Annotated in this window: 61 protein-coding genes (1 of these 61 running past the window's edge); 8 read left to right on the plus strand and 53 right to left on the minus strand. The window is 39.9% G+C overall.

What is annotated here, in order from left to right; genetic code table 11:
• Both EDD61_RS10485 and ispD read right to left on the minus strand, forming a co-directional pair.
• Positions 1 to 377, minus strand: a 377-nt coding sequence (locus EDD61_RS10485) for a transposase (RefSeq protein ID WP_207901031.1), incomplete at its 3' end; no start/stop codon positions are given.
• 198 nt (positions 378 to 575) lie between these two features.
• Positions 576 to 1,223 (minus strand): 2-C-methyl-D-erythritol 4-phosphate cytidylyltransferase, encoded by a 648-nt coding sequence (gene ispD, locus EDD61_RS10490; RefSeq protein ID WP_008978116.1) that lies wholly within the window; start codon positions 1,221 to 1,223, stop codon positions 576 to 578.
• A gap of 148 nt (positions 1,224 to 1,371) precedes the next feature.
• Here ispD and EDD61_RS10495 point away from each other — a divergent pair, with 148 nt between their 5' ends.
• Both EDD61_RS10495 and mscL read left to right on the plus strand, forming a co-directional pair.
• The gene (locus EDD61_RS10495) at positions 1,372 to 2,619 is read left to right on the plus strand and encodes an aminopeptidase P family protein (protein ID WP_117547873.1); all 1,248 of its coding nucleotides are present in this window, start codon (positions 1,372 to 1,374) and stop codon (positions 2,617 to 2,619) included.
• Positions 2,620 to 2,654: 35 nt separating this feature from the next.
• The gene (mscL, locus tag EDD61_RS10500; RefSeq protein WP_117547872.1) at positions 2,655 to 3,149 is read left to right on the plus strand and encodes a large conductance mechanosensitive channel protein MscL; all 495 of its coding nucleotides are present in this window, start codon (positions 2,655 to 2,657) and stop codon (positions 3,147 to 3,149) included.
• A 105-nt stretch (positions 3,150 to 3,254) separates the two neighbouring features.
• Here mscL and EDD61_RS10505 read toward each other — a convergent pair whose 3' ends face one another.
• Positions 3,255 to 4,007 (minus strand): SDR family NAD(P)-dependent oxidoreductase, encoded by a 753-nt coding sequence (locus EDD61_RS10505; RefSeq protein ID WP_132225323.1) that lies wholly within the window; start codon positions 4,005 to 4,007, stop codon positions 3,255 to 3,257.
• Between the two features lie 81 nt (positions 4,008 to 4,088).
• Entirely contained in the window at positions 4,089 to 6,020 is a 1,932-nt protein-coding gene (locus EDD61_RS10510; protein ID WP_243642719.1) for an AAA family ATPase, read from the minus strand.
• A gap of 164 nt (positions 6,021 to 6,184) precedes the next feature.
• Between EDD61_RS10510 and EDD61_RS10515 the strand changes: the two genes are divergently transcribed.
• Positions 6,185 to 6,442, plus strand: a complete 258-nt coding sequence (locus tag EDD61_RS10515) for a hypothetical protein (protein ID WP_132225327.1) — start codon at positions 6,185 to 6,187, stop codon at positions 6,440 to 6,442.
• A 163-nt stretch (positions 6,443 to 6,605) separates the two neighbouring features.
• Here the strand turns inward: EDD61_RS10515 and EDD61_RS10520 are convergent, their stop codons facing one another.
• From EDD61_RS10520 to EDD61_RS10550, 6 genes are all read right to left on the minus strand, one after another.
• Positions 6,606 to 7,796, minus strand: a complete 1,191-nt coding sequence (locus EDD61_RS10520) for a tyrosine-type recombinase/integrase (RefSeq protein ID WP_207901033.1) — start codon at positions 7,794 to 7,796, stop codon at positions 6,606 to 6,608.
• 74 nt (positions 7,797 to 7,870) lie between these two features.
• Positions 7,871 to 8,074, minus strand: a complete 204-nt coding sequence (locus EDD61_RS10525) for an excisionase (protein ID WP_119957511.1) — start codon at positions 8,072 to 8,074, stop codon at positions 7,871 to 7,873.
• A gap of 413 nt (positions 8,075 to 8,487) precedes the next feature.
• Positions 8,488 to 8,736, minus strand: coding sequence for a helix-turn-helix domain-containing protein (locus EDD61_RS10535; protein ID WP_119957668.1), 249 nt, complete (start codon positions 8,734 to 8,736; stop codon positions 8,488 to 8,490).
• On the minus strand, positions 8,723 to 9,157 hold the full coding sequence (locus EDD61_RS10540; RefSeq protein ID WP_119957669.1) for an RNA polymerase sigma factor: 435 nt from the start codon (positions 9,155 to 9,157) through the stop codon (positions 8,723 to 8,725). Before EDD61_RS10540 ends, EDD61_RS10535 begins: the two co-directional genes overlap by 14 nt.
• A gap of 443 nt (positions 9,158 to 9,600) precedes the next feature.
• A complete protein-coding gene (locus EDD61_RS10545; RefSeq protein ID WP_119957670.1) occupies positions 9,601 to 9,966 on the minus strand; it encodes a hypothetical protein in 366 nt (121 codons plus the stop codon).
• Between the two features lie 18 nt (positions 9,967 to 9,984).
• Positions 9,985 to 10,215, minus strand: a complete 231-nt coding sequence (locus EDD61_RS10550; protein WP_119957671.1) for a sporulation initiation factor Spo0A C-terminal domain-containing protein — start codon at positions 10,213 to 10,215, stop codon at positions 9,985 to 9,987.
• A 146-nt stretch (positions 10,216 to 10,361) separates the two neighbouring features.
• Here EDD61_RS10550 and EDD61_RS10555 point away from each other — a divergent pair, with 146 nt between their 5' ends.
• Positions 10,362 to 10,730 carry a helix-turn-helix domain-containing protein gene (locus EDD61_RS10555; RefSeq protein ID WP_119983581.1) on the plus strand — a complete coding sequence of 123 codons (369 nt, stop codon included), beginning with the start codon at positions 10,362 to 10,364 and terminating at the stop codon, positions 10,728 to 10,730.
• Positions 10,731 to 10,769: 39 nt separating this feature from the next.
• On the opposite strand, the gene EDD61_RS10560 is transcribed toward EDD61_RS10555, so the two are convergent.
• From EDD61_RS10560 to EDD61_RS10590, 7 genes are all read right to left on the minus strand, one after another.
• Positions 10,770 to 11,168, minus strand: coding sequence for a winged helix-turn-helix domain-containing protein (locus EDD61_RS10560; protein ID WP_243642720.1), 399 nt, complete (start codon positions 11,166 to 11,168; stop codon positions 10,770 to 10,772).
• 85 nt (positions 11,169 to 11,253) lie between these two features.
• Positions 11,254 to 12,303, minus strand: coding sequence for an acyltransferase family protein (locus EDD61_RS10565; RefSeq protein WP_119957621.1), 1,050 nt, complete (start codon positions 12,301 to 12,303; stop codon positions 11,254 to 11,256).
• Between the two features lie 51 nt (positions 12,304 to 12,354).
• Entirely contained in the window at positions 12,355 to 12,879 is a 525-nt protein-coding gene (locus EDD61_RS10570) for a cysteine hydrolase family protein (RefSeq protein WP_119957622.1), read from the minus strand.
• A gap of 18 nt (positions 12,880 to 12,897) precedes the next feature.
• Complete coding sequence (locus EDD61_RS10575) at positions 12,898 to 13,443, minus strand: cysteine hydrolase family protein (protein ID WP_119957623.1); 546 nt, start codon at positions 13,441 to 13,443, stop codon at positions 12,898 to 12,900.
• A gap of 149 nt (positions 13,444 to 13,592) precedes the next feature.
• The gene (locus EDD61_RS10580; RefSeq protein ID WP_119957624.1) at positions 13,593 to 14,705 is read right to left on the minus strand and encodes a C45 family autoproteolytic acyltransferase/hydrolase; all 1,113 of its coding nucleotides are present in this window, start codon (positions 14,703 to 14,705) and stop codon (positions 13,593 to 13,595) included.
• A gap of 1 nt (position 14,706) precedes the next feature.
• On the minus strand, positions 14,707 to 15,162 hold the full coding sequence (locus EDD61_RS10585; protein WP_119957625.1) for a hypothetical protein: 456 nt from the start codon (positions 15,160 to 15,162) through the stop codon (positions 14,707 to 14,709).
• Positions 15,155 to 15,460, minus strand: a complete 306-nt coding sequence (locus tag EDD61_RS10590; RefSeq protein ID WP_119957626.1) for an ArsR/SmtB family transcription factor — start codon at positions 15,458 to 15,460, stop codon at positions 15,155 to 15,157. The genes EDD61_RS10585 and EDD61_RS10590 overlap by 8 nt, the downstream gene beginning before the upstream one ends.
• A gap of 85 nt (positions 15,461 to 15,545) precedes the next feature.
• Between EDD61_RS10590 and EDD61_RS10595 the strand changes: the two genes are divergently transcribed.
• Positions 15,546 to 16,361, plus strand: a complete 816-nt coding sequence (locus EDD61_RS10595) for a MerR family transcriptional regulator (protein ID WP_165877207.1) — start codon at positions 15,546 to 15,548, stop codon at positions 16,359 to 16,361.
• 48 nt (positions 16,362 to 16,409) lie between these two features.
• On the opposite strand, the gene EDD61_RS10600 is transcribed toward EDD61_RS10595, so the two are convergent.
• The 16 genes from EDD61_RS10600 to EDD61_RS10675 all read right to left on the minus strand — a co-directional run bounded on the left by EDD61_RS10600 (position 16,410) and on the right by EDD61_RS10675 (position 33,726).
• Entirely contained in the window at positions 16,410 to 17,255 is an 846-nt protein-coding gene (locus tag EDD61_RS10600) for a conjugal transfer protein (RefSeq protein WP_455769150.1), read from the minus strand.
• Positions 17,256 to 17,332: 77 nt separating this feature from the next.
• On the minus strand, positions 17,333 to 18,325 hold the full coding sequence (locus EDD61_RS10605) for a bifunctional lytic transglycosylase/C40 family peptidase (protein ID WP_442915983.1): 993 nt from the start codon (positions 18,323 to 18,325) through the stop codon (positions 17,333 to 17,335).
• An 11-nt stretch (positions 18,326 to 18,336) separates the two neighbouring features.
• Complete coding sequence (locus EDD61_RS10610) at positions 18,337 to 20,538, minus strand: CD3337/EF1877 family mobilome membrane protein (protein ID WP_119957629.1); 2,202 nt, start codon at positions 20,536 to 20,538, stop codon at positions 18,337 to 18,339.
• Positions 20,538 to 22,985, minus strand: coding sequence for a conjugal transfer ATPase TcpF (gene tcpF / locus EDD61_RS10615; protein WP_119957630.1), 2,448 nt, complete (start codon positions 22,983 to 22,985; stop codon positions 20,538 to 20,540). The genes EDD61_RS10610 and tcpF overlap by 1 nt, the downstream gene beginning before the upstream one ends.
• Positions 22,963 to 23,361 (minus strand): conjugal transfer protein, encoded by a 399-nt coding sequence (locus tag EDD61_RS10620; protein ID WP_119957631.1) that lies wholly within the window; start codon positions 23,359 to 23,361, stop codon positions 22,963 to 22,965. Before EDD61_RS10620 ends, tcpF begins: the two co-directional genes overlap by 23 nt.
• Positions 23,362 to 23,469: 108 nt before the next feature.
• On the minus strand, positions 23,470 to 23,961 hold the full coding sequence (locus EDD61_RS10625; RefSeq protein WP_207901032.1) for an antirestriction protein ArdA: 492 nt from the start codon (positions 23,959 to 23,961) through the stop codon (positions 23,470 to 23,472).
• Between the two features lie 30 nt (positions 23,962 to 23,991).
• Complete coding sequence (locus tag EDD61_RS10630; RefSeq protein ID WP_119957633.1) at positions 23,992 to 24,492, minus strand: antirestriction protein ArdA; 501 nt, start codon at positions 24,490 to 24,492, stop codon at positions 23,992 to 23,994.
• Between the two features lie 126 nt (positions 24,493 to 24,618).
• Positions 24,619 to 24,840, minus strand: coding sequence for a hypothetical protein (locus tag EDD61_RS10635; protein ID WP_119957611.1), 222 nt, complete (start codon positions 24,838 to 24,840; stop codon positions 24,619 to 24,621).
• Positions 24,837 to 24,971: a DUF3789 domain-containing protein gene (locus EDD61_RS10640; RefSeq protein WP_119957634.1), complete on the minus strand. Its 135-nt coding sequence runs from the start codon at positions 24,969 to 24,971 to the stop codon at positions 24,837 to 24,839. Before EDD61_RS10640 ends, EDD61_RS10635 begins: the two co-directional genes overlap by 4 nt.
• Before the next feature lie 3 nt (positions 24,972 to 24,974).
• Positions 24,975 to 26,177, minus strand: coding sequence for a MobT family relaxase (gene mobT / locus EDD61_RS10645; protein WP_142794834.1), 1,203 nt, complete (start codon positions 26,175 to 26,177; stop codon positions 24,975 to 24,977).
• 234 nt (positions 26,178 to 26,411) lie between these two features.
• A complete protein-coding gene (locus EDD61_RS10650) occupies positions 26,412 to 26,810 on the minus strand; it encodes a hypothetical protein (RefSeq protein ID WP_117443315.1) in 399 nt (132 codons plus the stop codon).
• A gap of 4 nt (positions 26,811 to 26,814) precedes the next feature.
• On the minus strand, positions 26,815 to 28,209 hold the full coding sequence (locus EDD61_RS10655) for a P-loop NTPase family protein (protein WP_132225329.1): 1,395 nt from the start codon (positions 28,207 to 28,209) through the stop codon (positions 26,815 to 26,817).
• On the minus strand, positions 28,197 to 29,009 hold the full coding sequence (locus EDD61_RS10660) for a Mom family adenine methylcarbamoylation protein (protein WP_117443317.1): 813 nt from the start codon (positions 29,007 to 29,009) through the stop codon (positions 28,197 to 28,199). The genes EDD61_RS10655 and EDD61_RS10660 overlap by 13 nt, the downstream gene beginning before the upstream one ends.
• Positions 29,010 to 29,014: 5 nt before the next feature.
• A complete protein-coding gene (locus EDD61_RS10665; RefSeq protein ID WP_117443318.1) occupies positions 29,015 to 29,404 on the minus strand; it encodes a YdcP family protein in 390 nt (129 codons plus the stop codon).
• A 15-nt stretch (positions 29,405 to 29,419) separates the two neighbouring features.
• Complete coding sequence (locus EDD61_RS10670; protein WP_117443319.1) at positions 29,420 to 29,743, minus strand: YdcP family protein; 324 nt, start codon at positions 29,741 to 29,743, stop codon at positions 29,420 to 29,422.
• A 209-nt stretch (positions 29,744 to 29,952) separates the two neighbouring features.
• A complete protein-coding gene (locus EDD61_RS10675) occupies positions 29,953 to 33,726 on the minus strand; it encodes a VaFE repeat-containing surface-anchored protein (RefSeq protein ID WP_152331228.1) in 3,774 nt (1,257 codons plus the stop codon).
• A 378-nt stretch (positions 33,727 to 34,104) separates the two neighbouring features.
• Between EDD61_RS10675 and EDD61_RS10680 the strand changes: the two genes are divergently transcribed.
• Entirely contained in the window at positions 34,105 to 35,301 is a 1,197-nt protein-coding gene (locus EDD61_RS10680) for a hypothetical protein (protein WP_132225331.1), read from the plus strand.
• A 167-nt stretch (positions 35,302 to 35,468) separates the two neighbouring features.
• On the opposite strand, the gene EDD61_RS10685 is transcribed toward EDD61_RS10680, so the two are convergent.
• The 10 genes from EDD61_RS10685 to EDD61_RS10730 form a co-directional block, all read right to left on the minus strand.
• Positions 35,469 to 36,386: a transketolase family protein gene (locus EDD61_RS10685; protein WP_132225333.1), complete on the minus strand. Its 918-nt coding sequence runs from the start codon at positions 36,384 to 36,386 to the stop codon at positions 35,469 to 35,471.
• The gene (locus EDD61_RS10690; protein WP_119983164.1) at positions 36,386 to 37,204 is read right to left on the minus strand and encodes a transketolase; all 819 of its coding nucleotides are present in this window, start codon (positions 37,202 to 37,204) and stop codon (positions 36,386 to 36,388) included. Before EDD61_RS10690 ends, EDD61_RS10685 begins: the two co-directional genes overlap by 1 nt.
• A gap of 100 nt (positions 37,205 to 37,304) precedes the next feature.
• Entirely contained in the window at positions 37,305 to 38,579 is a 1,275-nt protein-coding gene (locus EDD61_RS10695; protein ID WP_132225335.1) for a class II D-tagatose-bisphosphate aldolase non-catalytic subunit, read from the minus strand.
• Positions 38,580 to 38,642: 63 nt separating this feature from the next.
• Positions 38,643 to 39,500, minus strand: a complete 858-nt coding sequence (locus tag EDD61_RS10700; RefSeq protein WP_165877208.1) for a ketose-bisphosphate aldolase — start codon at positions 39,498 to 39,500, stop codon at positions 38,643 to 38,645.
• A gap of 4 nt (positions 39,501 to 39,504) precedes the next feature.
• Positions 39,505 to 39,957 carry a DUF3284 domain-containing protein gene (locus tag EDD61_RS10705; protein ID WP_008690384.1) on the minus strand — a complete coding sequence of 151 codons (453 nt, stop codon included), beginning with the start codon at positions 39,955 to 39,957 and terminating at the stop codon, positions 39,505 to 39,507.
• 37 nt (positions 39,958 to 39,994) lie between these two features.
• Entirely contained in the window at positions 39,995 to 41,140 is a 1,146-nt protein-coding gene (locus EDD61_RS10710) for a mannitol dehydrogenase family protein (RefSeq protein ID WP_132225339.1), read from the minus strand.
• 9 nt (positions 41,141 to 41,149) lie between these two features.
• A complete protein-coding gene (locus tag EDD61_RS10715; RefSeq protein ID WP_008690382.1) occupies positions 41,150 to 42,223 on the minus strand; it encodes a PTS fructose transporter subunit IIC in 1,074 nt (357 codons plus the stop codon).
• Positions 42,224 to 42,247: 24 nt separating this feature from the next.
• Positions 42,248 to 42,562 (minus strand): PTS fructose transporter subunit IIB, encoded by a 315-nt coding sequence (locus EDD61_RS10720; protein ID WP_008690381.1) that lies wholly within the window; start codon positions 42,560 to 42,562, stop codon positions 42,248 to 42,250.
• 19 nt (positions 42,563 to 42,581) lie between these two features.
• Complete coding sequence (locus EDD61_RS10725) at positions 42,582 to 43,022, minus strand: PTS sugar transporter subunit IIA (protein WP_008690380.1); 441 nt, start codon at positions 43,020 to 43,022, stop codon at positions 42,582 to 42,584.
• A gap of 5 nt (positions 43,023 to 43,027) precedes the next feature.
• Positions 43,028 to 43,987, minus strand: coding sequence for a type I phosphomannose isomerase catalytic subunit (locus EDD61_RS10730; protein ID WP_132225341.1), 960 nt, complete (start codon positions 43,985 to 43,987; stop codon positions 43,028 to 43,030).
• A 334-nt stretch (positions 43,988 to 44,321) separates the two neighbouring features.
• On the opposite strand from EDD61_RS10730, the gene EDD61_RS10735 reads away from it, so the two are divergent.
• Positions 44,322 to 46,268, plus strand: coding sequence for a BglG family transcription antiterminator (locus EDD61_RS10735; RefSeq protein WP_008690378.1), 1,947 nt, complete (start codon positions 44,322 to 44,324; stop codon positions 46,266 to 46,268).
• Positions 46,269 to 46,428: 160 nt separating this feature from the next.
• On the opposite strand, the gene EDD61_RS14180 is transcribed toward EDD61_RS10735, so the two are convergent.
• On the minus strand, positions 46,429 to 46,554 hold the full coding sequence (locus EDD61_RS14180) for a hypothetical protein (RefSeq protein ID WP_257524875.1): 126 nt from the start codon (positions 46,552 to 46,554) through the stop codon (positions 46,429 to 46,431).
• A 443-nt stretch (positions 46,555 to 46,997) separates the two neighbouring features.
• Here EDD61_RS14180 and EDD61_RS10740 point away from each other — a divergent pair, with 443 nt between their 5' ends.
• The gene (locus EDD61_RS10740) at positions 46,998 to 47,318 is read left to right on the plus strand and encodes a hypothetical protein (protein ID WP_008978088.1); all 321 of its coding nucleotides are present in this window, start codon (positions 46,998 to 47,000) and stop codon (positions 47,316 to 47,318) included.
• A gap of 48 nt (positions 47,319 to 47,366) precedes the next feature.
• Here EDD61_RS10740 and EDD61_RS10745 read toward each other — a convergent pair whose 3' ends face one another.
• The 9 genes from EDD61_RS10745 to EDD61_RS10785 form a co-directional block, all read right to left on the minus strand.
• Positions 47,367 to 47,762, minus strand: coding sequence for a hypothetical protein (locus EDD61_RS10745; protein ID WP_008690372.1), 396 nt, complete (start codon positions 47,760 to 47,762; stop codon positions 47,367 to 47,369).
• A gap of 55 nt (positions 47,763 to 47,817) precedes the next feature.
• On the minus strand, positions 47,818 to 48,960 hold the full coding sequence (locus EDD61_RS10750) for a mannitol dehydrogenase family protein (protein ID WP_132225343.1): 1,143 nt from the start codon (positions 48,958 to 48,960) through the stop codon (positions 47,818 to 47,820).
• A 6-nt stretch (positions 48,961 to 48,966) separates the two neighbouring features.
• Positions 48,967 to 50,031, minus strand: coding sequence for a PTS fructose transporter subunit IIC (locus tag EDD61_RS10755; RefSeq protein ID WP_008690368.1), 1,065 nt, complete (start codon positions 50,029 to 50,031; stop codon positions 48,967 to 48,969).
• Between the two features lie 33 nt (positions 50,032 to 50,064).
• Positions 50,065 to 50,373 (minus strand): PTS fructose transporter subunit IIB, encoded by a 309-nt coding sequence (locus tag EDD61_RS10760; protein WP_008690367.1) that lies wholly within the window; start codon positions 50,371 to 50,373, stop codon positions 50,065 to 50,067.
• A gap of 2 nt (positions 50,374 to 50,375) precedes the next feature.
• Positions 50,376 to 50,822, minus strand: a complete 447-nt coding sequence (locus tag EDD61_RS10765) for a PTS sugar transporter subunit IIA (protein ID WP_008690365.1) — start codon at positions 50,820 to 50,822, stop codon at positions 50,376 to 50,378.
• Between the two features lie 4 nt (positions 50,823 to 50,826).
• A complete protein-coding gene (locus tag EDD61_RS10770; RefSeq protein ID WP_132225345.1) occupies positions 50,827 to 51,792 on the minus strand; it encodes a type I phosphomannose isomerase catalytic subunit in 966 nt (321 codons plus the stop codon).
• 180 nt (positions 51,793 to 51,972) lie between these two features.
• A complete protein-coding gene (locus tag EDD61_RS10775) occupies positions 51,973 to 53,916 on the minus strand; it encodes a BglG family transcription antiterminator (RefSeq protein ID WP_132225347.1) in 1,944 nt (647 codons plus the stop codon).
• A 193-nt stretch (positions 53,917 to 54,109) separates the two neighbouring features.
• Positions 54,110 to 56,209, minus strand: a complete 2,100-nt coding sequence (locus EDD61_RS10780; RefSeq protein WP_132225349.1) for an MSCRAMM family protein — start codon at positions 56,207 to 56,209, stop codon at positions 54,110 to 54,112.
• A 4-nt stretch (positions 56,210 to 56,213) separates the two neighbouring features.
• Positions 56,214 to 57,671, minus strand: the 3' end of a protein-coding gene (locus tag EDD61_RS10785) for a leucine-rich repeat domain-containing protein (protein ID WP_132225351.1). Its footprint extends 6,804 nt past the window's final position; only the last 1,458 of its 8,262 coding nucleotides appear in the window; its start codon lies beyond the right edge, outside the window; the stop codon is at positions 56,214 to 56,216.

Below are 57,671 nucleotides of genomic sequence, written 5' to 3' on the forward strand. Positions count from 1 at the left end.
CGTTGACTCATTCCTCGTGCATACATCGCTAATACTTTATCTTCTATTCCTGAAACATCTCTTTGTCGTTTTGATATCAGCTGTGGCTCAAAAGAACCATCACGGTCTCTTGGTGTATCTATCGTGATATCTCCCTTTGTAGTATGAACAGTTTTTTGACCATATCCATTTCTACGATTCTGCGTTTGTTTATATTCTTTATTATTATTCTCATATCCTAAATGATGACTCATCTCACCTTGGAGCAACGATTCAAATATCGGACCAAAAAGTTCTTTGAGTGCTTCATCTGCATCTTCTGCTGATTGTGGATCAAATTGTTTTGCGATTTCTTGCGCGAGTGCTACTGTTTTTGGATCTCTTTTTATTCTTGCCATATGTTATTTCCTCTACTTTCTTTTATTGTATCATAAGCATATAAAAACTGTGTATCGTTAAGTCGTACGCTCTTAATTTACACAGTTTATTTTACACTCTCAAAATTCACAAAAAAAAGGAAGTATCCAATGATTATCATCATTTTTCTGCTTCCTATATTCTCGATTCAACATACAAAAACGCAACATGGTAACCTTTTATTTACCTGCAATATCTTCTTTTGTTGTCACCTTTATATTCTCATAACTGCCTTCTACCGCATATACTTCATAATCACCGCATAATTCCATGATTTGCGCATCATCTGTCGCCTGCAGCTGTTTTTCATATGCGATATGATAGGCTTTCAGGATAGCATCACTGCGAAAAGCTTGTGGTGTCTGTGCCTGATATAAGGTAGCACGCTGTGGAGTTGATACAACTTTTCCATGTTCCACTACTTTAATCGTATCTTTCACCGGCATCATTAATAAACAAGCAGCCTTTGTTTGAAGCGTATCCACAATGCGATCAATACATGTCATGGACAGCCATGGTCTGGCACCATCATGTATCAGCACATAATCACATGCTACAGCTTTTAACCCATTATAAACAGAATCCTGACGGGTAGTACCGCCTTGTACAAATACCACATTCCCCTTTGCACATAACTGCATAAAGGTTTCCATATCCTCTAAACTAGCTACTACAATGATCTGATGACAACGCTTATCTTGTCTAAAACATGCAATGGTCTCTTCTAAAATCGTCCTGCCATTCTTTAATGTAAATAACATTTTATTATATCCCAATCCCATACGACTGCCACTGCCTGCTGCTACAATGAGTGCTGTATATTTCATAAACCATTTCCTTTCTCGATCTTAAATACTTACATCAGTTTTCACAATTATACCATAGAATACGCTTATTTCTGAAAGAAACTTAAGCGAAACTGTGCTATAATTAGCTACAAGATAATATATCTCAAGATGAAGAAAGAAGGATCTTATGTATAAAGAAAGACGAAAAAAATTGGCTGCTGCTTTGCCAGATAATGCCATTGCCCTACTGTTTAGCAAAACAGCCCCTTATAAGGTCGGCGATGAAAAGTATGAATTCTCTGTAGACCGCAGTTTTTATTATATGAGTGGTTTAGACAAAGAAAATATGGTACTTGCCATCATCAAAGTTGAAGGACGTGTAAGTGAGTATTTATTTATTGAACGTTATGATGAAGAACTGGCAAAATGGGTCGGCGGCAGAATCATGCCAAAGGATGCCGCAAACATCTCCGGTATCCAAGAAATCTATTGGCGTGAAGAAGCCATGGATACCATAGGAAGTGTCTTATCACGTTATTTTAGTGGTTATGCAAATGTTGATGTATATGCGGATTTCACGAAACAAGAAGCTGAACAGGCGGATAGTGAAGCGCATATTTTTGCACGCAGTTTACTGCAAAGATATCCACACATCGTTTTACATGATCTGGCAGGATACATCAGTGCACTGCGTTTGGTTAAGGATGAAGATGAATTGGCAAAATTACAAAAAGCCATTGCGGTGACAAAGGAAGCCATTGAAAATATGATGGCTCATGCGCATGCCGGCATGGGAGAATACGAATTGGAAGCTTATTTTGATTTCGTCTTAAAATCAAATAACTGTCTGCATTCTTTCCCATCCATTGTGGCAGGAGGCAAAAATGCAACTATCCTACATTATCAGGAGAATAGTCAAAAAATCAAAGACCGCTCTTTGGTTTTATGCGATTTAGGGGCAGCTTATTCCTATATGAATGCCGATATTACACGCACCTTCCCGATAAATGGGAAGTTCACAAAACGCCAACGTCAAATTTATGACATTGTTTTAACAGCCAATAAGATGATCATGCAGATGGTAAAACCAGGTATAACCTTACGTGATTTAAATAATGAATTGATTAAATTTTATCATCAAGAATTAAGTAAACTTAATTTATTAAAACATGGAAAAAGTGTTGCCGATTATTATTGGCATGGAGTTTCCCACATGCTTGGCCTAGAAACACATGATGTCACCTTGCCAAACTATAAACTGCAGCCTGGCAATGTCTTTACAATTGAACCCGGCTTGTATTTAGAGGAGGAAGGCATTGGCATACGCATTGAAGATAATGTGCTGGTGGTGGAAGATGGCTGTATCAACTTAAGCAAAGATATTATCAAAGAACCGGATGAAATTGAAGCCTTTATGGCGGCTCATGCCAAATAAATCCTACGTGCAATCGTTAAGAAAGGGGTATACACATGAAAAAAATTTATGCAGAATTTAAAGAATTCATCATGCGTGGAAACGTGCTTGACTTAGCTGTTGGTGTTATCATCGGTGGTGCTTTTCAAAAAATCATTGGTTCTTTGGTGAATGATATCATCATGCCAATCATTACGATGATTACCGGTGGCATTGACTTTTCCAACTGGTTTATCGCCCTTGATGGCAATACGTACACTTCTTTAGCAAAAGCACAGGAAGCAAATGCATCTACCTTGAATTATGGTGTCTTTTTAACAGAGGTCATTAACTTTCTCATCATGGCCTTTGTAATCTTCATGATGGTCAAAACAATGAACTCCTTAGCGCGTAAAGCCCTTCGAAAAAAAGAAGAAGCAGCAGAAGCACCTACAACAAAAATTTGTCCTTTCTGTAAATCGGAAATCGCAATCGAGGCTACACGCTGTCCACATTGTACCAGTGCATTGCCTAACGAAGAAGAGGCAGCTGATGAAGTGGCAAGTGAATAGACGAATAACTTTCTGAATGAACATAAATACATCAAAAGAAAACTGGAACTTCCTATCGTAAGACATTCTGCTTATAGGATTGTTTCCAGTTTTTTATTTCTGATTTTATTTATTTTTACGATGCTGAATGTGATAACTACAGCTCATCAACAAACGATTTGGTAAAAAGCGTGTCGCGATATAAGAGGCTTTCATCAACATGCCGGGAATGATCAGTAACTTTTTTTCTAACATACGGCGTATGGTAATCGCAGCTACCTCTTCGCTTGTTTTTCCATCCATTAAAAACTTAACATTTGCCACCTTGTCGAATTCGGTTCTCACCGGTCCCGGGCATAATACCGAGATGGAAACATGACTGCCTTTTTTCTGCAGCTCTTTCCATATCGCCATCGACAAGCGAAGTACATAGCTCTTGGTCGCATAATAGGTTGCCATCAACGGTCCCGGTAAAAAAGCGGCGGAGCTGGCTACATTTAAGATATAGCCTTTATCACGACGAATAAAATCCTTTAAAAAGAGCTTGGTAAGAATATGCACCGCCTGTATATTAGTTTGCACCATCTGTAAATCTTTATCTATATCCGTTTCATGAAATTCCCCATAATCTCCAAAGCCGGCATTATTGATCAGAATATCAATAGGTTCATGGACAAAGCGTTGGTATAACGCTTCACAGTTCTCACGTTTTGAAACATCTAAAACAACTACGGTAACATGTACCGGTAATTCCTCTTTTAGTTCCATCAAACGTTCTTTTCTTCGTGCAACCAGAATCAAATCAACTTTGGCCTTTGCCAGAACTCTGGCCATATCTCTTCCAATCCCACTGCTGGCGCCGGTAATTAATGCTTTCATAACATCACTTCCTTATGTCTTTACTATAGCACATTTTTTCGGTTATAACGCTCATTTCCTTCTAGGTTTAGAAAAAGGAGGTTAGACCTCCACGAGATGCTGTTTTAGTTTTCTGGTTACTTCTTCCATGGATGTGCAAGAAGAAATCACTTCTTTAATCTTTGTATCCGCTAAAGTCTTATTCCATTGTTTTAAGACATTATGAACGATGTGCAATTTATCTTCCTGCTTCAGATCATGAAACCAGAAGATTTCATCAATGACGCTTAAAAATGATGCAGGCAACTGTCGAGATAAGATTTGTTCCAGACTTTGGGTTTCTTGAAAATGCAATTCACTGCTATTTGTTAGCGTGAAATCACCATTCAAGATCATGATACAATGGCGCAGATCCACCTTGTAAATATCATGTTCCATATACCCTTTTTCAATGGATTGACGTAAGAATTGCAGCTGTGCTTCATGCGCCATATGCAAATTCATGATACATACGATCGTATAGGGATTGCGTCTTAGTAAAGATAAATTATGCGCAAAGTTTTGTTCAAAGGCTGCCATATCAAAAGTTACCATATCTTCCTGATTAAAATAAGTGCGGTTAAATTTTTGCATCAGTGTCTTCTTCCCAACCCCGGGATTTCCTAAAAACAGCCAAACCCCTAAAGGACGTTGGGTAATTACGCCCTGCTCGATCCATTGTAACTGGGCAATTAATTTATCAATAACTTCTTCCTGTCCAATCAAGGATTCTTGCAGCTGCGCCTTTAACAATTGTACACGATCAACACTGGCAAGCGGAATCGCTGTAAGCTTTTCCACAACATCTTTAACCATATCTTCATTGACTTGATGCGTATTGCTCGCTTTCGCACTGACACAGGATAAATCTAATACATCAATCGCTTTATCCGGAAACTTACGCTGTGGCATATAATAGTCACAATACGCGACGATTTTCGCTAAGATATCCATCGGAATATGCACCTGATGAAAATCCTCATATTCTTTTACCTTAACCTTTAACATTTCCAATGTTTCGCTCTGATTTGGTTCTTTGATCGTGATAATTTGAAAACGCCGTTCTAAGGCTCGATCTTTTTCGATATATTTTTCATATTCTTCTACTGTTGTAGCACCGATACATTTAATCAATCCACGCGCAAGATATGGCTTTAACACACTGGATACATCAATGCTGCCTTCTGACTTACCTGCACCGATCATCTGATGGATCTCATCAATAAAAAGGATCACATTCGGATATTTCTCTAACAGGCGAATAATATTTTGCAATTTCTCTTCAAAATCGCCGCGATATTTCGTTCCTGCTACTAATGAATTCAGATGCAGTTCATAAATACTGGCATTGCGTAAGGATGGTACCTGATTTGCCTGTATCATCCCGGCAAGCTTTTCCACTAATGCGGTTTTCCCCACACCGGGTTCTCCGATCAATAATGGATTCGCCTTATCTTTTCTTGATAATACCGAAATCATAAAAGAAAGTTCTTTATCTCTACCTATAATATCCTGATTTAAACCACAGGTATTTAGATTCCGTAATTCATTTACTTTATCCAATTCATTACGTCCCCCATGTTCCATCTGCATCAGCAATACATTCTCATCAATATCATAGCGATGCAAGATTTCCGTAGCCACACAGCTTGCTGTCTGCAGCAGTGCTAAGGATAAGGAATGTACATCCATCACTTTTGCTTTTTTATGCTGTGCGATCTGCATGGCACGCTCTAAGATATCATCGACGACCTGAGTGATTTGGATTTCTTCAACACTTTGATCACGCAAGCCAAATAGTACCATTAAATCTTCTTTCATTTGATAGTAACAAACACCCTGTGCGCTGATTAACTGACATAACTGAGTCTCACTATCTTTTAAGATTGCCAGTAATAAATGCTCGCTTCCTATATAGTTGTTTCCCATATCACGCGCCTCTTCACCTGCGCTTTTCATGATATTTGTCACCTGTTTATTTAAACGATATTTCATATCTTCACCATCCGTTTCCATATAGCATATGATTTCTCTTGGTTGCTTTTGTTAGTATGGACTGCCAAATTCATTTAAAACGCAAGAAAGAAGTCTAAATCTTTCGATATCTTTATTGTATGAATTCAAGAAAAAGGATATGATAAACTCATAGAGAGGTATGAATGAATATGAACATAAAAGATTATGCAAAAAAGATAAACAAGGAAGCCATCTATTGTTGCTATGACACTTATATAGAAAATCCGAAAGAATATGAAAAAATCACGAGATATCAGATGCTTGCTTCCCTTTATGAAGTGTTTACACAAGAAGATGCTCTTTTTCACCTATTGAGTTACGAAGAATTTCTGTCATTAAAAGAATGTATAAAGAGTCCAAAGAAATCAGCAAATGGCTTTATTCCCCATAAAAACTCATAAGAATTTTGATTATCTTTTCAAATGTTGTCAAATGCCGGTATAACCTGTATTTACGGGCTTTTCCGATGTTTTCTTTTCGGAAGATACATTGCATAAGCTGGCATATCCATGTATGACTTTGCTTTCAAAAGTAGTAAAAGTGTAGTAAATTTAGCCTTTACTACTAAGCTGACAGCCGTTCCATTTCAGCTTTTGCAGAAACGAATGAACCATGTGCATAATAGCCAAGTGTCATGGTGATGTTGGAATGTCCCATAATGTACTGTAAGGTATTTGGGTTCATTCCTCTGTTTGCCATGTTGGTACAGAATGTATGTCTGAAAGTATGTGGGGTCACATTCGGTAACTTGTCCTTATGTGTCTTGTTGTACTTCTTAATCAGCCCTTTAACCATACCCTCATAATTTCCTGCTACCTTTGGTAAGCCCTCACGGTTGAGGAACAAGAAACTGTTGTAACCGTCAATCACGATTGGCTCTGCTTTCTTACGGTTCTTGCTAATGCGTCTAAACGCTTGATAAGCCTTTTCACTCATTGGGAGCTGGCGAATACCGCTGTTTGTCTTAGGCGGTTCAATGTAGTACCCGACTTCTGTATCTCTCAAAAGCTGGTGGTCTACATTGATTGACCTGTTTTGAAAGTCTAAGTCCTTAACTGTCAATCCACACAATTCTGAAACACGAAGCCCTGTTTCTAACAGAATGATGATTTCATCACGATACTTTTTATAAATCTTGTCGCTTTCCATAAAGGACAGCAGGTCTGCTTCCTGTTCTGGGGTTAATGCAATCTTAGGTTCAGTATCATCTTCCAGAACATCACTCAATTTGAAGTCGAAAGGGTTCTTTCTGATACAATCGTCCTGTATTGCTACATAGAATGACGCTTTCAGTGAACGCTTGAAATTGCTTATCGTCTTGTAGGCATATCCATTTTCATTCATTCTGATACACCATTCTTTAGCGTCTGACTGTTTGACCGTATCAATGCTTCTAGCACCGAGGGAGTCTTTTTTCAGAATGTCCATAAGGTACTTGCGTCCCTTTTCCGTATTGCGTTTGATGTTCTTTCTGTGGCTGTTCTTCTTAGCGTAAAGCTGGCAGACAGTCATTTTCTTTCCAACAGTGTCAATGCCGTCATTAAGGTCTTTTTGTATCGCCTGTTCTTTTTCACGGAGTGAAATATCTTCACGTTTTCCTGCTGGGGTTTTATCCGTTGGAACAAGTTTCCAAGCATACTCAAACTTTGGCTCTCCAAGTGCGTTTATATATTTGTAGGCGTATCTTCCGTCTTTTCTCTGGCTCTCTCCAGTCCTTAAAATTCGTCCTTTGTTATCACGTCTTTTTTCCATGATGTTAAGCTCCTTTCAAAGTAGAAAGAGCCTTGATACGACTACCTATATTGTACCATATTTCAGGCTCATTTTCACTAAATAACGTCCAAAGTATCAACGATTTTTTCAAACTGTTTCCGCTTAATCTGCACACGGTTTCCATTCATAATGACCCAGCCAGAGTTGATGTTTTCCTCTGCCAGCTTACGCAATTTCTTCTCCCCAATACGAAAATATTTAGACGCTTCCTCTATTGTCAAGGTGTATCTTTCCCAAATTGGCACATCAGTATTGTTCATAGTGTACCACCTCCTTTATGTGCTTTTTCAGAAGCAGACAGACGGCTTTGGAAAGCTCCGCTAGTATCTCAACTATTCTCATTCTTATGAGTGAACCGTATCATTAGGGCGTATCATTATTCTGTGAATACAGGTCAAGGCAGAACGACCATTCCAAAAGTCGCTCACGGATCACTGCATGAATCGCTCACTTTCTTTTGGGAAAGGTCATGGCGTGCAAGTTCCGTTGGCTCACTATACCCACAAACGTATCTGTCTGCTTTATTCAGTTGTCAAAGAACAAATCGGCTTATCAGCCTGTCAAAGCCTACTTGCGTGCAAATAAACTTTAACAGTATGATAAATTCCAGTCCCAGAGGGAGGACGCAGGAAAGGGGGTATTGCGTCACTCCGAATGGGAGAGGAACAAGGGGTTAGGCTACTTTAAAATCAAGCACCTTTTCTATCAGCTTTGTTTCCAGACGGCGACGCATATCATCATCAACACGGGTGTGTGGATTTCCGTAGTCGTCATAGACCGTCCTCATGGATAAACGGGCGATATATGGCTCATAATGGCTCAATACAATATCCATAGCCAAAGGGTCGCCCAAGGAAGCTGATACAATGACAGGGAAAGGCAACAGCCCATTCCCTTTATGTATGCTTTTATTCTTGTTCATGCTTTTTGTCCTCCATTCTTTTTTTCAAATCTTTCAGAGCTTTGTTCCTCTGGTCGTTCACTGTCCTGCGGACGCTGTTCAGCAGTTGTGCTATCTCAATGTCGCTGTATTCCAGAAAATAGGAAAGCAGTACAATGTCCCGTTTCTTTTCTGGAAGCTCCTGTAAGGCTTCTGCCAGCAGTTCGTCCCGTACTGCAATGTCATACTCCAATACTTTGAACAGGCTGTAATCAGTGGAATACTCGTCATAGGTACAGAGTGTTCCTAGCTGTTCCTGTGATAGCTCTGAAAACGAAGTCTGTACGCTGTTCATGTATTGGTTATTTCTCTGTATGTCGATTGCTTCATGTTTCAGTACACGTTTGCAGTAGCAGTCAAAGGTAAGCTGTTTTTCTTCTTCAAGGGAAGTGGCTTTTTTCACGTTCTCACCTCCTTCCGTTTATCAAAAGGCGGTGATTTCAACCATTCCTTCCCCCTTTCCGCCATTAGTACGAATGGGAGGGGGCGGTTTGGCAATGTTATGGAAAAAAGTTGCAGACAATTAAAAAAGCTCAAAACAGGTTGTCCCATTTGAGCTTTACTTAAAATATCTAACAAACACTTATGACGTTCTATCCAAAGTCCACAATATAGTGTTTTGGATAGGTTTTTATTATTTTAACTGTTTTACCTGTATTACAGCCTGTCTACTGCAATTTCCCATAAATAAAGCTCCTCCCATGCGAAAATGCCTGTTATGGTGCAAATTTCCGCATGATAAGGATAACGGACAATTCCTTTTAATCTCCTGTCATATTTCCGTTTTTTGGAAGGAATTAAAAAGGTTATTGCATGTCAGCATAATGCTGGTGCAATAACCCTTTACTATCTCAATCCAGTTTGTGTGTTCAGTTTATTTCGATAATATTCTTGCTTATCAGCAGGAATATGGTTGCAGAAATCATCAATCCATTTCTGGTATGTTTCTGCGGTATCTTCATCTAGGTAATAGGCTGGATAATCAGCCAGTATTTGATTTTCCCGTTCAAGCTGTCTAGTCAGCTTAACAGTTAATTCTATATACCGTTTATGCAGGTCTAGGGAATATTCCACATAGTCCAGTGCCATAGTAAGGTAGGTAATGCGTTCAAAATCCTGCAATGTCATGTCTATACGCCCTGTAAGCAAATCACGGTCATGTGGACTGCATAACGACAGGAAAGTGCTTTCCTCTTTTTCCAACTTCTCCATGCTTCGCCCTCCGCTATTTTACAGTTTGCGATTCAACTTTTTTGTCATTATATAAATAAATTCCTCTGGGGTAGGAGTGCTGTTCCCAAAATATTTTTTAAACTCTGCCTGTTTTTCTGGGTCTGGACTGTTCCGTGCTTCGTCAATGGTAGCCTGCATTTCTTCTCTTACTTCTGCGACAGAAATACCATGTGTACGGGCAATCGTTTTTAACAGGTCTTTTGTATCTCTTTTCTTAAAGCCAATCATATACATACCTCATTTCTTATATACTTGATAATCATAGCATTTTTACTATAACTCATGGAATGATTTATTTTATGACACCATTATAATACATTTTTGCAAAGGTTACAATATAAGAGAATACTTTTGACGAAAGGAGTGTGCCAGCTATGGAGCTTGACTTTAAAGCCATAGGAAAAAGAATAAAGATAGCAAGAATAAACCAGAACATAACACAAGAAACGGTTGCTGACAAAATAGGTGTCACTCCGCAACACGTCAGCAATATAGAAACTGGTAATTCCAGCGTCAGTCTAACGACACTTGTTGCGATTGCTAATCTGCTGAAAGTGTCGGCTGATGAATTGTTATGTGACACTATCTTGATTGCAAAACCAGTCTTTGAAAAAGAAGCGAAAGAATTGTTCAGCGATTGCAATGATTATGAAATACGGGTATTGGTTGATGTATTGAAAGCAACTAAGGCTTCTATGCGTACCGTAAAACTGTTTGAAACTACTATAAATGAGAATGAATAAAACCGTAGTCTGTATAGATCACACGAGTGTGAAGTACAGCTACGGTTTTTCTTCATTGAATTTGTAACCTACACCCCAGACTGTAAGAATGTACTTTGGGCTTTGTGGGTCTGGCTCTATTTTCATTCTTAGCTTTCGTATAAACCCTGTTAAGTTCTTAGCGTCTGCTACATAATCGTAGCCCCAGACATTGTCGTAGAGCTGTTCTTTTGTAAATACCTGTCCTTTATGTAACATGAGGAAGTAGAGCAGGTCAAATTCTTTGGCTGTCAAATATACAATATTTCCATCTTCATTATTAAAGGTACGGGCGTATGGGTCAAGATGAAATCCATTTACCGATTGCTTAATAAAGGCAGGAGGACTAGAGAATTTAGATGATAGCCATTCAACGGTTTGCTGAAATATTTGTTCTTCGGTTTCAGAAAATAATACCACTAATATTTTCCCATTTTATCGACCTCCTTCCAAATTCTATTTAGAGATAAACTGGAATTTATCGCTCTTTATGTTTTATATCAATTTACTTAATTCCAAATAAAAGTTTTGTTATTTTAAATCTTCTGCAAATTTCATAACACAATATGGAAAAAAGAAAGGTTCCCAGCATAATACTTAAGTATTGAAATGGTACGTTCAATTTTGTTTTTAAAACAAAATACGCCAGTACAACTAAAATTGACTGATGAAAATAATAGAGAGGAAAAGCCGCTTTTGATAAATACTGCATGATAGGATTTGTCTTATTAAAAAACTTTCTCCATACTCCCAAAAACGCTAAAATGCCAAACCATTTTACAATACGGTTTGCAATATCCCACACCAAGCCACACATATCAACTGTCATATAAATAAGGGATATTCCCGCAAACAGGCACAGCAGCAGTATCCAATTTTTCTCCAGCAATTCCTGCACTTCATCTAAGGAAAGCAGGAAGAAAGCGATAATGAACAAGGTAAATGCCTCGCCAATGCTTTTTCCTCCTGCAAAATCCAAAATCGGCGTCATGATTAGAATAGCTAGAAACAGCGGAAAGAGTTGCCATACTTTTATTTTTTTCCTATCAATCGGCTTATTCCGTTTCTGAAACAAAGCAATCATGGGAATTGCCGCCACAGACACAATAAACAAAAAGAGTATAAACCATAAATGTCCAGGAGTAAATCCACCGTCATATCCGGTCAGGTCAGTAAACTTCGTAAAATAAACTGCATAATGTGCAAAGTAATTTCCTTTATAGCCATTCCAAAATACATCTGCAATATAAGACTGTACTGGAATAATAAGCATAATTCCCACTAAAAGCGGTATCAACAGTTTTTTCACTCTTTCCATAAAAAATTCTTTTATGCTCCGCCTTTTTAAAGCGAATGCCACCGAAATCCCTGAAATAGTAAATAACAGCGACATCCACCAAGGCGTAAGAAACCCCATGGGAACAGCAAGCCCCTCCACAATCTGTCCATGTATATAAAAAGCCTCTCCAAAATCATTGAATATCATAGCTGTATGATACGGAATCAACAGCAATATGCAAAATACCCTTAAATTATCAATATAATATTTTCTCATTTCTCTGCCTTTCGTCTGGAAATTACGCCCTTCTTCTCGATAAATTCTAATTTATCTATTCATCAATTCAAGAGTTTTTTCAAATGAAATACATTCTGCGTATCTTCCATTCCAAATGTACTCATTATAATATCTATAAGAATTTTCCGCTGTCATATACTCATTATCAAGCGTACTATTTGTATTTGCTGGAACAATCATTTTAAGTCCATGCTCAAAACCACATTTCACTGTTGCATCCATGCAGTAATCTGTTTGTAGCCCTACAATAATAATTGTATCTTCTTCTTTTTCATGCAGGTAATCCAATAACCCTGTATCTCTAAAAGCACTGTTTACATTTTTATCAAAAACACGCTCATTTGGCATTGGCTGAAATTCTTCGTATATTTCATAGCCTAATGCGCCTTTAGTTAATTTCTGTCCAACACCATCATCATGTCTAACATAAATAACTTCTATATCATTATTGCGCGCCTCTTTGATTAGTGTTTTAATACGATATACAAAAGTCTGTAATTCGTATAAGTCATTATTCATAATTAAATTTTGAGTATCAACAACCAGCAATATCATTCTATTACCTCCCATATTCTAACTTTCAGTGAAATAATCAGCACTTGTAATAACATCTGCAAATTTACCGTTCAATGAAGCCATGTATACATCGTTTATAAAACTTGCAGGTAGCTTTCGCCCATTCCATTCTAAGTCTTTTGTTGCACATGCGTCTGATATAAGAGTGACGTAATAACCAAGTTCTTTTGCTGCTCTTACAGACGTATCTACACACATATGTGTCATCATTCCACACATGACTAGGTTTTTTATTGACAATGAGGATAACTTTTCATGCAAGGTTGTTTCATGAAAACTGTTAGGCATATACTTTACAATAATATTTTCTGAACGCAAAGGTTCTATATCCTTGTGGATTTGAACACCTTTTGTGTTTGGAAGAAAAAAGGTTGCGTTCTCTGGTGATATGTGTTGCACATAAAAAATAGGGAGTTTTTCTGTTCTAAAATGTTTCAGCAATTTTTTTGTTACTGTTAGTGCTTGTTCCGCTTGAAAAAGCTCACACTTCCCATGAGGAAAATAGTCATTTTGAATGTCAATAATTACTAAGGCAGTATTCATTTTATCAAATCCTTTCTCTTTATAATCTTTTCAGCTCTCCAAAATTCTAATTTATATTACTTTCATCTTTAAATGGCAAAAATGCTTGTAAGCTATTTTAAAATGTCGTATTACCTTATATAACTTGCCTTTCAAAATAATTTCTCATACTATTCAATAGGTTTAATTTTGAAAAAATCTTGTATTGTAGGTAGCTTTTTAATGTTTTGAGAATATGTTTTATTCTTAAAATTGCTATCAATATTAAAGGAATGCCATTTATTCTCTTCCAAACCTCCCCAACAAATATCAATTTTTCCCAAAGATAAGTTAAAGACAATACTTTTAATTGTTCCAAAATAATCGTCATAAAATGGAAGCATTAGACCATTAGGATAAGGGGTTAGAAGTAATTCTTTAATTTCTGGCTCATCTATAAGAGGAGTTTGCGTAACCCATTTTTCCAAACACTTGTATCTTTGGATTGAATTTTTCATTGCATATGGCTCAATATTTATCATGTTTGGAATATGAATATGATTAGTGGCAATGAGATAATCTTTTTTATTATCCTTTTGAATAAGATTTATTTCTTTTTTTCCGTCCATAATTTCAATAAGTACGGCTTCTCCACTTTTATCGGCTATCATCAAATTGATATTACAGGCTATAGGCATATCATATAAAGTATCTAAAGCTTCTTTGACGTTTTTGCAGTTTTCTAATAGGGTTCTTACAACTGCCCAAAATTGCAAACCAATGACTTTAGGTTTTTTCCCTCCTTGATAATCATTGACAGGTCTACCACATGCACTTTGAGATATTGCTAACCCACACTCATTCATCCCTTCGCCACGTCCAAATTGCATAATATTTGTACCTATATGTGAATACTTATTTGTAACTGATGTTTTACTTAAGCAAAAATCATCCATTTGTTCTGAATAGTCGTAATTTCTTGCCATAATTGTATGATGATTTTTAGTTTTGTTAGGCAAAAGAATTAGTTGACTACAAGCTGGAGTTAAGTAGGTTAATGGAACAAAAACAATTTTACTTTTTGATATACCCAAGACATCAGAAAAACCTTGTAATTCTTCATTCAATCCAGGACAATATTTGTCAAAAAGTTCAAATACATTTTTTTCATTGTCTGAAATAGCTTGAGAGTTTATAAAAATATTTTTTAAATGATTATTTTCCAAAACTATATTACCTAATTGCTTTCCTATATCATAACTTGTACCTTTTAGTTCAAGGAAATTCACATTTATATTTTTCATTCTACTTTTCTTCCTTTTGTTCTCGAATATATTTTTCTACTTCTTCACGATTAAGTCTTCTGATTTCTGAATTGTTAAACTCAATGTATTTTGAACGCTGATAGATGGGCGTCATTGCAACACATGTCTTACTTTTGTTTTTCTTTAAGTATTCTTGCAATTCTGCTTCATTAGAAAAAATTTTATATGATTTTCTTCCATTAGCACTAACAATCTCATAAATACCACAATTCGTTTTCATTGTAACATCAGCTGTCCGCAAATATAGCTTTGCTATATCTAACGTCTTAAATGGGAAGTTCCATCTTTGCATACCACCTTTTTCTGTTTTATTTATACAGATACATCTACCACATGTGCTACAAATATACTGTAAATGATTTTCCAAACATTCCCGTGGTTTTAATAAAGGTGTAATTCTTTTCTTGTTACTATAACATTCTTTACATTCATTCATGTTGTCTCTTCTCCTTTAGTTTTATAATAATTTCTGATAGATTATTTAGTTCGGTATAATTTGTCCTATAATACGGTATATTACCTTTCCGTAATGGTACAACCAAATTACAATCAACTAAGATTTTAAGATGTTTTTTCGTATCATATTTAACTAGCAACAAAGATTTTGAGATTTTCCCTGCGTCCTTTGGTTCTTCAAGGATAGTAGCAAGAATATTTCTACGTGTTTTACAACTTAGTGCCTTAAATTGAAGACCAATATTATCTGATTGTTTGTTTTTTAATTCTACTTCCATTAAACATCTCCTTTCGTTATAATATAAGTATAAACGTTATCACTGTTGCAAGGTCAATAGAAATTTTATGAAAGTAGGAATAGGCATGCTTAGAATAAAAGAGTTTTCTGTTTTATCCCAGATTGGAGTTCGTATGCTTCGACATTATGATAATATAGGATTATTACATCCAGCACATATAGATGAAAACAACAATTATAGATACTATGACGAAGAGCAATTACTAATAGCAAATACAATACAAACACTGAAAAGTATAGGCGTTAACTTGAAAGAAATAAAATCTTTGTTAAATAATTGCGATAATTCAGTTTATATGAGTGCCTACTTGAACGAGCTACTTATAAAGCGTCAAAAAGAATTAAAGGACATGGAAGATAATATCACACATATTAGTTCTGTTCTTCAAAGTATAAATAATAACTCAATATATAGTTTTAAAATCAATTTAAAAGAAATTCCTCAGCACAATGTAGTAAGTTTACGAAAAAAAGTACATTCTTATCAAGAAGAAGCAGAACTTTTTCAAACTATGTTCCATGAAATATCTGAACAGGGTATAAAATTACAAAGTCCTCCGTATAACAAAACGATTTACCATGATAAAGAGTTCAAACACACAAATATTGATATTGAAATTCAATGTAACGTGATAGGGCAGTATTCAGATTTCCACGACATCACTTTCAAGACTATACCTTCTAAAAAAATAATTTCAATCGTTATGCAAGGTGATTTTGACTTCATGAATGGTTTAAACTTAGCGGTGGCAAACTGGTTAAGGGATAATCATTATATTTTTTCTGGACCTATGTATAACGTATACCATAGACCTCCAAACAGGAATGTTTCTTGTGAAAATTGGCTTATTGAAGTGTGTTTTCCTGTGGAAAAAAAATAATAATAGGGGGCTGTTTTACTAACAATTAGTACACAGCCCCTTATTATGTTATTTTACAATCTTCCAATTTCCGTCCTTGTGAAGCACTAGCTCAAACTGTGAAATCTGTATTGCCTTTGTCTGATTATCAATAAATTTCACAAACACGCTTACTTTCACATTTTCCCCGTCCTGTGTGAAAATAGGGTTTATCAATTCCGAATACAGATAGTCACCGTTTATCGGTTCAAGGACATTTCCTTGTACATAATAGGCAAGTTCCTTTTCCGTTGCCGTAGGGTAGAGCTTGAAAAAGGTTTCCAGAAATGTCGTTGCGTCCTGCATGGTTTCAGCGTCCACCGTTCCGTCTGTTTCCTGTGCTTTTGGCTCATAAGTTGACTTCTGGCGTGCTGGGGCAAGGGTCGGGTTCTTTGTGATTACCATGTTTCTGTCTGCGTCCACATGGACAGCTACGGTATAGGTAGCACTGACCGATTTCGTCTGGTCGCCCTCCTTTACCTGCTGATCTACTTCGTAGGTAGCAGTAAATTCGTTCTCCCCAGACTGCGCCACATTCCATATCTGCACGTCACTGACCGTTGAACTGGTTGGTATATCCGTCCGTATAGTATCAACATTCAAGTCCTGCAATTCCTTTGTCAAATACTCGTTGATAGAAGCGGTACGCTTCTCAATGGTTTCTTTGTTGTTATCCCATGTATAGTAAGACTTCGCAAAGTTCTTCACGAAATTCTCAATCCCGTTTGTGTCATTAAGCCGTAGCTCTATGATTTCCTTTTCATGTGTGGTGTGCTGGTCGATTGCCGTGAAATTCTTGTATATTCCGAAGCTGACACTTGCAATCAGTACCAGCCACAGGGCAATGACCGATTTCTTATGCGTCCCGACTTTCACGGTACGCACCTTTTTTTCTTTGGGGAGCTTTTCTTTCTTCTTGAACATTTCATCAATCCTTTCTGTGATTTCATTTTTTATTGTTTCATTCTTCCTGCACCGATTAGGTGCTGTTGCCAGTAGGAGCTTGTAAGGTCTGCGTAGCCGATAGGGTCGCCGGCATGATACATCTGATTGTTGCCAACGTATATTCCGACATGACTTACATAGCTACCGCTGTTATAGGTGGAATGGAAAAATACCAAGTCCCCAGCTTTTGCTTCTGACAGTGGGATATGCTGGGTCACGTCATACTGTGCCTGTGCCACACGAGGTAAGCTGATACCAGCCTTGCCATAGCACCACTGCACCAGACCGCTACAATCAAAAGAGGTATTCGGGTTGTCGCCACCATACACATATTTCCAGCCTTGATATTTCAGTGCTTCGTTCATAACCGCCTGTACGGTTTTATCATCAAAGTGTGTGACAGTAAGGTATTGGCTTACCAATTCCACATAAAACATATTTCCGTAGTTGTACCGCCAGCCCCCGTTACGGGCAACGGCTATCGGGTTCGTGTAGGTCACTTTCGTACCTCCCGACTTGTCCTGTGAAAAATTCTCCGCCAGCGTAAAGCTGTGCTTTTTTCCGTTTCCAGCTACATAGCCCAGATAACCGCCACCGTAGTTGTAGCTTTGAATGACGGCGTTTATGTCCTCAATCCCTTGTCCTTTGGCAGAAGCAAGCAGTTCCGAGAAATACTTACAGCCTTGTTTGATTGAACTTTCTGTATCTAAGGAGTTGGGTGGAAGCCCCAGACTTTCAGAGCTTTGCATAACATCAACGGCTGTCCCTCCGCTTTCCACCTGCATAATAGCAAGCAGATAATTCACATAGTCCTCAATTCCATATTCCTTTGCATACTTTTCTACCATTGGCTGATGTTTGAGGACTTCGGGGGACAGGTTCATGCCTGTAACAGTGGAAGAAGAACCACTGCCCCCGTCATCGTCCTCCGCACTAATCAGTACCCCGAAGAACAGCACAAGAGAGAACAGCACAGGGAAGATACTGCCGATAATCAGCATGTGCTTTATTCTCATTTCCTGCGTCCTTTCTTCTTATGGGTACTGGTTTTCTTCTGGCTGGTCTGCTGGGAATTTTGGATATTCTGGGACTTCTGCAAGTGCCTTGTGCGCTGGGTATTGACTGTCCGTTCCGTCTGGATATTTTTCTTTAGTTCCTGTGTGGTGGCAGGTTTTGGAGTGTCCGAAGCCTTGACGGTCTGACGCTGTGCGCTCTGCCTTTGCTCTGGAACTTTCACGGAAGCCCCAGCCGTAGCAGGTCGTTCCTTGCCAGCAGTCGTTGTCGGTGTGGCAACAGCAGGTCGTTTTTTATCCTCTGCCTTTGGTACGGTCTTTGTTTCTGGCTTTGGTGTAACTGCTGGTCGTTCATGCTGACGGGTAGCTCCTGTTGTCGCTGATCCGTCCGCTTGCTTTTCAGAATGCCTTGCTTCCTGCGCTTTCTGCATTTCCATACGCTTCTGTGCCACGCTCTGTCTGCGCTGGTTGAGCTTGTCACTGCGCCCAGACTGTCTTGTTTCCTGTTCCTGTGTTACGCCACGCTTGAAGTCGGACACGGTTTTCTTTGCGTTTTCCGTTGCTGAATAGACCGCATAGCCAGCCTGTATGGGCATATCCTTGACCGCTTCTTTGACTTGTTGTGCTTTGTCTTTCACACGGTTCTTTGTGTCCATGACTGCACCAGCCTTTGCACCTGCACGGCTTCCAAAGCTGGAAGAAGCGGTATTGCTCCGCTGTTCCTTATTCTGGTTAGGCTTTCGGGCAGAACTGCCACCGCCAGAGAACATAGAGCCTGTGACCGCACCAGCTACACTTCCAGCACCGACAGCCCGTGCCATTCTACGTTCCATACGTCTAGCCCTGTGACGCATGAACATATAAGGTCTGCGGAATATCCTGCGTCCCATGTTCTGGCTGTCCCCAGCATTTAAGCTGAACATACTCATAATGTCGCCCAGCTTGAAGTAGATACCTGCGAATGTCACTATCTGCAAGAACGCCACCATAAAGAACGGGTAATTGTCGGACATATTGTAGAACATACTGGAAATGGAAAATGCCACGGTCACAATCAAGGTAATGCCGGCACGGGTCATGATAGTGTTGAATACCTTAACGACTGCTTGTTTTGCCATGCCCTCATAGCTGGGTATCATGGATAGCAGGAAACTTATAGGCAGGAACATGGCGAAGATGATAAAAAGTATCTGGCTGAAAATCATCATAGCCGTAAGCAGGAATACAAAAATCGTTATCCCTAAGTTGAAGATAAGCAGGAAGAACACCATTCCCAGACGATTTACCACCTGCGGTATCGTCATGTTATCATTTTCTCTGTCCTCGATTTCTGTTTTCACAATGTCCTCTCTGGTTTCCCCGTCCTCGTCTGACGGGCTGGCAGATACCAGAGCTTCCACACGGTCAGCCCCGATTTCCTCCATGCTCGAATTGCCGAACTGCAAGAGAAGCCACGGCTGTTGCACCTGTATGGCAAACAAGCTGTCACGAATGAGGTCTACGCTGTCCTTGCCCTTGCTGTCACTGTCTGGGAGCATGATTTTTGTTCCCAAGTCCAGCGAAGCTGTACTAATATCTGATGAAAAATCGTTTACTTTCTTGATGTAATCGGGAGCATAAGCGATAAAGGAAGCCGATACCAGAAACACCACCAGAAAGTTAATGACTGCGTGGATTGCCTTGCTGGTTTCCCGTTTGATTAGTCCCGTGTAGGCAACATAGATACCTACAATAAGGATAAGCAGAAGCAGGAAGCCCACATAAAAGCCAGAACTGGAAAAGCCCTTTGATGTAACCCCAGCAAGGGTCTGTATGCTTTTTCCGATACTGTCTGCCATATCGTTAATAAAGTTGAGCTTGTAGGCTTCCTGCACCACATAGCCCGTAGCGTTGCTAAGATATAAGCTGATAGTCCAGACAAAGTTGGTAATACAGTAAAGCCCGTATTGAACACTTTTTCCAATGCCGTCCAGCCAGTTCCAAGGTAGCCACGACCACGAGTTATCCACATAGAAGTCAAGCTGATAATTGCTTAATGGGTACTTTGAATACAGGTTGCCAGCGTCTATTGTATCGTCCACCAGCCCCGAAGCATGGGCGACTGTCCCAAGCATGGCTAATAAGGCAATGACGATAACAAACACCAGCAGAGCCATTCCCAGCACATGAAATACTTTCTTTCCTGTGCGTTTCCAATCCATTACACCACCTCATTTCTCACGGGTGGTCTGGTATCAAAGGCGGTCAGCAGTTCTTCAAAAACAGGGTGTATCTGTACCACGCCCACACGCCCGTACAAGTCCTGCAACAAGCACTGTCCATTTTCCAAATCACGAAGCCGTTTCTGGTTGTTCTCGTCCTCCTTGTCAATGCCGAAAAATTCTAGGGTCTGTTTTATCTCTGCTATGTCGGTACTGCGGAACGCAAATTTCAGACCGATATTGTTTTTCAGACTTTCCTTTGCCACGTCCCCAGAAGCCTGTGTAACGAAGTAAACACCTGCGTTCATGGCACGACCAGCACGAACCAGTTTGTTTGATAAGGTTTCGCCCTGTGCCACGTTCAAGAACGCCCACGCTTCGTCAAGGTCAACTATCTTGAAAATCGACCTGTCCGAATGAATGAAGTCAAGCGCAAAGGTGGATATGACAATCAGCATTGCCACGGATAGTAATTCAATGGTGGTGTATTCCTCAAAGGTGGTATCTTTATCGGGCAATACAAGGTCTGCCACCTGTATAATGTTTAATTGCTTTTCAAGGCTGATAGCGTGTTCCACCTTTCCGTCACTAAACAGCAGGTGTGCAAAATCATAATCGGTAAAGCTCTCGATATGGTCTGCGATATTCCGTGAAATAGGGGTATCTTCCTTGCGTAGCTCGTCAATGACTAGAAGCAGTCCTTTTGTTTCGCTCTGGGTCACGGAGCGTACCGCTTTACGAAGTACAGGGAACTTTTCGCCGTCCCTTGATGAAATACCTGTAAGGAATGTTAGTGTGTCGATTGCAAGGCTTTCAGCGTCTTTCTCGTTCCGCATAATCACGAACGGGTCAAGAAGTCCTTTGTTCACTTCATCACTTGTCAGATTGACGATATTTATCTCGTCCGCAATCTCTGGAAGTGTCGCTTTCCAGTTGCCACGCTCACTTTTTGGGTCTAGGATAACCGCCTGTCCACCAAACAGCACCGCATAGTAAACAATCAAGTTGTTGCAGAATGATTTCCCACCGCCCAAACTTCCCACAAAAGCAGAAGCTAGGGCGTTTGTCACTGAACCTTTTACACCTCGACTGGCAAGGGCTGGCTGTAAGTAGACGTTTCGTCCTGTGTCCACAGAATAGCCGATATAGATACCCTCATTTTCCCCCAGCATTTGGGTAGCTCCAAACCCAAGCGAAGCCAGAAAGTCAGACTTCACATACTGTACATAGTCATTGATATACCGCTTGCTTGCTGGCATAAACTCGGAATGAAGCCCCAGCATATCCCCAGCAGGACGCACCAGCTTCACATTCAAATCATCATAAAAATCTTTGACTTCATCTGCACGGCGTTTCAGTTCGTCAAGGTCTGGGGCAGATACCCGTATCACATAGGACAGCTTGTACATGCTTTCCTTGCTCTGGTCTAAGTCCGTTTCCAGCTCGTCCACGCTGTCTAAAGCGTCCACCACGTTACTGCTGGTTTCGCTTCCAGCTTGATAGGCGTGGTTGTCCAAATCTTTCAATTCCTTTTTCTTGTTGCGTACTGTGGTTAAGGCTTTCTTGTTTCCCACGATTTCCACATTCATTGACGTATCTATTGGAAAGGTAAACTGCTGTTGCTGGAAATAGAAGATTTCACTGGACGGAAAATCTAATTCGCCCACAATGGCGTTGACCGTAAAATAGGTCGCATAGCTTTCTGTGTCCTCATGTTCTAATCTTAAATACCGCTGGCTTTCCTCAATCAGACAACGGCTGGGACGGATAAGGTCATACCGCTTGATAAGCGTTTCTTTTTTCAATTTCTTTTTGGGTAAGTGATATTCGTAATCCTCATAAGCGATACCGTCCCGTCCGTAAAGGTGTTCTATCAGATAACCAAAATCATTTTTATCCAGACGGCGTACCTTGAAGCGTCTGGAAATCTTGTTTTCCAGCAGTTTTTCCATTTTTAAGTAACGGTTTGTTTCGTCATTACTCATGGAAACGAAGTCATTCATTAACGTGTGGTTGACTTCCAACAGAAATTCCTTGAAGCTCATAAAAGCAGATTTCTTCATGCTGGACAGGTTCAATTCCTGTTCTGTTACCATGAGCTTGAACCCTAAGAAAAAGCGATAGTCCACTTGATTGTCCCCAATCATGGAAACAAGGGCTTCCGTCTGCTGGTCTATCTTTGCTATCGCCACTTGACGGAGCTTGCCTGTGACAAGCCGTTTTGATTTTTCCTGTGTGGCACGGACAGAGCTTTCTGTGGCTATCTGCAAGGCGTGTAGCTTTCCCTCACGGCTCTGTGCGATTAGCTGACGGAAGTTGTCATGGACAATGTATTTCTGTTCTGGGGACAGGAACGAATAATTGTAGGGGATAAGCTCATAATAGGCGAATACTTCGCCGTCCTTATTCCACACAAGGTTGTTTTCAATGTATCGTATCGGGTACATAAATCTCACTCCTTACTGCGGTAATGCTTTCGTTGCATTTCTGGTTGTGCAGTTTTACCGCCTTTCCTGCGTAGGTCGTTTTGGGTCGCATGGCATAAGTTGCCATTGACTTTAGGAAGCTGTACGGCTTCTTGCCGTCAAAGGTCTTTTGCGACATAAACCAAGTGAGGGCAACGGGAATACCGAAGTATTTTAAAAATGCCCCCTCAATCAAGTTCAGTGGTGGCAGGTCGGCAAACAGGATAATGACAAACTCTGTCAATACGAACCAAGCCATTTGTGAAAAGGTAATGGGGAACGGGAGGTTAAAATCGTTAATGCTGTACAGCACTTTTTCCACGTTCCAGATACCTGTGTAGCTTTTTACTTTCTTCAAATCGTTTCACTCCTTTCATGGGAAAAGGGCAGTCAGCACGTCTGGCCGTCTGCCCTTAAATCAGAAAAGCTGTCTGAATATCCCTTAAAAGGGTTATGATCAGACAGCTTATTGTTGAATTTCGCACATGCCGTAACTGGTTTCGATAAAATAACCGCCGATTTCCAAGTTGCGACCATATGCTTCATAATCAATATAATCTTGTAAGCTGGGCGGTATTTCTCCCAGAGTTTGCAGTTCGTCTACAAAATACCGTGCCACGTCCTCCATGCTGTCACAGTCGGGGTAGAAGTAAATCTGGTCTTTGTGTTCAACCACACCCTCCAAACTTCCGTAGTATGAAATAAAATCGTCCAGACTGTCCACGACTTCCTCTGGTAGTTCTTCTATCATTTCATACATCTGGTTCAATTCGTCAATGGAGATATATTCTGACACTTCACAAGGGAAGTTGTCCGTATCATGGACGGAGTATTCTTCATATTCGCCGTTCAGCCCGATACGCTCTGCGATTTCTTCAAAATCGAGAGGAAACGAGAACCAGTCCCCAACTAAATATCCCTCGTTGTACTTGCCGAGATTGGCAATGTAGACACGCATATCATCAACTATACGCTGACACCTCTTTTCCTACCACGGTATCTCAAAAATGCCGTGGTCTGTTTCTATGAACCGTCCGTTTTCATCAAGGCTTTGTCCATAGGCTTCAAAGTCAAAGTAACGCACACAATCTTCCGACAGAGAGTGAAACGCTGGGTCATCAGCCAGCACATGACGGGCAACGTCTGTCATGGAATTACAGTTGGCATAATGGATAATGTCATGCCTGTAATTGTGCAGTTCGTCCAGATTGGAATAATACGCCATGAAAGCAGGTAATTCTTCTCTGATTTCTGCTGGCAGGTTTTCATACATGCGGTATAAATCATTTAGAGTATCGACCGTTGTTGCTTCGCTCACATCATCTGCAAAGGGAAGTTCCATTTCCACAATGCGGTAATCTTCGCTGTCAGCTTCCACGCCAAGCAGTTCTTCAAACTCTGTTTCATCAATCGGCAAATCAAACCAAGCGGAGGGGAATTCGCCGTTTTTAGGGATTGTTGCTTCTATCAAAACTCTTAATTCTTCCAATTTATTTCACGTCCTTTCGTTTGTCTGGGGTTTCTTCTTGTACCATTCCTTACCCCCTTTCATTCCCCCTAAGCCCAGCTCCACTAGGGGGAAAGGTGGGTTTTGCAGGTGTGCAAAACCTGTTATCTAAGCACCAATAATCTTATTGAACAGGTTTAACAGTACGTCTTTCACACCGCCAGCGTTGAACACAAGACCTACCGCAATCAAAGCTACCACCAGAAAGCCGATAAGTTTTGAAAACTCACGCTTGAAGCCCAGATACACGCCGATAACCACGATTGCCATTAAAACAAGGCTCTGTGCATTGCTTAAAAACCAGTTGTATAAGTTCTGCCCGAAGTTCATTCTTCCTCACCTCCTTTCATGCGCTCCATCTCCCTGTCTGCCTGTTTTCCTGCAATAAGCAGACACATGAGCATGACACCGATACCACCGCCCAGCGATACCAGCAGTAAATCTTTCAATAATTCCAGCATTTCTTAGTCCTCCTTTGATTGAAAAACGACTTCCTCACTGGAAGCCGTCTGCTGTTCTATGATTTTTTCGTGTTTGTCTGTGAGTTTTGCGTCCTGTACCAGACGGTCAATGATGTTCGTGCCGTTGATACGGTCAATCTTCTTTGCCATTTTCAAGGTAGGGGCGACCTGCCTTGCTATCCAGTTCAGCGTCCGTTCCAGCGTGTACGGTTCTGGTTTGGTCGTTAATTTCAAACGCCCACGATCAGAACCGATAAACCACGCCCAGCGGTCATTGACCTGCCAATCACTGCGCTTTTTCCCGTCCTCCTTGTCCACGAAGCGCATATAGCGGTTGATAATGTCAAATGCTGTCCGCTCTGCGTCATAGTAGGTCAGCAGGTCACGCACGGCATAATAGGCACGGTCATTTTTCAGTCTGATTTCAAAGCGGTTCTTCACAGGTGTTTCTTCTAGCGGAGTACCCAGCTTTGCATACTGTTCCTGTGCCTTTTCGTAAATGCAGAAGTAAACTTCTGATTTTAGAGAACCGATATATAACGTATGTCCCATACCTGCCTTGTCCTGTTCGTGGCTCTTAATCAGTTGCCCTGAAGCATAGGACTTGAAACTGCGGAACACGGAGATACATTCCTCACAGTCGCATTTCTCTGTAAGCTCTGGAATGTCAAGTATTCCTGCCTTGTCATTGATTGCTAGGTCTAACCGCTTCATTACACCGCCGTCAACCAGTGCGTCCATGAGGAAGTCATACCAGCTTCTTTCCTGTGCCAGCAGGTAGCTTTCCATTTGCCGACAGCCTTTGCCTTTCAGTTCCAGCAACACGCCTTTTTCCTCGTCCGCAGAAGTAAGCACGAATATATCCCCGATATAGTAATGCTCCGTATAGCTGTAAAAGCCGAAGTCCTCATGTAGCATGAAGTCCATGTTGAGCTTTAATATATCTCGTATTACGTGCTGTACGTCCATTGTAGGGAAGCGTATTCTTACATAGTCGAACAACATTTCCAGCGAATTGTCTGGATTGCATTTTTCCAGTGCTACGGTAAGCTGTCCCTTGATTTCCTCTGTCAGCTTGATTTTCCCGTTTTCTATACGGCTTACATGTTCACGGCTCATGCCAGCTACCAGCGCAAGCCTGTTTTGTGATACTCCATAGACAGAACGCTTATCTTTAAACTCTGTTATCCAGTCTGTTTCATTCAGTTGTCATTCCTCCAATCTGGTAATGTGACATTTGACTGCTGTTGTCACACCCGTTAGAAAACAGCGGAAACCCTTGTACCTTGCGGAGATTTCCGTATTTCTTGATACTGTTTTCTGGTATTTTGTGCCCCTCTGTTAGATACCGAGGGGCTTAATCGTTTGGCAGGGCAAGCCCTGCCAAACAGGAACGGCACTTTACGGTCTTGTTGACCGCAAAGCACCGTTCCTATTGGTCTATCTGTTCATGCCGATATAAAGCACTATAAAATCAATATCTGATTTAAGACAGGCTTTCAGCGTATCTTCTGGAATTTCACTTCCACGAATATCTTCTTTGAGAAAGTCCTTTCCCACAAGCTCAAAAGCATAGTCAATACGGCTGTTACAGATAGAATGTCGGCTATCCAAGCGTATACAGAAACGACACGGCAAGTTACGCACCTTATAAATAATTTCATCTGTGATTTTATCTATCCTTGCTTCAAAGCGATTTTTTGGATTGATACTAAATGGTTTATATCTGTCTGCTGTCAATACGTCACAGTCTGAAAGAAATTGTTCATAATTCAAACAGATATATTTCATCCTTTTTCCCGTTGGTGTGTGAAACACTTCTATTTCTTTATATTTCATGTATTTAGTCCTCCATTGGTTGTTCTTCTGGTACAGCTTTTCTTACATTAGCAAGCGTACCAATAGTTTGTAAAAAATCATGTTCTTTTGGTACAAGTGGGGTGTAAAACTCTGATATGACGCTTGTACCCACATCACAATAACCACGCCCTTTGATACGCTTTTGAAAGAACTTCTTTTGCGTATCGCTTCCAAACATCATGCCGTAGCCAAGCTCACTCATGCGCCCTAATGCCACACGGAAGTTGAAGTTATCTCTGATACCGTCACTGAAATACTTTGCGTCTGGACGCTGACAGGCAAGGATAAGGAAGTAGCCAGCCTGTCTGCCTAACATGACGATTTTCTTTAGCTGGCTTAATATGGCTACGCTTTCCTTTGTGGTTAAACACTCCATGAACGCCACGTATTCGTCAAAGATAAGGAAGTGCGGAGCAAGCCCCAGATAGGCGTAGTTCTGTCCTGTTTTGTAGTTTGGCATGAGCTTCATTGCTTCACTTCTTGCCACCATGCCGTCATAAAAGCCATTGACGCAATCAATCATATCTTCCTTTTTGTAGTAGACCTTATCCATGACCGTTCCCAAGTCCGCAAGGTCGGCGTTCTTTGGGTCGAGGATATAGAGGACGGTATTTGTCCGCAACAGGGCTTCAATGATAGTTAAGATAAAGTAGGTCTTACCGCCACCAGTTCCACCACAGATAAGGGCATGGGGGAGAGCGTCATATTCCCAGACAAGGTTTTTCATCAAGCGCAAGCCCCCGTTTTCTGCCTGTACTTCCTCTATGGAAATGCGATTTGCTATCATGTCATAGAGCAGGGTATATTCCACGTAGCCGTCATACAACAGCTTGTCGGTCAACTCGCAATACAGACCGCTTTCCAGCTTATCTTCCAACTGCAAGAGCTGGTCTTGATACTTCCCCAGCGTGATTTCACACTGGATATGAAGCAAGCCTTTTTCCATGCGGTAATACATTCGGGGAAAGTAGCTGATTTTCTCCTTTGACTTACCAGATTGCAGGTCAGTGAAGAAGCTGTTTCCCTGTATCGTCACTGCTTCATACCAGCCGTTTTCCAAGACCATACGTGCCAGCTTTTGGCGGTGTATAAGCTGTTTATAACGGTCAAAGCAGAAGCGGTAATACAGAAAAGCGACCAGTATACAAATACCAGTCGCTATAATAATTGTTATGAAGTTGTAAGGGGAGAGCGACAACGCCAGCCCGTCATTTCTGATTAAGCTAAACGTGTCCCAATCGGTACGCATAATCTGTCCCAAGTTCAAAAGCAGTATGACCGCCACGAACAGAAACAGGAGCGAACCGCCACAGAAGCGGTACACAAGGGACTTATCGCTGGCTCTGATACGCTTCCCCTTATATTTCAGAATAGACATAAGACCTCCTGTTGGTTGTTATAGTGCTGGGTATTGTACTGACAGACATTTTTATTGAAATGTGGCTGTAATATTTTTTCGTATCTCCTGTTTGCAATACGCCTTTCAAAATACAGGCTGTTATTCTTAGGATAGCTATGTTGAGTATAAGTTGGATATTTTTTCAAAATATGCCTTGCTTCCTGTGTCAAAGGGTAGATATAACGAAACATAAGACCGTTGATTTTTTCTATCTTCTTGTGTTCGCAAAATTCGTGTGTCAGCCAGTGGCGTTTTTCCACTCCGTCATAAACTGCATTTTCTTCCAGCAAAATCCTTGCACTTCTAGGGTGTATCTTTTCCAACGTCTGGCTGTCACGATATACACTTGTCTTAAAACTTCCGCAATAATAAAAATTGGAAGCCTGATAGACATAACCGCATTTTCCCTCGATACCGTCTGCCAATGTGTATAAGAAAAGGCAGTCTGTATACTTTTGCAACCATTTGATTAGGTACGAAAGTGTAAGACTGCCGAAATACTGTGTATGGTTCATTTCTGGAAGAAAACACATTTTGCCGATTTCCAGATAATCTGCCGTAACAAGATTATGTGACGGAAACAACTTGTGTAACGTCTGCAAGGGCTGTGTACCCCATCCTAATTCCACCACACCCAATAATTTCTCATGCTGGTATATCCCTAAGAAGTAACGGCATAACCGAGGTACCACTTTTGAATAGTGATACCTGCGGATAAATGCGACTGCCTGTTCTTTCGGGAGTTCCTTGATTGATAAAGACATATCCTTGTGGGTCATAGTGTCTATTTCCCATTAGGCATATCTTTTTTTGCTTGCTGGTTCTGTGAGCTTATAGGCTGTCCCTGTCTGTTCTTTAACACAATGTCGTCTGCCTTAATAAACCAGTCCACGTCTGCCCCTTGAAAGGTGGCGTTTGCTACCGTATCCGCAACAGGGTTGATAAGCTCCACCTCTGCGTTGTAGTCAAATTCCTTTAACGGAACAGTGGCAGGAATGGACACCTGTATCATGCGTCCCTGTCCACGGCATTTAAGGTCATAAGTGCGTTCTTTGATTTCATCTGAAACCGTTCCGTCCTCATTCTGGATATGCACCTCACGTCTTAATGCCGAAAACTTCAACTGCCCGAATGTCTTTTCTTTTTCAATCACGATACCGTTTGCTAATCTCATATGCTTTCGTCCTCCTTATTTATTCTCTGCTGGTAACATATCATCTGCCAGCAGGATATAGTTTGTAAACCCTCTCGTGCCGATTTTGTAGCCCTCTGCGGTAATGCGTGGGTTAATCAGCTTCACTTTCTGTTCTGGCTGGAAATGCTTTTCCCCAGCTTCAGCAGGAAGCACCACGATAATATCGTCTGCCCTCTGCACATCACTGTAAAGGTTGTAGCTTCGGGACACTGCCGTCATGCGTCCGTTGATCCTGCGCTGTACAACCTCGCTTTCTCCTGCATATTCCAGATTGCCGAATGTCTTTTCCATGTTCGGCACTACAAATTTAAGTTCCATATGTTTTACCTCGTTTCTTTCTTTTGATAGTTATTGTTTATATGGGGAGCTACACTCCCCATGCCCCTAGTGGACTGTTTTTTTCTATCAATCAAAAAGACGATTGACAGAAAAGAAACAGTTTGAAGTTGTGTTCTGCGGTAGGCGTTCTATTGCGGAGGGGAACGGGACTGCTCCTGTATATATTTTCTTGCCATAGTGATACCGCCCTATGACTTCTTAGTTTTGCGTTTCTTCAAGAAGTATGTTCCAGCTAATGCAATGCCAGAAGCACCCAACAGAACAAGCAGACCGATAATATTTGTTGTATCGCCTGTCTTTGGACTGTCCGTCTTTTGCACTGGTGTATCTGGCTTATCTGGTGTGGACGGCTTTTCTGGTTCTTCTGGAGCAGGTGTTTCTGGTTTCTCTTTGACCGTTACCGTCTGCCCTTTGTCGTTAATGTCCTTATGTTCTGTAACCTTTTTCGGTTCATCTGGATTGCTTAAATCATACAATTCTTCAAAGGTTACAAGGTCTTTTCCTCCAAGCTCGGAAGCGTCAAAGGTAAAGGCAATCTGGACTTCCATTGTTTCACTGTCTGCGACAAATGAATAGTCATTTTCCACACGCTTGCCGTCAATAACAAGCTCTGCATTTTCTTCCTTAATCATCTGCCAGCCCTTTAGCTGATACTTTGTACCAATTTCCAGACCGTCCAGCTTAGCCGTATCAATGATAGTTACTTCCTTTCCAGCTTCCACGACTTTTTCGCCGTCCTTGCTGGTAGCAGTGGTGTGGATATTGATGATACGTTCAGTAATCAATACCGTTTGTCCGTCATCCTCAATGTCCTTGTGTTCTGCTACCTTGACAGGCTCTTTCGGATTGGACAGGTCGTACAATTCCTCAAAAGTTACAAGGTTCTTTCCACCAAGTTCAGAAGCATTGAACGTATATTCAATCTCAATTTTCATTTCCTCACTGTCAGCAGTAAAGGTATATTCACTTTCCACACGGTTGCCGTCAATGACAAGCTCTGCGTTTTCTTCCTTTAACATCTGCCAACCCTTTAACTGATACTTAGTACCTTTTACAAGCCCGTCCAGCTTGACGGTATCAACAATAGTGACCTCTTTTCCTGCAAGGATAGATTTTTCCCCGTCCTTGCTGGTAGCTGTGGTATGGATAGAGATTTCTTTTTCGTATTCATCTGTCAAAGTACCTAAATCAATGACGGTTCTATCTCTTGACACTACAATGTCAAAAGCAGGAATGAGCTTGAAGCCTTTGTTGCTGGCACAGCGTAATTCCTCAATCTCGTAAGTATCGTAAAGCAATGCACCCTTGCTGTCGTCTGGCTCTGATGAACCAAACCACACGCCGTCCTCGCTGGTCTTTCCTGCATTGGTATTGTGCTTGTGGGAAGCCCAATCCGAAGCAGTGGAGAACTGCCCGTTTTTGTCTGTCACGACAATGTGGCTTTCGCCTGTGGTCTTGCTGGTAATCTTGAAAGGCACATCTGCTAATCTCTTATGAGTGCCAGCACCAATCTTCACACCCTCAATGTCGCCACGCTTAATCTGGTTATAGATAGAGCTTTCTTCGCTTGTAAGGTCAACGATTTTCCCATTCTCTTTGATTTCAAATTCACGGGAAACCGCACCTGTTCTTAGATAGCCCTCTGGGGCTTTGCTTTCGTCAATACGGTATCTTCCATATGGGAGCGTATCAGAAGCAGTGGAAGCGATACCGTCAATGCCTGTGTGGATTGTCTTTACCACTTCGTCTTTACCGAACAGTTTACCGCCCACCAAGACAGCATTTTCATTTAAGGAAGTAATACTAAACGCTGTATCTTTTAGTGTCGCACCGCCTTGTGGCTTTGTATCTTTGGTTTCAAGGTCACGCTTTTGTATCTTCACACCGCCACGGATAACTTGATTGTAGGCAGAGTTTTCCTTGTCTGTAAGGTCAATGATTTTCCCGTTCTCTGTGATTGTAAATTCATGGGAAACCGCACCTGTTGTCAAGTAGCCCTCTGGGGCTTTGGTTTCGTCAATGCGGTATGTTCCATATGGAAGCGTGTCAGAAGCAGTGGAAGCGATACCGTCAACACCTGTATGGATTGTCTTTACCACTTCGTCTTTGCCGTATAATTTCCCGTCAACCAAGACAGCATTTTCATTTAAGGAAGTAATACTAAACGCTGTATCTTTTAGTGTCGCACCGCCTTGTGGTTTCGTGTCCTTTGTTTCAAGGTCACGCTTCTGAATTTTCACACCGCCACGGATAATCTGGTTGAAAATGGCGGTTTCCTCGCCTGTAAGGTCAACGATTTTCCCATTCTCTGTGATTTCAAATTCACGGGAAAGCACGCCTGTTGCCAGATAGCCCTGTGGCGACTTGCTTTCGTCAATGCGGTACTTTCCATAAGGGAGCGTGTCGGAAGCAGTGAAAGCGATACCGTCAATGCCTGTATTGATCGTCTTTACCACATCATTCTTTTTGTAGAATGAACCCTCAACCAGAACAGGGCTTTCATTCAAGGAAGTTATGATAAACTCTGTATTTTCCAGTATCGCATTACCTTGTGGGGTTGCGTCCTTTGTTTCAAGGTCACGTTTCTGTACTTTGACACCGCCACGGATAACCTTGTCAGATACGGAGTGCTGGTTGCTTCCAGATAATACGGCAAGGTCGCCGTCCTCTGTAATTTGTGTTACATACATGCCCTTAATCTGTTCCGTGCTTCCATTGGCTTGCATATATGCACCCTCTAACAAGTAACCTGTTGGGGCTTTGGTTTCTTCAACGGTTATCGTTCCTAAAGGCAGACAGTTGATACCGTTCTGTGAATAGAAACTGTCCCCAGCTACTTTGTACTTGTCAGCTAAACGGGTAACGTAGTGTACTGTGCCGTCACTATCTTTTTCAGCAAGCGTCTGTGTTGTCCACGTTCTTGTGGCTTCTGCTGGAAGATTGCCCTTGTTGTAGTAACCGTCATAATACTTCCATGTAAATTCTGCACCTGCAAGGGAAGCGTTCCCTTGTGGGTTGTCTTGTCCTGTTTCCAAGTCAATCTTGAAAAGTTCCAGCAAGGTTTCTGTGACTTTTGGCGTGTCGCTCACTTTCAAAGTGGCAGTCTTGCCAGCTTCCACGGTCAGCGGATAAACATTCTTGTCTAACTTGAAGCCAGCAGGAGCTTGTTGTTCCTTGATATATACTGTGCCAGCTTTGACTTCTACGGCTTCGGTATTCCCGTTACTATCTGTCGTAAGGGTGGTAATGACATTCTGGCAATTCTTATCAGAATAGACACCGTAGACCGCCCCAGCAAGGGAATACACATCACTGCCGTTTGTAATGCTGGCATTGGAGGAAACTTTCTGTAACTTTGCGTTTCCTACATTCAGCTTCGCCCAGAACTGCCCGATATCCTGCCCCTTGCCAGTGTAGATATAACCGCCACATTCATAGCGTCCTTTGTTGGCTTTCACAAAAGCCTTTGCACCAGCGTAGACTTCATCTTGTATGGCTTTTGAGATTTCATCATAGGAAGCACGGACGTTATCACACTGCCAGCCCAGATGAACGCTTAACCTCTGCCATACAACGCATTGTTCCAAAAGATAAAGCTGTTTGTGGTTCAGTCCTGTATGTCTTGCCCCGTACTGCTTGACATATTCAAGGGATAAAGCAACGTCCGCTATCTGGTCGGCACTCATGCGTGAACTTGCGTCTGAACGTGTCTTATAGCCAGACTGAAAGTCCGTGTTGATGTCAACACAGTATGCTGTTTCGCCCTCTACGGTCATAATGCCCTCATGGAATGTAGAACCGATACTGCCGTCATTCATAACCTTTTCTACATATCCTGCCTTTTCCTCTGCGTCTGTCCAGTATTGCTTTTCTGACGCATGGACTGTCGAAGCTGGCAGGGTAGTAAACACGGTTGCAAGGGTAAGCATACCTGTAAGCAATCGCTTTAATTTCTTTTTCATGTTCTTAATGCTCCTTTCGTTTTGGGTAATAAAATAGCCGTCCATTTCTGAACGGCTGGAAATAGAAAAGGAACGCTTCATTGTGGGCGTTCCGTAGTCTAAATGCTTTATTCAATTTTGATGTTTCAATACTGATGTGCTGTACCATATCTTTGCAAAACTAAGAATATCAGCGTATCAAGGCTCATTCGTCAGTAGTAAATAAGTAGTAAAATGAGTAGTTCTAATCCTTAGATATTGCGATAGATACAGTGTTTTAGGGGATAATCAAGTTTTTGCTGTGTTTTTGACACAAAACCTTATGAAACTTTATTACATAAGTTTCTTGTCATCTATAATTTTAATGAATTGTTGGTACCTAATGAAATCCAAGCAGCTGTGAAAGCAACTGAGCAGAAATATACGGAAGAAGACTTTCGAAAAAAAGATACGCTCAATCACCTCATGATTGGTATCTTACGTTGTTATGGCATTTTAACATTAACAGAATTTGACATGTTATGCGAAAAATATGCGATAGCGATTCCTTCTATTGAAGAGTATTATCTTACTGCTTTATACTTACATCCTTATTTTTCCTTATATTCAAGACAGGATGGAAGCATGTTACTTGTGAACGAGGAGATTTTTGATTACATAGATCAAGTCATTGATATACAAAACAGCCATGTTTATTGCGTATGTGATCGAAAAAAAGATGAGCTGCTTGCGATTGGCACAACCGGTGTAAATACAAATCATCCAGCAATCAATACGCTATATAAAATATTATCAGAATCGACATTCACCTATATAGAAAATGGATTTTGGGCAGATTTTTTCTTTGCTGTACATACCTGTAAAGACCCAGCCAACCTCATACAATGGTTTGATGATCTATCAATTGATGACGATATGCTTGCATCACTTTCAGAAGCGGTTTTAGATGCTTATTTCAACACCCCTAGTGCTGCACTATTTGGCTGTACACCGATGGAATACATGGACTATATTAATGAACAAAGTCAACAAAGTATGCAAGGGAATGCCTCACTTGATGAAAATGACACAGCATTATTCTATGATATTTATTTAGCCTTGTTAGAATATACAAATAAGAAATATAAAATCGTGAAAGGATTGAAAAAAATCTATCACCGCAGCCATCTAGAACCGGAAAAAATGACAAAAATTCGTAATTTCTTATTTGAGCATCGAAACATCATTGATGATTTTATAAAAAAGAATCCTTTTCAATTCGATGAGGAAAAACTCGCTTTGATCAAAGACTTTAAATATGCGGTAAAAGGCATGGGTATCATTATAAAATATGAAGCAGATTATACTGTTATATCTATGCAAGATGACAATTTTTATGCCATCTTAGGTTTAACTACGAATATTGACGAGGTGATTCCGAATGAACAACTTCCTTATCCGGTGCAAATTACCTTATTGCCATGGCGCAATAAAATTATTTATGATGGCTTGCTTGAAAGCTATGCGATACAGGTAGGAAAGAATATGAAAAAGATGATTGCCGAGGAATTGGCAAATCATCACCTTATTACTAGCATTAAACCATTTCAAGCATAATAGAATCACCAACCAGTAAAAGGCTGTTCACATCAATAAACAGCCTTTTTATGTGTATCCTTTTGCTAATTTTCTTCACTTAATAATTTTTTAATCTTATGAACAATAACGGAAACACAAGCCGTATTACATTTCACACAGCTTATGTTCTCTAATATTCCTATGCTCTATCTATCCTGTACCGCTTTGACAATTGCCTTTGCGTTGATGCCATACTTTTCAAATAAAGCTTGTGCATCGCCACTTTCTCCAAAGGTATCCTGTACACCGATATGTTTTACAACACAGGCATCCGCACTGCTTGCCACAACATCCGATACTGCACTTCCTAAACCGCCAATCACACTATGCTCTTCACAAGTGATGATCGTATCATGGGTTTTTGCCAATTCTTTTATTAAGGCGGTATCTAATGGTTTTATGGTTGAAATGTTTACCACAGTAGGGGCTTCCTCCAACATAGCAGCTGCTTTTAAAGCTTCTTGTACCATCATACCACTCGCCACTAAGGCAACCTTTTTCCCCTTACGTAAAACATTGCCTTTCCCAATTTCAAATGTATAAGATACATCATATACACTCTCTACTTTGCCTCTGCCAAGACGTACATAACAAGGTCCATCTATGTTAGCTACTGCTCGAATGGCCTGTTTAGTTTCCTCTTCATCACAAGGCTGAATCACTGTCATTCCCGGAATCACACGCATTAATGCCAGATCTTCATTACACTGATGACTAGCACCATCTTCCCCTACACTTAGACCTGCATGGGTAGCGCAAATCTTCACATTTAGATGAGGATAACCAATGCTGTTACGAATTTGTTCAAAGGCTCTTCCTGCCGCAAACATCGCAAAGCTGGACGCAAAGACGATATACTTGCTTGCCGCTAAACCTGCCGCAATGCCCATCATATTTCCTTCCGCAATACCAACATCAAAATGACGCTGTGGACAAACCTTTTTCGCTTCGCTTGTTTTGGTACTTCCTGCCAGATCCGCATCTAAAACAACAACTCGCTCATTCTCTTGTATGAGCTGTGCCAACGCTTTTCCATAGGCCTCTCTTGTTGCACACTTTGCCATTATGCCTCACCTCCTAATTCCTTTATTGCTTGTTCATACTGTTCTTTATTGGGGGCTGTTCCATGCCAGCCTGCTTGATTTTCCATGAAGGACACGCCTTTTCCTTTCACGGTATTGGCAATGATGGCTGTTGGTCTTCCCTTATTTTCTCTGGCTTTTGATAAAGCCGATAAAATTTCATCCATTGCATGACCATCTACCGTCAACACATGGAAATGAAATGCCCTAAATTTTTCTTCTAAAGAATCAACATTCATAACCTTTGCCACCTCACCATCAATCTGCAAACGGTTATGATCAACAATGACACATAAATTATCCAGCTGATACTGTGCAGCTGCCATGGCAGCCTCCCAAACTTCACCTTCCTGACATTCTCCATCGCCCAATAACGCATAGACACGATGATGGTTTTGGGCAAGCTTATTGCCCAGTGCCATGCCAACAGCTGCAGAGATTCCTTGACCTAATGAGCCAGTTGACATATCAACACCGGCAACATATTTCATGTTGGGATGTCCTTGTAATCGTGAGTTTATCTTGCGAAATGTCAATAATTCACGTTCATCAAGAAGTCCTTTTTCACACAATACCGCATATAACAAAGGAGATGCATGTCCTTTACTTAAAACGAAACGGTCACGATCGATGCTATTTACATTCGCTTCTGTGATATCCATCTCTTGAAAATATAATGCCGTCACAAGATCTGTTGCACTTAGACTTCCACCCGGATGTCCGCTTTGTGCCGTATAGACCTGTTTTAAAATATGCTTACGTATTTGTCTGGCATGTTCTACTAATTCCTGTTTATCCATAACTTACCTTCTTTCTTGTTGTCATGTTGTTATACATGTACTTCCTCATGATACACCTGTTTATAAAGGAAGAGCTGAAAGATGCTTCCAGCTCCTAAGATTATTTTTCAATGGCTTTACGAATACGGCTGGTAACTCCCTTTAGGTTGTAGCATTCGGCATACTGCTGTAAAGGACGTTTGATGTGATCAACAACAAAGCGCTGTCCATCAATATGGAATTTTGCCAAATTCGCATAAAGCTTCTGTAATTCTTTTTTTACATCTTCATCATTGAATGCATAATGACCGGAGATATCAAGAATTTCTAAGGATAATGCTTCATCTTTTAAGATATCCTCTACCTGTAGATTACGCTGTTCTCCCATCATCCATTTTCTCCAGCGTTCTGTTTTGATTGCTTTTACCAACAAGGTATTTCTTAAATCCGAAGTTTCATCAAGCAAACCTTCCTCTTTTAAGATTTTTTCCACATCACACAGCTTTAAGTAAGCACGGGTTTCTTCTGTACCATACTGTGGTGCTACATTGCTGGCAGTTACATTTGCCGGAATATGTTCCAGTAAGGTCACATCATCCAAATAATCCGCATTATGTTCCTTAAGTCCTACACCATATTGTTTCGCCATCTGTGCTAGGTCATAGGCGTTATGGAAATTATAGGTTCCTACCTGTTCTGTTTTTCTTGTTAACGTACCTGTCTGACCAACGATGAAAGTAGGCATTGGTAATCCTTTGGCAGTTAATTCTTTTTCCAGCTTTTCGATAAATTCATGATACTTCTCTGTCGAAGTTAAACCACCATTGGTTTCCTCTGTTCCAACTTCATAGCCAATTTCCGGTAAGCCGCGTTTTTTACGTTCTTCTTCACAATAGGCAATTAAATCAACCGTACGACTTAATACCACATCCAAAGGAATGACTTTACCAATTTCAAATGGGTCCTTCGTTGGGTCGATCATCAATAAATCAAAACCATTTTCAATATCAGCTAAGTAAGACTGACGAGCTAATTTCATTGCTTCTTCTTCTGGCAGGTGGGCATTACGCTCATTATCTCTTTGCCAAGGTCCACCATGATCACGACACAAATAGTACAAACCATCAAAGCCTACTTCATTCGCAACCTTGCGAATATCTTCATTAAAGCGTTTCTGATCCCAGCCATTCACATAGCCGCCACCTAACGCATCGGCATCTACCTGATTACGACTGGCAATGAACATCAAAGGGAAATCATAATCTCTGGCGATTTCAAAACTTGCCTGTAATAAATTAGGTGACATTGGCCCTATGCCTAATAACGTTGCACTATCTCCTGAATCTTGTAATTTTAATAGTCCTTCCACTACTTTTTTAATTGGTAACTTTTCCATATCTTTCTTCTCCTCTTTTTACCTATTTTGTATGTTTCACCGTTACGCTTGATAAGCATATGCTTATTTGTATAAATATGCTTTCCCAACGGTGTTTAACAGACGCATCTTATTAGCGATGACACTTCGCGCCGCCTGAATGGCCGAAGGAAATATCGCATTTGGCTCATATGCATCTGGATGAAGCGCTAAATATCTTTTTGTTTCAGTAAAGAATGCTGTTTTTACATCACTGGAAATATTGATCTTACAAATTCCTAAGGCGACGGCCTGAGCTATCTCTTCATCCGGATTGCTGCTGCCTCCATGTAATACCAAAGGGATGTTCACCTGTTCGCGAATGGCTTTTAATACATCCAACCTTAACGTTGGTTTATAATTTGTGGGGTAAATGCCATGGGCAGTACCAATCGCAACTGCTAAAGTATCCACACCTGTTTTATCCACAAATGTTTTCACCGCTACCGGATCACTATATTGAATGTCACTGACATGCTCCTTGCTAATCGCACCTATCGTTCCTAATTCAGCTTCCACGGATACATGCTGAGGCTTTACAAGCTCACAGATATCCTTTGTTCGCCGGATGTTTTCATCTAGAGGATACGAGGATGCATCGATCATGACGGAAGTAAAACCACAACGCAATGCTTGCAATATCTGTTGACGATTAGCGCCATGATCCAAATGGATGACACAGGGAACACTTGTCGTATGGGCAACCTCCAGAACCGTTTTCATAAAAGGTTCTTTCAAATAGGCAAGCTCATCAGGGTGAATCTCATAAATCACAGGTGCTTGTAAGGCTTCACTTTCTTCCTTCACAGCATTTAATATTTCCAGACTGCCGATGTTGAAGGCAGGAATCGCAAAATGATGTTTTTGTGCGATTGTTAACAGCGCTTGCATATTCATCAGCATATCTTTATTCTCCTTTTCGATTCCTATGAATTTCATTTTGTTTCTTTGCCTCATCTTCTAAATGATGAAGATATTGAACAATTTTCATGCGATACAAATGTCCTTTCAGAAAGCTTAGCAATCGAATACCGAAATGCACATCATGCAGTTTTTCTTGATAGATGATACAGGTATAGTTTTCATCCAATGGCTGTAAGCGATAAGAAATTGTCTGTGTATATTTAGGGTATTGGCTCTTTACCTTGTAATATTGTGCTTCCTGTAGTGCTTCTATTGTTACCGGAATGCGATATTCCTTATCATGAAACTTTAGCTTTTGAGTATACGAATAGCCCTGATGCAGCTGGGCAGGACGTTTAGCAAGCTTCACCTGTTGTTTGATATCCTTTTGTAGCTCTTTTAATAAAATGCGATAGATAGCTGCCGCATTTACATGGACATTTACTTTCACTTTCATATTCATCTTTCCTCATCACTTGGCTCTTAGGCAAGGATTACTTATTTTTTAAACGTACATACCATGAACAAATTTCCTTTAACAAATCATCTTGATAAGAGAAACCGCATATTTGATGAACCGCTTCGATGATGCCTTTTTCTTGAATGAGCATCTGCATCTGCATAGCAGCTTCATCCGTTTTTTCATCATAAAGCAAACCATACGCAATCGCTTGTACGATATGTTCATAAGGTAAGTGATGCGCTTTACACATACGGGCACTGCCACATAAGCGATCATCATAGCTAAGCTTACGCAGTGGATCTTTTCCTACCCGATAAACCGTATCCGGCATATCTCCTTTTGCTTTCGGAAAGACACTTAACTTATCCAACTGCTCTTCACTGATGGGATACTGTTGCAGGATACCGGCACGTATTTCTTTGGTAACTTCCTGAATAAAGGCTGCCCCATCTTCATCTTCCAATAGTTCATTAATGGTCGTATAACCTCGATACCAACCAAGATAAGCACTGGCCGCATGAGGACCATTCACAAGGAATACTTTAATATCTTTTAACATGGCGATATCATCACATAACTCTAACCACTCAATATCTGCGATATCAATCGTTAATGGCGGTTGTATCAATAAGGACAAGACTGCTGTTGAGCGAATGTTTAGCGAACGATGATCATCGGCATCGGTACTGCGGCGAATGATGGTATCCCGTATGACGACCTGATGCATAAACCAAGACAGTAGCTCTTCATTCATATCTTTTACAAAAGCATCCTGAATCATTGGTATCATGCCGTTTTTATTTGTTAAACAAAGCATGCTCAGCTTTTGATTGGGATTTGTCTTTGCCCGCATCTTAAAGATTTCTTTTACATATGCGATAGCCTCAGGAAAATCTTGGGGATAGATGCTAAGAAACAAGAGATCGGCATATACGATGGCATGGCAATCCTGTGGCTCTAGCAGGGTTTCATATGCCTCATAGCCGCTTACCTCATGTTCTTCTATGCACTCCTTGCGATAGACCTGCACATGGTAACTGCCTGTTTCTTTTAGTTTTCGGATAACACCGGCATCTTTATCTAAAAATGTTGTATGCCAGCGTGGTGCATTGGCAAGGGTTTCTCCAAGAAACCCCTTCCCCAATCTACCTGCACCAAGAATGACTGCATTTGCCATAAGACTTCCCTATTTCGTTTCTACCGCTTTGGCTTCTGCTTTCTTTTTCTTATCCTCTAAATTCGGTTTGATAAACATCAATGCAATGGCTGTCACAACGACACCGATTGCCATATCTAAGGTGTATAACAGCGGCTTGCTGGTAGCTGCTACAACGATCATACCGCCATGAGGAACATAACAGTCAATTGCATGCATCATTGCTAAGCCGGCACCTACCGCACTACCTAAACAGATTGCTGGCAATACATGTTTGATATCCTTAACAGCAAATGGAATTGCCCCTTCGGTAATACCAATCAATCCCATAAAGGCTGCGGTAATACCTAATTGTTTTTCAGCATCATCATATTTTTTACGTGAAATGAATGTTGATAAAGCTAGTCCAAGTGGAGGAATGGCAACCGCAACACGAAAAGCACCGTTTGGTCCATAAATACCTTCTGCCATCAATGCCATGGTAAATGCTGAAGCTGTCTTATTAATCGGTCCACCCATATCAAAGGCTGTCATCAATCCAATAACGATTCCTAACAGGATAGCGCTGCCGCCCTGCATATTGCTTAACATCGTGGTCAAGGCTTTCATCAAAGCACCTAATGGACCAACTAAGATATACATATAAGCTAAACAGCAAATCAGTGTTGATAGAATAGGAATGATCAAGACTGGCATGATGCTTTTAATGGTTGTGTTCACCTTCCATGATTTGATCCATTTGCATACATAACCAACAAAGATACCCATGATCATCGCACCTAAGAAACCGGTAGATACACTATTTTCACCAACGGGATTGTTAGCGATATAACCGGCAATCATACCAGGTGCTAAGCCCGGTTTCCCAGCTAGTGAATAAGCGATATAACCAGCTAGCATAGGAATCATCATGGCCATACCGGCAGAACCAATCGTATTCAAATTCTGCATGAAAGGATTGGTGACTTTCATACCTTCGGCACCGGCATCTCCGGTTGCTAAGGCGATGGCTAAGAAGACACCACCGATAACAACGGCTGGAAGAAAATATGAAACACCGGTATTAAACGCCTTTACCAAATCTTTTCCAATATTTTTAAACATAGGATTTCCTCTCTTTCCTCTTCTTTAGAGCTTTTCTGCCTGATCAATGATCTCAGCAGGATTTTTGATTACTACAGAAGGATCAATCGTGATGACCTTGCCTTCCTCTTCTTTTTCTTCAAAACGTTCTTCTCCTTCGATGCCGATGGCTACTGCCAAAATGACAGCATCTGCACTGGCGATATCATCTTCCTCCAGTTCATTTTCAATACCCATGCCCCCTTGGGTTTCTACCTTGTAGTCATAACCTCTTTTCTTACATTCCTGTTCAATGGCTTCCTGTGCCATGTACGTGTGCGCAATACCTGTGGTACATGCGGCAACGGCAACGATTTTCATTTCTTTTTCCTCCTATCGTTTATTCCTCTTCTAATACGGAAATACAGTCATAAAATGCTTCACTGGTTTTCGCATCTTGTAATTGTTGGCGAAAATCCGCTTTGATCAAATGGCGACTTAGCATTGCCAATATTCGCAAATGCTCTGCATTACGGCTTGCTAATGGAACTCCAATCATAAAGATCAAATTTACCTGTTCCTCATCCCATTGCAAAGGATGATTCAGCTTTAAACAAGCCACGAAGGTATCCTTAACCGCATCACTTTCGCCATGCGGTATGGCAACGCTGTAGCCAATGGCTGTAGATACTACTTCTTCGCGTTTCAAAACAGCCTCAACATAACTTTTTTTATCGGTAATCTTACCCGCTTTATCCGCAAGGTCCGCAAGATAAGAAATGACTTCCCTTTTATCTTGAAACTGTTGATCACTGACGTTTACTATCTCCTTTGTAAACACATGTTTCACCTCTTTTCCTTCGGTATGGCAACCATCACTTGCATACTCCCTTGCAAGGTGTAGCGCTTGGCAAGTGATGTGACAATGAGATTATCTCCCGCTTTGACATCCAGTGTTTCCTGCTTGGTTTCAAGTAATCCCTGACCCTGAAGAATCGTTAACAACGCATAGCTTTCATTTACGATGTCCACTGCTTCCTGTATTTGATATTGACGAATGGTGAAGATGTCATTGTCACAATACGTAATACAGGTAAAGGCTTTTTCCTTTTGTATTGTAGGAGTAAGTGGGGCATCTTTATGAGGGATGCATACAACATCTGCCGCCTTAGCAATTTGCAGAGGTCGTTTATTTCCGAAAGCATCTGTATTGTCATAATCGTAAATGCGATATGTGATATCAGAATTTTGTTGAACCTCATACACAAGCATTTTCCCTTCACAGCCATGTAAGATACCGGCAGGAATATACGCAGCATCTCCATCATGAATTGGTTTGCGTATTACCAAATCATCAATTTCACCCTGGGCAATACGTTGCAAGAAGGCTTCTTTGGTTTTGGCCGTATGCCCATAGATGAGTTGTGTGTTTGGTGCTGTTTTCAGATACAAACAGAATTCACTTTTTCCTGTGGCATGTTCATGGGCTTGAGCATAAGCATCATCGGGATGTACCTGTAAGGATGGAGAGGATGATACATCATTCATCTTGATTAACAAGGGAAAGTGTTCCTGTTTACTATTAGCAAACAACTCACGATGCTGTTCATACACTTCGCTCAAACGCATATCTTGAAAAGGTTCTTGTAAGATTCTGCTTTCTCCATGTTCATGGGCACTGATCATCCAATATTCACCAATGCGTTGATGGGTATCTTGGGCTAAACCCAAATATTCAGCAATCTGCGTACCGCCATATGCTTTCTCTTTCATCACGGATTTCAGTTTCAGAATTTCCTTGCTCATTGTCTTGCGCTCCTTTCTTACGCCCCTATTGTAAAAGGGGAAATTTATTTGCGAAATACCAACTCTTTTCTACAACTTCCGGAAATAAAAAAACACCGGCAATTACCGGCACCATGCTTTCCCCTATAGGGGAAAGATTTCAAGAAATTATGCTGTATTTATGCAAAAACTCCCTTTAAATGTCATAAAAAAATGTTATGATAGTGATACTGCACGTGTTCGTGTATCTTTTTTTCCACAACATCTGGAAAGAGTTTGCAATAGCCGATTCCAAGATTTCATCTTATGATATCTTAGGGATTTCTCTATTCCTTATTCTGAAAGGAGAATCACAATGAAATCATCGAAATTAACGCTGTTTCTTAATCTTCTGCTGGAAGAAGAAGACTTCCATAAGACCAGCTACTATGCCGAAAAGCTCATGGTATCCAGCAAAACCATCTCCAATTATATCAACGATTTACGCTACTATATGCGAAATCATCAGGTAGCGTTAATTTCACGCCATGGTGTTGGCATACGCTTAGAAGGCAGTATGGAAGAGCGCGCAAAGCTACGTGAAGCGATACAGCAGGATTTAGATGAAACACCCACAAGTAAAAATCGTCAACATAAAATTCTCGAAAAATTATTAATGAAAGATGAATGTGTGTCGGTGCGTCGTCTGTCGGATGCCTATTGTGTCAGTTCCACTTCCATCGTGAAAGATTTGGAGAAAATCGAACAGCATCTTTCGCAACAGGATCTTTATTTACAACGTGATAAAAGCGGGACCCGCATCATCGGTAAGGAACAGCGGATTCGCAGTGCCAAGCGGAAGTTTATTTTCAATGAACTCATGGCCTTGTCGCAACAAGATAAAGTCATTGACCGCAAGACTTGTCAAGCAATCTTATCTCGTTATGTGGATGAAGAAAGTCAAAACATCAGTCGTCAGATGATTCAGATGGCACAGGATAAATTAAATTTTCATCTGGATACCAATTACTATAATCAGATTTTTGTCACCTATGCGATCTTTATCTCAAGAATTCGCAAAGGTTATGGGATTACAGAAGCACCAGCCCGTCCGGTTGTTACCGAACTGCATATATTAAAGACCTATCCTATCACAGAGGAGATTACCCAATGGTTAAAAGATGCGCATGGCATCACGATGAATGATCGAGATATTCGCTGGGTGAATGCAAGGATTGCCGGTGTGTATCATGAAGATCAAAAAGCTAAGGATGGCTATTCTCCTATCGTACAGGATATTGTGAATGAACTGATAACTTCCATCGGTGATATCTTCTCGGTAGACTTCATGTCTGATGAGCTGTTAAAGACAGGTTTATCTAATCATTTTGTCCCTATGATTGCCCGCTTAAAAAACAACATTAAGATTACCAATCCTTTTTTGCTTCAGATCAAGCAGCAGTTTACCGCCATGTTCAGTGTCATTTCCCTTGCTTCCAGCGTGCTGGAAAAGAAATTAGGGTATACCTTGTCCGATGATGAAATCGGGTTTATCCTCATTCACTTTCAGGCAGCATTAGAACGACATAACTTATCAAAAAAGATTGCCATTGTGTATAACTGCAACTTAGCGAATGCCTTATTGATTGAAAATCAGATTAAGATCAATCTGCCTACCTTTGATGTCATTGAATTAATCAACATCCAAGATTTGAAAGAAAAATACTTGCATGATTTTGATTTCATCATTTCAACGATGGAAGTATCAACAGATTTACCTTCTGTCGTCATTTCTCCATTAGCTGATAGCAATGATATTCAAAAAATTAAGCAGACCTACGATAAGCTGATACGTGATGTCAAGGAATCACGCTTTTATTCCCTGTTGCAAGCCATTAGCAGTGATACGATCTTAGTGAAACAGAAATGTAAATCAAAAGAAGAAATTTTAAAAACAGCAAATGATATCTTACGAAAAAAGGGATACATAACCGAGGACTTCTATCAAAGTGTCTTAAATCGTGAAAAGATATCTTCTACAGAAATTGGCAATGGTATTGCCATTCCCCATGGACTTGATACTTTTGTAAATCATACCGCCATTGTTCTTATCACGTTAGAAGAACCTATTCTTTGGAAAGAAGATATGGTGCGTGTCATCTTCTTTACGGCAGTATCTTTTGAACAGAAGGAAATCATGAAAAAACTTTTAAAGGATTTGTATCATCTCATCAGTGCTAATGAATTTATAGAGCAGATATCCGCAGCGGAAACGTGTGAAGAGGTGCTAGGTCTTTTGTATGGTAAAAGATTATCGAAATAGTAAAAAGTAGTCACTTTGAAGTGTACTCAATTATTTGGACTTAAAGTAAATAGGCTAAATCAAGCAGTTACGAAGGATTGATTTCTGTATTGCACAGGAGTTAATCTTTTTCCTTTTGTTGTTATTCTTTGAGTATTCCTTTTTCTATGATCTTTAAGCGCTAAAAAACACTTGCGAAGTGCTGATTACATAAGACGGTCATACCTATTAAACCACCTACTGTAACAATGTCATCATTCTTATATAAATTTTTCTCCATCAGCATTCGCAAATGCAATGACTGCATACTTTATATCATCCACATATTCTCTTTAAAATTTAATGGTTCTACTCTCAATCATAAATATCCTTGCTAACATCTTGCTAACTATCTATCTAACAATCATTAGTAGCAAGAAAGCATGTTTTGCTTACTATAGTTATATGATAAATTGATTTTTTCTACTTTATTTACATAAAACATCATGATTCGATATTAAAAACTAATAAAAGTGAATTTTTTGTGCTTATTATCTTTGTAAGAAAAGAAGAACTATTTTAATCTTGCTAACAATCTATCTAACATTCATGCTAACAATTATTACTAGCAAGACTTTTCGTACCTCAAAATACACAACATAGTATACCCCCATTTCTATCTTTCCCATCATCTTTTTCGTTTCCTCTTACAGAATACTTGTACTTTTTTAATTGTACGATTATAATGAGCAAGAAAGGAAGGAACACAACATGACAGTACAAGATTTAGCTTCATTTCATGAAACCTTAAAACAAAATAACATACCCTTTTACACCGATATCTTCACAGATGATATATGGGGTGATATGGGTGTTGATACAGCATCGGTAAGTGTAACAGCAAACGAAGATAGCTGGCATATTCATTATATAAGAACACAAAGTGGCATTCCTTATATCTTTGCCGACTATGTAAGCAATATCGTAGATGAATACCATAAAGATTTATCCCATGAACAGTTCTATGATTACCTCAATCTGCATAATCTACAAAAAGCATTTGCTGATTTTATGCATACAAATCATGTATAAGCCTTGTGAAACATTAACATTTTATTTAACACGCAAGTTCTGCGTGTTTTATTGTGCTTTATCGATAAAGGTTGTTAATGCCTCCATCATGGTAAAACGTGCCTGTGATGTTCTGGCTCGCCATGCATAAACCAGCTTATTACGAATAGTTGTATGGGTGATTTTTTCTTCATAAAGAACACGATACTTTTCATCGAAAGGTTCAATTTTATGAACGAGTATTTGTATCATACCAGGATATTGCTTCTCCATTTGAAAAATACTTTGATTATCACATCTACGCAGACAACATAAGGTGCCATAGGAATCCTCAAAACAGAAACCTTCTTGAATATCCTCATAACGTAGATTCTTTTGATGTTTCTTCACCTCATCATAAAGCCCTTTTTTCAGGTTTTCAAAATAACGATTTACATCCATTGCTACAATTTTCACTACCCGCATAATTACGCTCCTTTCTAACAGCGAAATGACTCTTGAATAACAAGAGCCACTTCATCTATGCTTTTTTCAATTGTTCATAGTAATATAAGATGCGTTTGGTGACTTCATGTTCTTTAGCAAAACCAGTAAGTTTTACAATCGTCTGTAAGATACCTTCCTCATGAATGCTTTTTTGTAATACCACTGCTTGTTTATCTCTAGGCTCATCGTAGAGAAAACCATATGCCATCGCTTTGGCTATCGCGTCATAAGGCAATCCATGCGCATAACACATAGCAGCACTGCCGGCTAAACGATCACCTTTGGTCAATTTGCGAATTGGATCATACGCCACACGATAAATATAATCTACCATTTCACCTTTCGCCGCAGGGAAATGACTTAAGTTATACAACTGCTTTTTCGTTAGTGGATAATGCTGTAAGACACCTTCTGTTATCTCTTTTTCTACTTCCTTAATAAAGGCTGCCCCTTCTTCATCACTACTAATTTCATTAATAGTTTCATAGCCTTTATAATATCCCAGAAAAGCACTGGCAGCATGTGGACCATTTACCACAAACACCTTTACATCTTTTAATAGCTCTAATTGATCACATGTTTCCATCCACTCAATCGCTGATAGATCAACATTTAAGGGTTGCTGGATCAGTAAGGATAATACCGCTGTCGTACGAATATTTAAGGCCGCATTGCTTTGGGCATCTGTACTTCTTCGCACGATAGAATCGCGTAAGACAACCTGTTCCTGAAACCAGGCATGTGTTTCTTCTGGCAAATGTTCATAAAACATCTGCTCAATATCTTTCATTAAATGATTTTTATTTGTGATAAAGATCATACAAAGCTTCTTATCAGGCTGTTGCTGTTTTCTACGATACAGCCCTTCACAGACAGTGCATACAGCCTGCGGTATTTGTTCTGGGTAAATGACAAAGTAAATGACATCGGCATCGATTACACTTTCCATTGCCCCACTTTGTTTCCATGTATAAGCATCATAACCACGAACGCGATGCTCATCAATGCGTGTTTCGCGATGTACACACACATCGTAATACCCCTTATTTTTCATTGCCTCAATGACGTTTTCGTCAATATCTATAAATGTCGTTTTCCATCCTTCTGCATTCGCAAGGGTTTCCCCGATAAAACCCTTGCCTAATCTTCCTGCACCAATAATCAATGCGTGTTTCATATCGTTCTAAGCAGCTTCCTTATCTGCTTTTTCAACAATTGGCTTTTTTAATACATTTGCCAGTAAGGCTGTCACGATCGTACCGACGATAATAGCAATGACAAACCAAACTTTTTCATCAATGATCGGTAATACAATAGGTCCGCCATGTGGCGCATAATCCTTAACACCGGTAACTGCCGCAATAGCACCGCCAACAGCACCACCGGCCATAATGGATGGAATAACTTTTGCCGGATCTGCAACTGCCAATGGAATTGCCCCTTCAGAAATACCAATCAATCCCATGAACAAGGAAGCCTTACCTGCATCACGTTCTTCCTGTGTATATTTATTCTTTGATAATAAAGTTGCCAGACCCATACCTAATGGGGCAGTACAAATTGGAACCGCACAGATACCAAAGAATTCATAATGACCTTCTGCCATCATACCGATGGAGAACAAGCAAGCGGTCTTATTTACCGGTCCGCCCATATCAACTGTAACCATCATACCCATGATGATGCCAAGCACTACTTTACTGCCACTGGATAAGCTAGTTAAGAAGCTTTCGATACCGCCCATTGCCATACCGATTGGATTCGCTAAGATATACATATAGAAGATACATACGATAAAAGATGTCACAACCGGAATAATCAGAATTGGTACAACCGTTTTAATTAAGTCCGGATAATGAATTTTCTTCATATAACGTACGATATATCCAGTCATAAAACCTAACACCAATGCTCCTAAAAAACCAGTTTTTACCGCATTACCACCAATTGTAATTTCTGTGTTCGCAATATATCCGGCAACCAATCCTGGTGCTAAACCTGGTTTCCCCGCAATGGCATAAGCGATATATCCAGCTAATACAGGAATCATCATAAACAAACCAGCTGCACCGATTTCCTGTACATGCAATAGAAATTCGTTTTTGATTACCATACCTTCACCTGCCACGGCTGTACCACCAAAAGCAATAGAACCGGCATAGAAGATACCACCGATAACCGTCATTGGAATCATGTAAGACATACCTGTCATCAGATAATTCTTAATTTTCTTAAAATCAACACTCATAGTTTCACTCTCCTCTTTTCTTTATTATGTTGCTTACTTTACTGCTTCTTCTAACTTCATGATTGCGGCCTGCGGATTTTTAATCGCATCCGCCACATCAATCTCAACAACAATTTTGTCTTCAAAACGTTCCATACCTTCTACAGCACAACCAACCGCGATTAATACAACATCCGCCGTTTCCACTTCATCTTCAGTGATTTCATTTTCAGCACCCATCGCACCTTGCGTTTCTAATTTAATTTCATGTCCCCTTTTACGACCTGCTTCTTCTAATGCCTCTTGCGCCATATATGTATGCGCAATGCCTGTTGGACAAGCGGTAATGCCAACAATCTTCATAGCTAATCTCCTTTCTCTGTTTCCAGTTTTTTCAAACAGTTGAATAACTGTTGTTCATTTTCTGCATGCAGAATATCTTCACGAAACTCCTGATGCATTAGATTTCTGCTTAACCAAGCTAATATTTGCAAATGCTCTTTTGTTCGCTTATTCTCTGGAACCCCAATCAGAAAGATCATCTTCACCAGCTCATCACCCCAATGCAGCGGAGCTTCTAAGGTAGCGACTGCGACAAAGGATTCTTGTACATCTTGACTGGAGCCATGCGGAATCGCGATATCATAACCAACTGCGGTAGAGAATTCCTCTTCCCGTTGACAAACCGATTGTTTATATGCTTCACCTCCTATCACTTTCTTACTTTCTATCGCTTTTTGAATCAAGAAATCAATTGCTTCCATTTTGGTTTGAAACTGTTTCTTGACAAACGTTAACTGCTGATCAAACATGTCGTTATTCCCCCTTCACCATGCCTGGCTCACTTACCAATAAGGAAAGATTTCCATCGATCGTATACTGTTTTGCATTCGAAGTGATAATGAAGCTCATGCCTGCACCGATACCATAAGTATCTTCTCCTGTAGTTAATGTGCCTTTGCCATCTAGTACCAAGCATAAGGAATATGTTTCATTTTCTATACACTCTGCTTCATGTATGCCATACTTCGTAATGCGGAAGAAAGCATTGTCGATATACTGTTGGATTTCATTTTGTCCATGCTCTGTAATTTGCGGTTTTACCATCGGTTCTTCGTGTGGGATTGTCACAACATCTAAGGCTTTTTCCAAATGCAATTCACGTGGTTTTCCATTGACATCTACATTATCATAATCATAAATGCGATATGTCACATCACTGCTTTGCTGGACCTCTGCCATCAGCATCTTTCCTTCTACGCCATGTACGACACCTGCCGGTGTATATACAAAATCACCTGTTTTTACCTCTTTACGTATGAGCAGCTCATCCCATCGCTTTTCCAGTGCCATTTTTTGAAACTCTCCACGACTTTTGGCACGATGTCCGCGTACTAATTTTGTTCCATCATCCACATCCAGAAATAAACAAAACTCAGCTTTCCCTAAGTCATGCTCATGTACCTTCGCATATGCATCATCCGGATGTACCTGTACGGATACCGGACTGGTAATCTCATTGATCTTTACCAATAAAGGAAACCGTTCGCGTTTATCGTGATGAAATAATTCACGATGCTTTTCATAAACCTCTTTTAGGCTTTGCCCCTCGCAAGCCGTATTGGTAATGATACTGACACCGTTATCATGAGCACTGATTGCCCAGTATTCACCAATTTTCTTATTCATCTCCTCTAAAAAGCCAAATTTTTTCTGGATGCGATTTCCTCCATAGATTTTTTCTTTCAATGGCGATTTTAGAAATAACACCTCATCCTTCATATCATCACTCTCCTTTGACAACTACATTATGTCATGAGAAACTTTTTTACGATATGCCAATCCTCTTCATAGTTTTTTGTAAGTCTTAGGACACATAAAAAACCGTCTGCTTCTTATATTTAACAAACACAAAAAACAAACGGTTAGCTTAAATGATAATACAAGGTGTAGCAAGACCATTTAAAGACTTCTGACAATTTCATAAAATGCCTTTTCTGTTGTACATTCACGTACGCGGTGAATCGTATCTTTGGATTTGATGAACTGATAAATATTGCTAATCAACTTTCTGGAACGTTCTTTATCCGCAAAATTAAAGGCCAGACAAATAATGATGTCTACTTTCTCTTTATCCCATACAATTGGTTTTTTCAATGTCATTACGAGGATCTTTTCCTTTTTCACATACTTTGAAATCCCATGCGGTATTGCTAAACCATTTCCCATTTCCGTAGGTGCCATGCGTTCTCTTTCTTTCATAGATGCCAAAAAACCTTCACTGACATAACCATTGTGCATAAAAATCGTATGAATTTTTTCCAAGACCGTGTCTTTATCCTCATAATCTTGTTTTAAAAGTAGGGTTTCTTTATCCAACGTTTCTAACAATAGATTTTTAACACTTTCTTTGTGCTTGCTTGTATCGGCACATATCTGATTAATTTTATGAACATCATATTCGTCCACCAGTGGCGAAATCAAAATAACAGGTTTTTTATCATAAGCAATCTCTACCGTGGATATGATAAAATCAAAATCATCAAGATAGGATAGTTTTAAATCATCTAAATTAAAGGTTTCGACAACATCAAAACGTGGCAGATTGCGTTTCACTCGATGTTCTACTAAATCCGCATTCGCACCGCTTGAATGAATTACAATGGCAATTTTCTTAGAAAGATTATAGCGTTCGATAGCAGCCTGTACATGGATTAATAGAAAACTAATTTCATCATCTGAAAGATGAATATTCAAAGAATTCTCAAAGGTGGAAGCAGCTAAGACCAATACACTAAACAGTGCCGGATATTGTGCTTTTATTTGCGGTAAAAAAGGATTGGTAATCTTAATCTTATTCGTAATGCGTGTCATCATAGGAACAACATGCTGCTGTAAACCTTTAAATAATTCCTCATCATCATTCAGATTTTCTCCTACTACCGCCGAAATCGTTTCTATGAATTCACTTAACTGACTTCTAATCTCTTCCGCCTTACGACTCACACTATGTATATCATTTTCATGATAAACACCGGATACCCGAGCATTCAGCCAACGTACATCTTGATCTTTTAAAGCAATCCCATAGGTATTCTTCAGCCATTGTGCCAATTCTAATGTCACGGGATAAGTTTTTAACCGATGTAGTTCCGATACAACAGGACGATAAGTTGTTTGTATTAAAAGATGTTCCTTTTCCACACGATCAAGAAAGATAGCAAACTGTATAAAAATCTGATAATAATACATATCATCCATTAGTTCACAAGAAAGTTTATCATTTACAAAGGTAATCATTTCTTCCGCAATTTCCATATATCTTTTCGCTACATAATTTGCCAAAATTGCTTTGCATGTTTTTAAATCATAGCTTTCCTTAGCAGACAACTTCTCTTTAAACTTTTCAAAAACATAGTTACGCTTTGCACTGCGAATGTGCTGTTCCTTTCCGCTCACATATGTACCACTCTTATCTCTTACTAAGAATAATTCATTCTTTTGCAATACCTTATCTACATATTCTAAATCATTGACGATACTGCTTTTCGCAACATCATATTTCTCTACCAGCTTGCGAACAGATACCGTTTCATCTTTCATCAAAAGATTTTCTAATAACTCTTTTCTGCGAAAGTCAGTGAAGTCCTGTGTTAAATATGTTTCTTCAAGATAACGCCGAAACACATCTCGCTCATCCTCAGCACCAACTAGCAAATACCCCTCACCTCTTCGCTTTTCGACATGAAGATCAAATGGACGAAGCTCATATTCCAGCTCCTTTAAATAATTGTAGATCGTCTTTGTGGATACCTTTAAATGTTGGATAAAGTATGCAATCTGTTTAGGTTCTTTTAAATCTAATAATAGAATATAAAAATTTTTAAGATTTTCATTTGCTGCCATTTTCTCACCATCTTTTCCATTTTATTGTATAAATTAAGCATTATTAAGATTAAATACCATTATAACGTATTTTTTTGTCTGTTAATATGCATATTCTTAGGTGTATGAAAAAACTTGGAATCTCATTACTTTGGAGTGATCTTTATCACACCAATGAAACTCCAAGTTCCTTTAACTTACATGAAATAAAATGTTAGATATGCGTTTTCCTCATCCTTTTCTTAAGCACGAACAATACTCCTGCACAGCCAATGATTGCAATTCCAATGAATAGTGCAATCCCTGTTCCTCCTGTGATTGGTATCCAGAAGTTCTTATCATTGTACACGATCATATGCACTTCATCACTTTCGCCTACTTCCTTCGTGATGACATATATCTGCTCATCTTCACTCTGCTCTGCTGCTTTCCCATTGACCTTCACAAGCAGCTTTCCTGTTCCTTCTTCTCTTGTGATCTCGATCTTGATGCTTTCTTCCAGCAGCTTATAGCCTTTTGGTGACTTCGTTTCTTTCAGATAATAGGTACCTGCTCGCAGCTTTTTAATCAACAAGCCTTCTGCTTTTCCGCTTGTATAGCTTGCGATCGCATTTTTCATCTCTGCATCGCTATACAAAGTAAACTCTGCTCCTTCTAAGGCTTCCTTATCACGATTCATTTTCTTTAGATAAATCGCAATTTCTTTTGGTGTATAAGCATTGGTAAATGAGAATTGTATCTTCTTATCAAGCTTTTCTTCTTGTACATTGGTAAGAATCTTATATTCCACATTCGTCTGTTTCTCTTCTACCTTATAAGTTTCTTTTTGTTTCAGCTCCCTGAATAGCGCGGTCTGATTTCCTTTTACCTGAAATTCACCCGCTTCATTTGTCTTATATGTACTCTCTGCATCACCTGTTGGAATGACATAGTTCGCATTCTTGACAGCTTCATAAACGTCCCCATTCTTTCTGCTCAACACAAAGGTGAACTTGATATCATCCATCGGTATCTCACCTGTTGTATTCTCAATCAGCTTCGTAACGGATAACGTTCCTTCTTCTTTCATCTCTTCATTCACAAATGGCAGTATTTCCACATTATCGCCTACGACCTTGTTCTCATAGCCTTCATTGCTTACCGGTGTCTTTTGGATATAGCCTGGTTTTACTATTTCCTGTACATTGTATATCGTTCCTGGTTCTATACCTAAGAACATAGCACTCTGATTCGCTTTCAAGGTGAAATGTCCATTCTCATCTGTTGTATAGGTTGCATCATCTACACGTTTTCCACTCACACTATCATACAGTACATATTTCGCATTGCTCCATGCCTTTTTTGTATGATCTGTTAATAAGAACGTAAATGTTTCATCCGATGTGTTCTTATCGCTCAATGTCTTATTGACCCCAAAGGAAGCAATCGCATTGGTATATTGCACTGCTGTTACCGGTGCCTGTGTCGCTCCGCTTTGTTTTACATCACCCAATACTCGCCAACCTTCTGCGTTTTCCTCAACGACCTCATAGTCCACATCTGCCTTGACTTCCTTAAAGACAGCACTCTGTCCGCCTTTTAAGGTAAATCTGCCGTTTTCATCGGTCCTTGCTTCTTTTACTTCTTCGCCAGTATCGCTATCCTTGATCGTATATGCCTCATCCGCATATGCTTTCCCTTCCAGCTTCAAGGTAAAGTGAAAGCTATCTTCTCCATCATATATATAACCTTGTGGAAAGGAGATATGCTTTGTCACGATCAGATCCGTTGTCTTCTGCTCGATATATGGCATATACAGATTCACAAATTCGACTCTGGCACCATCCGGCTGGATCGTACCAACCGCAGAGGTCCCCGCTGCCGGAGAAACCTGTTGAAAGTTTTCTTGCGGCAGCTCCAAGATCTCATAGGATACCCCATTACCAACATACTCAAATTTTGCAGTATATCCCCCATATAAGGTAAAGTTTCCATTACGATCGGTCATGAAAGGTATCTTATTGGTTGTTTCTGAAGATATCGTACCATCCTGATGATTGTATACCTCATCTCCGTTTTCATTGAACACACGGTATTGTTCCTTATTGGCAAGCTTTCCATTTAACTTTAATACGAATTTGAAAGCCACATCCTTTGGTACCTCATAGCGATCATCAGCACTTTCTACATGCTTGGTGATAAAGAGGTCAGGAGTCTTATTCTCTTCATTGGTAAAGGTCACTCTCGTTGTTTCCTCTGCCTGTATAGCTTGCGTACCTGCGACCATACAGAAAGCAGCAAGCAATAGTACGCTGATTCGTTTTATATATTTCATAATATCATGCCCCTTCCTGTGATGATTGCCATTCGATTTTACCTGGATCAAAGTTCCAAGGGTAATTACGCATAGTACTTGGATCTGTATTACCTGTAAAAATGATTTTTTCAAGATTAGTGCAACCTTGGAATGCAGCATTTCCTATACTTGTTACGGATTTTGGAATAATTAATGAGCCAGTGAAACCATTACATCCATAGAATGATAAATACCCTATGCTTGTTACGGTATCTGGGATTATTAATGAGCCTTTGAATCCGTTACAACCATAGAATGCATATTCTTCTATGCTTGTCACGGAGTCTGGGATTATTAAATCTCCTGTGAAGCCATTACATCCATAGAATGTAGAATCTTCTATGCTTGTTATGGAATTTCCAATTGTCAATGAACCTGTAAAGCCATTACAACCTATGAAAGCATATTCCCCTATGCTTGTTACAGAATCTGGTATTACTAAATCTCCAGTGAAGCCACTACAATAAGAGAATGCATCATCTCCTATGCTTGTTACGGATTTGGGAATAATTAATTTACCAGTTAAACCATTACAATCATAGAATGCATAATTCTCTATACTTGTTACTTTGTCTGGAATTATTAATGAACTTGATAAATTGCTACAATTAGAGAATACATAACTTTTTATGCTAGTTATTGATTTTGATATTGTTAATGTTCCGTTAAATCCACTACAATTAGAGAATGCACCATTTTCTATGCTTGTTACTGAGTCTGGGATTATTAAATTTCCTGTAAAGCCTTTGCAACCATAGAATGCATATTCTCCTATGCTTGTTACTGTGTCTGGAATTATTAATGATCCTGTGAATCCTTTACATTCTTGGAATGCAGATTTTCCAATGCTTGTTACTGAGTTTGGTATTCTCAATTCTCCCGTAATTTTACTACACTTTTCGAATGCAGCTCTTTCTATGCTTATTATCGTATCCGGCATTTTTATACTTGTAATATTTTCATTGCCATAAAATGCAAGTTCACCTATTGATGTTATAACACGCGGATTGCCTTCATACATTATAACTTCTGGTATTTCTACATCGCCAGTATTCAATACTACAGGTTCTCCTGTATTGGCATCTATTACACCAGTAGTTACCATTTCTTTTGTTAATGTTATCGTTCCTATTGTTTTTAAAGATTTTACTTTCTTAATAGATTCTCCTGTTTGATCATCGGTATAGGTGAATGTTAAATCAAATGTTCTCACATTCTTAGGTACTGTATCTATATTTATCTCATAATCATCATCCGATAATCGTACTACCCTTCCATCTGAATAGATCGCATTTACAGTGAATTTGGATTTATCTACCTTACTGTCTTCTTTGAGATATTCTTCATTTGTTTCTACAGATAGGTCTGCCAGTATGATCGGTGCTTTTGCCTGTATCAGCATCATGTTCTTCGTTAACTGCAATGTCTTATCGTTTGTTCC

This window comes from Longicatena caecimuris (assembly GCF_004341945.1).
Classification (GTDB): domain Bacteria; phylum Bacillota_I; class Bacilli_A; order Erysipelotrichales; family Erysipelotrichaceae; genus Longicatena; species Longicatena caecimuris.

Excerpts from the sequence above, each read along its gene's own strand:
- EDD61_RS10700 (WP_165877208.1), bottom strand. The coding sequence starts at position 39,500 with ATGCTGATGAATATGCAAGCGCTGTTAACAATCGCACAAAAACATCAT.
- EDD61_RS10695 (WP_132225335.1), bottom strand. The coding sequence starts at position 38,579 with ATGGAAAAGTTACCAATTAAAAAAGTAGTGGAAGGACTATTAAAATTA.
- EDD61_RS10665 (WP_117443318.1), bottom strand. The coding sequence starts at position 29,404 with ATGAGATTAGCAAACGGTATCGTGATTGAAAAAGAAAAGACATTCGGG.
- EDD61_RS10690 (WP_119983164.1), bottom strand. The coding sequence starts at position 37,204 with ATGGATAAACAGGAATTAGTAGAACATGCCAGACAAATACGTAAGCAT.
- EDD61_RS10515 (WP_132225327.1), top strand. The coding sequence starts at position 6,185 with ATGAATATGAACATAAAAGATTATGCAAAAAAGATAAACAAGGAAGCC.
- EDD61_RS10555 (WP_119983581.1), top strand. The coding sequence starts at position 10,362 with ATGGAGCTTGACTTTAAAGCCATAGGAAAAAGAATAAAGATAGCAAGA.
- EDD61_RS10670 (WP_117443319.1), bottom strand. The coding sequence starts at position 29,743 with ATGGAACTTAAATTTGTAGTGCCGAACATGGAAAAGACATTCGGCAAT.
- EDD61_RS10525 (WP_119957511.1), bottom strand. The coding sequence starts at position 8,074 with ATGAACAATACTGATGTGCCAATTTGGGAAAGATACACCTTGACAATA.
- EDD61_RS10535 (WP_119957668.1), bottom strand. The coding sequence starts at position 8,736 with ATGAACAAGAATAAAAGCATACATAAAGGGAATGGGCTGTTGCCTTTC.
- EDD61_RS10745 (WP_008690372.1), bottom strand. The coding sequence starts at position 47,762 with ATGCGGGTAGTGAAAATTGTAGCAATGGATGTAAATCGTTATTTTGAA.
- EDD61_RS10770 (WP_132225345.1), bottom strand. The coding sequence starts at position 51,792 with ATGAAGGATGAGGTGTTATTTCTAAAATCGCCATTGAAAGAAAAAATC.
- EDD61_RS10715 (WP_008690382.1), bottom strand. The coding sequence starts at position 42,223 with ATGTTTAAAAATATTGGAAAAGATTTGGTAAAGGCGTTTAATACCGGT.
- ispD (WP_008978116.1), bottom strand. The coding sequence starts at position 1,223 with ATGAAATATACAGCACTCATTGTAGCAGCAGGCAGTGGCAGTCGTATG.
- EDD61_RS10605 (WP_442915983.1), bottom strand. The coding sequence starts at position 18,325 with ATGCTGATTATCGGCAGTATCTTCCCTGTGCTGTTCTCTCTTGTGCTG.
- EDD61_RS10595 (WP_165877207.1), top strand. The coding sequence starts at position 15,546 with ATGCTTAGAATAAAAGAGTTTTCTGTTTTATCCCAGATTGGAGTTCGT.
- EDD61_RS10650 (WP_117443315.1), bottom strand. The coding sequence starts at position 26,810 with ATGAAATATAAAGAAATAGAAGTGTTTCACACACCAACGGGAAAAAGG.
- EDD61_RS10710 (WP_132225339.1), bottom strand. The coding sequence starts at position 41,140 with ATGGCAAATGCAGTCATTCTTGGTGCAGGTAGATTGGGGAAGGGGTTT.
- EDD61_RS10495 (WP_117547873.1), top strand. The coding sequence starts at position 1,372 with ATGTATAAAGAAAGACGAAAAAAATTGGCTGCTGCTTTGCCAGATAAT.
- EDD61_RS10660 (WP_117443317.1), bottom strand. The coding sequence starts at position 29,009 with ATGACCCACAAGGATATGTCTTTATCAATCAAGGAACTCCCGAAAGAA.
- EDD61_RS10640 (WP_119957634.1), bottom strand. The coding sequence starts at position 24,971 with ATGCTGGAATTATTGAAAGATTTACTGCTGGTATCGCTGGGCGGTGGT.
- EDD61_RS10610 (WP_119957629.1), bottom strand. The coding sequence starts at position 20,538 with ATGGATTGGAAACGCACAGGAAAGAAAGTATTTCATGTGCTGGGAATG.
- EDD61_RS10720 (WP_008690381.1), bottom strand. The coding sequence starts at position 42,562 with ATGAAAATCGTTGCCGTTGCCGCATGTACCACAGGTATTGCGCACACG.
- EDD61_RS10565 (WP_119957621.1), bottom strand. The coding sequence starts at position 12,303 with ATGAGAAAATATTATATTGATAATTTAAGGGTATTTTGCATATTGCTG.
- EDD61_RS10760 (WP_008690367.1), bottom strand. The coding sequence starts at position 50,373 with ATGAAGATTGTTGGCATTACCGCTTGTCCAACAGGCATTGCGCATACA.
- EDD61_RS10575 (WP_119957623.1), bottom strand. The coding sequence starts at position 13,443 with ATGAATACTGCCTTAGTAATTATTGACATTCAAAATGACTATTTTCCT.
- EDD61_RS10675 (WP_152331228.1), bottom strand. The coding sequence starts at position 33,726 with ATGAAAAAGAAATTAAAGCGATTGCTTACAGGTATGCTTACCCTTGCA.
- EDD61_RS10635 (WP_119957611.1), bottom strand. The coding sequence starts at position 24,840 with ATGAACTTCGGGCAGAACTTATACAACTGGTTTTTAAGCAATGCACAG.
- tcpF (WP_119957630.1), bottom strand. The coding sequence starts at position 22,985 with ATGTACCCGATACGATACATTGAAAACAACCTTGTGTGGAATAAGGAC.
- EDD61_RS10655 (WP_132225329.1), bottom strand. The coding sequence starts at position 28,209 with ATGTCTATTCTGAAATATAAGGGGAAGCGTATCAGAGCCAGCGATAAG.
- EDD61_RS10590 (WP_119957626.1), bottom strand. The coding sequence starts at position 15,460 with ATGGAAGTAGAATTAAAAAACAAACAATCAGATAATATTGGTCTTCAA.
- EDD61_RS10730 (WP_132225341.1), bottom strand. The coding sequence starts at position 43,987 with ATGAGCAAGGAAATTCTGAAACTGAAATCCGTGATGAAAGAGAAAGCA.
- EDD61_RS10545 (WP_119957670.1), bottom strand. The coding sequence starts at position 9,966 with ATGGAGAAGTTGGAAAAAGAGGAAAGCACTTTCCTGTCGTTATGCAGT.
- EDD61_RS10780 (WP_132225349.1), bottom strand. The coding sequence starts at position 56,209 with ATGAAATATATAAAACGAATCAGCGTACTATTGCTTGCTGCTTTCTGT.
- EDD61_RS10580 (WP_119957624.1), bottom strand. The coding sequence starts at position 14,705 with ATGAAAAATATAAATGTGAATTTCCTTGAACTAAAAGGTACAAGTTAT.
- EDD61_RS10740 (WP_008978088.1), top strand. The coding sequence starts at position 46,998 with ATGACAGTACAAGATTTAGCTTCATTTCATGAAACCTTAAAACAAAAT.
- EDD61_RS10505 (WP_132225323.1), bottom strand. The coding sequence starts at position 4,007 with ATGAAAGCATTAATTACCGGCGCCAGCAGTGGGATTGGAAGAGATATG.
- EDD61_RS10765 (WP_008690365.1), bottom strand. The coding sequence starts at position 50,822 with ATGTTTGATCAGCAGTTAACGTTTGTCAAGAAACAGTTTCAAACCAAA.
- mscL (WP_117547872.1), top strand. The coding sequence starts at position 2,655 with ATGAAAAAAATTTATGCAGAATTTAAAGAATTCATCATGCGTGGAAAC.
- EDD61_RS10510 (WP_243642719.1), bottom strand. The coding sequence starts at position 6,020 with ATGAAATATCGTTTAAATAAACAGGTGACAAATATCATGAAAAGCGCA.
- EDD61_RS10735 (WP_008690378.1), top strand. The coding sequence starts at position 44,322 with ATGAAATCATCGAAATTAACGCTGTTTCTTAATCTTCTGCTGGAAGAA.
- EDD61_RS14180 (WP_257524875.1), bottom strand. The coding sequence starts at position 46,554 with ATGCAGTCATTGCATTTGCGAATGCTGATGGAGAAAAATTTATATAAG.
- EDD61_RS10625 (WP_207901032.1), bottom strand. The coding sequence starts at position 23,961 with ATGCGTGTCTACATTGCCAATCTCGGCAAGTACAACGAGGGATATTTA.
- EDD61_RS10705 (WP_008690384.1), bottom strand. The coding sequence starts at position 39,957 with ATGAAAGTGAAAGTAAATGTCCATGTAAATGCGGCAGCTATCTATCGC.
- EDD61_RS10570 (WP_119957622.1), bottom strand. The coding sequence starts at position 12,879 with ATGATATTGCTGGTTGTTGATACTCAAAATTTAATTATGAATAATGAC.
- EDD61_RS10585 (WP_119957625.1), bottom strand. The coding sequence starts at position 15,162 with ATGAATGAATGTAAAGAATGTTATAGTAACAAGAAAAGAATTACACCT.
- EDD61_RS10750 (WP_132225343.1), bottom strand. The coding sequence starts at position 48,960 with ATGAAACACGCATTGATTATTGGTGCAGGAAGATTAGGCAAGGGTTTT.
- EDD61_RS10550 (WP_119957671.1), bottom strand. The coding sequence starts at position 10,215 with ATGATTGGCTTTAAGAAAAGAGATACAAAAGACCTGTTAAAAACGATT.
- EDD61_RS10755 (WP_008690368.1), bottom strand. The coding sequence starts at position 50,031 with ATGAGTGTTGATTTTAAGAAAATTAAGAATTATCTGATGACAGGTATG.
- EDD61_RS10775 (WP_132225347.1), bottom strand. The coding sequence starts at position 53,916 with ATGGCAGCAAATGAAAATCTTAAAAATTTTTATATTCTATTATTAGAT.
- EDD61_RS10685 (WP_132225333.1), bottom strand. The coding sequence starts at position 36,386 with ATGGCAAAGTGTGCAACAAGAGAGGCCTATGGAAAAGCGTTGGCACAG.